The organism is Amycolatopsis sp. NPDC052450 (assembly GCF_044547565.1).
In the GTDB taxonomy this organism is placed as follows: Bacteria; Actinomycetota; Actinomycetes; order Mycobacteriales; family Pseudonocardiaceae; genus Amycolatopsis.
This window is the reverse complement of the sequence record NZ_JBIUAQ010000002.1, coordinates 322,284-378,122: the sequence shown is the minus strand read 5'-3', so window position 1 is coordinate 378,122 and position 55,839 is coordinate 322,284. Positions and strand designations below refer to the sequence as shown.

General features: G+C 68.2%; 57 protein-coding genes, 1 tRNA gene and 1 pseudogene (1 of these 59 cut by a window edge). 35 read left to right on the top strand and 24 right to left on the bottom strand.

Annotation, left to right across the window (positions count from 1 at the left end; all coding sequences use genetic code 11):
- Positions 1–361 precede the first annotated feature (361 nt).
- The 4 genes from ACIHAO_RS06680 to ACIHAO_RS06665 all read right to left on the bottom strand — a co-directional run bounded on the left by ACIHAO_RS06680 (position 362) and on the right by ACIHAO_RS06665 (position 3,382).
- Positions 362–1,102 carry an ANTAR domain-containing protein gene (locus ACIHAO_RS06680; protein WP_396555124.1) on the bottom strand — a complete coding sequence of 247 codons (741 nt, stop codon included), beginning with the start codon at positions 1,100–1,102 and terminating at the stop codon, positions 362–364.
- 464 nt (positions 1,103–1,566) lie between these two features.
- Positions 1,567–2,148, bottom strand: coding sequence for a DivIVA domain-containing protein (locus tag ACIHAO_RS06675; RefSeq protein ID WP_396555123.1), 582 nt, complete (start codon positions 2,146–2,148; stop codon positions 1,567–1,569).
- A gap of 509 nt (positions 2,149–2,657) precedes the next feature.
- Positions 2,658–2,780 (bottom strand): hypothetical protein, encoded by a 123-nt coding sequence (locus ACIHAO_RS06670; RefSeq protein ID WP_396555122.1) that lies wholly within the window; start codon positions 2,778–2,780, stop codon positions 2,658–2,660.
- A gap of 254 nt (positions 2,781–3,034) precedes the next feature.
- Positions 3,035–3,382, bottom strand: a complete 348-nt coding sequence (locus tag ACIHAO_RS06665) for a hypothetical protein (RefSeq protein ID WP_396555121.1) — start codon at positions 3,380–3,382, stop codon at positions 3,035–3,037.
- A 249-nt stretch (positions 3,383–3,631) separates the two neighbouring features.
- Between ACIHAO_RS06665 and ACIHAO_RS06660 the strand changes: the two genes are divergently transcribed.
- Together ACIHAO_RS06660 and ACIHAO_RS06655 are read left to right on the top strand one after the other, a co-directional pair.
- Positions 3,632–4,633, top strand: coding sequence for an ArsR/SmtB family transcription factor (locus ACIHAO_RS06660; protein WP_396555120.1), 1,002 nt, complete (start codon positions 3,632–3,634; stop codon positions 4,631–4,633).
- Between the two features lie 115 nt (positions 4,634–4,748).
- Positions 4,749–4,907 carry a hypothetical protein gene (locus ACIHAO_RS06655; protein WP_396555119.1) on the top strand — a complete coding sequence of 53 codons (159 nt, stop codon included), beginning with the start codon at positions 4,749–4,751 and terminating at the stop codon, positions 4,905–4,907.
- Between the two features lie 140 nt (positions 4,908–5,047).
- Here ACIHAO_RS06655 and ACIHAO_RS06650 read toward each other — a convergent pair whose 3' ends face one another.
- The 3 genes from ACIHAO_RS06650 to ACIHAO_RS06640 all read right to left on the bottom strand — a co-directional run bounded on the left by ACIHAO_RS06650 (position 5,048) and on the right by ACIHAO_RS06640 (position 7,400).
- Entirely contained in the window at positions 5,048–5,611 is a 564-nt protein-coding gene (locus tag ACIHAO_RS06650) for a carboxymuconolactone decarboxylase family protein (protein ID WP_396555118.1), read from the bottom strand.
- Positions 5,612–5,622: 11 nt separating this feature from the next.
- Positions 5,623–6,381 carry an ABC transporter permease gene (locus ACIHAO_RS06645; RefSeq protein ID WP_396555117.1) on the bottom strand — a complete coding sequence of 253 codons (759 nt, stop codon included), beginning with the start codon at positions 6,379–6,381 and terminating at the stop codon, positions 5,623–5,625.
- Between the two features lie 74 nt (positions 6,382–6,455).
- The gene (locus ACIHAO_RS06640; RefSeq protein ID WP_396555116.1) at positions 6,456–7,400 is read right to left on the bottom strand and encodes an ABC transporter ATP-binding protein; all 945 of its coding nucleotides are present in this window, start codon (positions 7,398–7,400) and stop codon (positions 6,456–6,458) included.
- Between the two features lie 301 nt (positions 7,401–7,701).
- Between ACIHAO_RS06640 and ACIHAO_RS06635 the strand changes: the two genes are divergently transcribed.
- The 5 genes from ACIHAO_RS06635 to ACIHAO_RS06615 all read left to right on the top strand — a co-directional run bounded on the left by ACIHAO_RS06635 (position 7,702) and on the right by ACIHAO_RS06615 (position 11,021).
- Positions 7,702–7,875 carry a hypothetical protein gene (locus ACIHAO_RS06635; RefSeq protein WP_396555115.1) on the top strand — a complete coding sequence of 58 codons (174 nt, stop codon included), beginning with the start codon at positions 7,702–7,704 and terminating at the stop codon, positions 7,873–7,875.
- Between the two features lie 112 nt (positions 7,876–7,987).
- Positions 7,988–8,065, top strand: coding sequence for a transposase (locus ACIHAO_RS06630; RefSeq protein ID WP_396555392.1), 78 nt, complete (start codon positions 7,988–7,990; stop codon positions 8,063–8,065).
- Positions 8,066–8,206: 141 nt separating this feature from the next.
- Positions 8,207–8,710: a DUF3592 domain-containing protein gene (locus ACIHAO_RS06625; protein ID WP_396555114.1), complete on the top strand. Its 504-nt coding sequence runs from the start codon at positions 8,207–8,209 to the stop codon at positions 8,708–8,710.
- 226 nt (positions 8,711–8,936) lie between these two features.
- A complete protein-coding gene (locus tag ACIHAO_RS06620; protein WP_396555113.1) occupies positions 8,937–9,887 on the top strand; it encodes a pyridoxal-phosphate dependent enzyme in 951 nt (316 codons plus the stop codon).
- 114 nt (positions 9,888–10,001) lie between these two features.
- A complete protein-coding gene (locus ACIHAO_RS06615) occupies positions 10,002–11,021 on the top strand; it encodes an Lrp/AsnC family transcriptional regulator (protein ID WP_396555112.1) in 1,020 nt (339 codons plus the stop codon).
- A 30-nt stretch (positions 11,022–11,051) separates the two neighbouring features.
- Here ACIHAO_RS06615 and ACIHAO_RS06610 read toward each other — a convergent pair whose 3' ends face one another.
- Positions 11,052–11,768: a hypothetical protein gene (locus ACIHAO_RS06610; protein WP_396555111.1), complete on the bottom strand. Its 717-nt coding sequence runs from the start codon at positions 11,766–11,768 to the stop codon at positions 11,052–11,054.
- Positions 11,769–11,813: 45 nt separating this feature from the next.
- On the opposite strand from ACIHAO_RS06610, the gene ACIHAO_RS06605 reads away from it, so the two are divergent.
- Entirely contained in the window at positions 11,814–12,443 is a 630-nt protein-coding gene (locus ACIHAO_RS06605; RefSeq protein ID WP_396555110.1) for a TetR/AcrR family transcriptional regulator, read from the top strand.
- 6 nt (positions 12,444–12,449) lie between these two features.
- On the opposite strand, the gene ACIHAO_RS06600 is transcribed toward ACIHAO_RS06605, so the two are convergent.
- On the bottom strand, positions 12,450–13,304 hold the full coding sequence (locus tag ACIHAO_RS06600) for an enoyl-CoA hydratase/isomerase family protein (protein WP_396555109.1): 855 nt from the start codon (positions 13,302–13,304) through the stop codon (positions 12,450–12,452).
- 202 nt (positions 13,305–13,506) lie between these two features.
- Here ACIHAO_RS06600 and ACIHAO_RS06595 point away from each other — a divergent pair, with 202 nt between their 5' ends.
- From ACIHAO_RS06595 to ACIHAO_RS06565, 7 genes are all read left to right on the top strand, one after another.
- Entirely contained in the window at positions 13,507–14,766 is a 1,260-nt protein-coding gene (locus ACIHAO_RS06595; RefSeq protein ID WP_396555108.1) for an amidohydrolase family protein, read from the top strand.
- Positions 14,766–16,319, top strand: coding sequence for an MFS transporter (locus tag ACIHAO_RS06590; protein WP_396555107.1), 1,554 nt, complete (start codon positions 14,766–14,768; stop codon positions 16,317–16,319). The genes ACIHAO_RS06595 and ACIHAO_RS06590 overlap by 1 nt, the downstream gene beginning before the upstream one ends.
- A gap of 12 nt (positions 16,320–16,331) precedes the next feature.
- A complete protein-coding gene (locus ACIHAO_RS06585) occupies positions 16,332–16,712 on the top strand; it encodes a RidA family protein (RefSeq protein WP_396555106.1) in 381 nt (126 codons plus the stop codon).
- 11 nt (positions 16,713–16,723) lie between these two features.
- Positions 16,724–17,257, top strand: coding sequence for a thiamine pyrophosphate-binding protein (locus ACIHAO_RS06580; RefSeq protein ID WP_396555105.1), 534 nt, complete (start codon positions 16,724–16,726; stop codon positions 17,255–17,257).
- Positions 17,257–17,847: a thiamine pyrophosphate-dependent enzyme gene (locus ACIHAO_RS06575; RefSeq protein WP_396555104.1), complete on the top strand. Its 591-nt coding sequence runs from the start codon at positions 17,257–17,259 to the stop codon at positions 17,845–17,847. The genes ACIHAO_RS06580 and ACIHAO_RS06575 overlap by 1 nt, the downstream gene beginning before the upstream one ends.
- A complete protein-coding gene (locus ACIHAO_RS06570; protein WP_396555103.1) occupies positions 17,844–19,226 on the top strand; it encodes an aldehyde dehydrogenase family protein in 1,383 nt (460 codons plus the stop codon). The genes ACIHAO_RS06575 and ACIHAO_RS06570 overlap by 4 nt, the downstream gene beginning before the upstream one ends.
- A gap of 371 nt (positions 19,227–19,597) precedes the next feature.
- Positions 19,598–19,978: a LuxR C-terminal-related transcriptional regulator gene (locus tag ACIHAO_RS06565; protein WP_396555102.1), complete on the top strand. Its 381-nt coding sequence runs from the start codon at positions 19,598–19,600 to the stop codon at positions 19,976–19,978.
- A gap of 156 nt (positions 19,979–20,134) precedes the next feature.
- Here ACIHAO_RS06565 and ACIHAO_RS06560 read toward each other — a convergent pair whose 3' ends face one another.
- Both ACIHAO_RS06560 and ACIHAO_RS06555 read right to left on the bottom strand, forming a co-directional pair.
- Positions 20,135–22,201: a M48 family metalloprotease gene (locus tag ACIHAO_RS06560; protein WP_396555101.1), complete on the bottom strand. Its 2,067-nt coding sequence runs from the start codon at positions 22,199–22,201 to the stop codon at positions 20,135–20,137.
- The gene (locus ACIHAO_RS06555) at positions 22,188–22,691 is read right to left on the bottom strand and encodes a hypothetical protein (protein ID WP_396555100.1); all 504 of its coding nucleotides are present in this window, start codon (positions 22,689–22,691) and stop codon (positions 22,188–22,190) included. The genes ACIHAO_RS06560 and ACIHAO_RS06555 overlap by 14 nt, the downstream gene beginning before the upstream one ends.
- A gap of 511 nt (positions 22,692–23,202) precedes the next feature.
- On the opposite strand from ACIHAO_RS06555, the gene ACIHAO_RS06550 reads away from it, so the two are divergent.
- The 5 genes and pseudogenes from ACIHAO_RS06550 to ACIHAO_RS06530 all read left to right on the top strand — a co-directional run bounded on the left by ACIHAO_RS06550 (position 23,203) and on the right by ACIHAO_RS06530 (position 28,403).
- Complete coding sequence (locus ACIHAO_RS06550) at positions 23,203–24,156, top strand: TIGR03557 family F420-dependent LLM class oxidoreductase (protein ID WP_396555099.1); 954 nt, start codon at positions 23,203–23,205, stop codon at positions 24,154–24,156.
- A gap of 60 nt (positions 24,157–24,216) precedes the next feature.
- Complete coding sequence (locus ACIHAO_RS06545; protein ID WP_396555098.1) at positions 24,217–24,777, top strand: (2Fe-2S)-binding protein; 561 nt, start codon at positions 24,217–24,219, stop codon at positions 24,775–24,777.
- Complete coding sequence (locus ACIHAO_RS06540; protein ID WP_396555097.1) at positions 24,774–25,775, top strand: FAD binding domain-containing protein; 1,002 nt, start codon at positions 24,774–24,776, stop codon at positions 25,773–25,775. Before ACIHAO_RS06545 ends, ACIHAO_RS06540 begins: the two co-directional genes overlap by 4 nt.
- A pseudogene (locus tag ACIHAO_RS06535) lies at positions 25,772–27,870 on the top strand (xanthine dehydrogenase family protein molybdopterin-binding subunit). The gene ACIHAO_RS06540 and the pseudogene ACIHAO_RS06535 overlap by 4 nt, the downstream one beginning before the upstream one ends.
- An 86-nt stretch (positions 27,871–27,956) precedes the next feature.
- A complete protein-coding gene (locus tag ACIHAO_RS06530; protein WP_396555096.1) occupies positions 27,957–28,403 on the top strand; it encodes an SRPBCC family protein in 447 nt (148 codons plus the stop codon).
- Between the two features lie 346 nt (positions 28,404–28,749).
- Here the strand turns inward: ACIHAO_RS06530 and ACIHAO_RS06525 are convergent.
- Positions 28,750–28,826, bottom strand: a tRNA-Leu gene (locus ACIHAO_RS06525).
- A gap of 173 nt (positions 28,827–28,999) precedes the next feature.
- On the opposite strand from ACIHAO_RS06525, the gene ACIHAO_RS06520 reads away from it, so the two are divergent.
- The gene (locus ACIHAO_RS06520; protein WP_005157321.1) at positions 29,000–29,611 is read left to right on the top strand and encodes an ANTAR domain-containing response regulator; all 612 of its coding nucleotides are present in this window, start codon (positions 29,000–29,002) and stop codon (positions 29,609–29,611) included.
- Positions 29,612–29,613: 2 nt separating this feature from the next.
- On the opposite strand, the gene ACIHAO_RS06515 is transcribed toward ACIHAO_RS06520, so the two are convergent.
- On the bottom strand, positions 29,614–30,156 hold the full coding sequence (locus tag ACIHAO_RS06515; RefSeq protein WP_396555095.1) for a hypothetical protein: 543 nt from the start codon (positions 30,154–30,156) through the stop codon (positions 29,614–29,616).
- Between the two features lie 360 nt (positions 30,157–30,516).
- On the opposite strand from ACIHAO_RS06515, the gene ACIHAO_RS06510 reads away from it, so the two are divergent.
- From ACIHAO_RS06510 to ACIHAO_RS06495, 4 genes are all read left to right on the top strand, one after another.
- Positions 30,517–30,939 carry a hypothetical protein gene (locus ACIHAO_RS06510; protein ID WP_396555094.1) on the top strand — a complete coding sequence of 141 codons (423 nt, stop codon included), beginning with the start codon at positions 30,517–30,519 and terminating at the stop codon, positions 30,937–30,939.
- A gap of 496 nt (positions 30,940–31,435) precedes the next feature.
- The gene (locus ACIHAO_RS06505) at positions 31,436–31,744 is read left to right on the top strand and encodes a hypothetical protein (RefSeq protein WP_396555093.1); all 309 of its coding nucleotides are present in this window, start codon (positions 31,436–31,438) and stop codon (positions 31,742–31,744) included.
- A 34-nt stretch (positions 31,745–31,778) separates the two neighbouring features.
- On the top strand, positions 31,779–33,026 hold the full coding sequence (locus ACIHAO_RS06500) for a nucleotide sugar dehydrogenase (RefSeq protein ID WP_396555092.1): 1,248 nt from the start codon (positions 31,779–31,781) through the stop codon (positions 33,024–33,026).
- Positions 33,027–33,103: 77 nt separating this feature from the next.
- Complete coding sequence (locus ACIHAO_RS06495; RefSeq protein WP_396555091.1) at positions 33,104–33,640, top strand: EF-hand domain-containing protein; 537 nt, start codon at positions 33,104–33,106, stop codon at positions 33,638–33,640.
- A 49-nt stretch (positions 33,641–33,689) separates the two neighbouring features.
- Here ACIHAO_RS06495 and ACIHAO_RS06490 read toward each other — a convergent pair whose 3' ends face one another.
- The 6 genes from ACIHAO_RS06490 to ACIHAO_RS06465 are packed head-to-tail and all read right to left on the bottom strand — an operon-like array spanning position 33,690 to position 39,064.
- Positions 33,690–34,091, bottom strand: a complete 402-nt coding sequence (locus ACIHAO_RS06490) for a DUF6917 domain-containing protein (RefSeq protein WP_396555090.1) — start codon at positions 34,089–34,091, stop codon at positions 33,690–33,692.
- Positions 34,024–34,968 (bottom strand): Gfo/Idh/MocA family protein, encoded by a 945-nt coding sequence (locus ACIHAO_RS06485; RefSeq protein WP_396555089.1) that lies wholly within the window; start codon positions 34,966–34,968, stop codon positions 34,024–34,026. The genes ACIHAO_RS06490 and ACIHAO_RS06485 overlap by 68 nt, the downstream gene beginning before the upstream one ends.
- Positions 34,965–36,014 carry an Ldh family oxidoreductase gene (locus ACIHAO_RS06480; RefSeq protein ID WP_396555088.1) on the bottom strand — a complete coding sequence of 350 codons (1,050 nt, stop codon included), beginning with the start codon at positions 36,012–36,014 and terminating at the stop codon, positions 34,965–34,967. The genes ACIHAO_RS06485 and ACIHAO_RS06480 overlap by 4 nt, the downstream gene beginning before the upstream one ends.
- The gene (locus ACIHAO_RS06475) at positions 36,011–37,231 is read right to left on the bottom strand and encodes a M20/M25/M40 family metallo-hydrolase (RefSeq protein WP_396555087.1); all 1,221 of its coding nucleotides are present in this window, start codon (positions 37,229–37,231) and stop codon (positions 36,011–36,013) included. The genes ACIHAO_RS06480 and ACIHAO_RS06475 overlap by 4 nt, the downstream gene beginning before the upstream one ends.
- Entirely contained in the window at positions 37,228–38,046 is an 819-nt protein-coding gene (locus tag ACIHAO_RS06470) for a sugar phosphate isomerase/epimerase family protein (RefSeq protein ID WP_396555086.1), read from the bottom strand. Before ACIHAO_RS06470 ends, ACIHAO_RS06475 begins: the two co-directional genes overlap by 4 nt.
- Positions 38,036–39,064, bottom strand: coding sequence for a Gfo/Idh/MocA family oxidoreductase (locus ACIHAO_RS06465; protein ID WP_396555085.1), 1,029 nt, complete (start codon positions 39,062–39,064; stop codon positions 38,036–38,038). Before ACIHAO_RS06465 ends, ACIHAO_RS06470 begins: the two co-directional genes overlap by 11 nt.
- A gap of 249 nt (positions 39,065–39,313) precedes the next feature.
- Here ACIHAO_RS06465 and ACIHAO_RS06460 point away from each other — a divergent pair, with 249 nt between their 5' ends.
- From ACIHAO_RS06460 to ACIHAO_RS06415, 10 genes are all read left to right on the top strand, one after another.
- Entirely contained in the window at positions 39,314–40,378 is a 1,065-nt protein-coding gene (locus tag ACIHAO_RS06460; protein WP_396555084.1) for a DegT/DnrJ/EryC1/StrS family aminotransferase, read from the top strand.
- A complete protein-coding gene (locus ACIHAO_RS06455; RefSeq protein ID WP_396555083.1) occupies positions 40,375–41,496 on the top strand; it encodes a DegT/DnrJ/EryC1/StrS family aminotransferase in 1,122 nt (373 codons plus the stop codon). The genes ACIHAO_RS06460 and ACIHAO_RS06455 overlap by 4 nt, the downstream gene beginning before the upstream one ends.
- Positions 41,496–42,137 (top strand): class I SAM-dependent methyltransferase, encoded by a 642-nt coding sequence (locus tag ACIHAO_RS06450; RefSeq protein WP_396555082.1) that lies wholly within the window; start codon positions 41,496–41,498, stop codon positions 42,135–42,137. Before ACIHAO_RS06455 ends, ACIHAO_RS06450 begins: the two co-directional genes overlap by 1 nt.
- Entirely contained in the window at positions 42,134–43,057 is a 924-nt protein-coding gene (locus tag ACIHAO_RS06445; protein WP_396555081.1) for a UbiA family prenyltransferase, read from the top strand. Before ACIHAO_RS06450 ends, ACIHAO_RS06445 begins: the two co-directional genes overlap by 4 nt.
- Positions 43,054–44,346: a protoporphyrinogen/coproporphyrinogen oxidase gene (locus ACIHAO_RS06440; RefSeq protein ID WP_396555080.1), complete on the top strand. Its 1,293-nt coding sequence runs from the start codon at positions 43,054–43,056 to the stop codon at positions 44,344–44,346. Before ACIHAO_RS06445 ends, ACIHAO_RS06440 begins: the two co-directional genes overlap by 4 nt.
- Positions 44,343–45,836, top strand: coding sequence for a class I adenylate-forming enzyme family protein (locus ACIHAO_RS06435; protein WP_396555079.1), 1,494 nt, complete (start codon positions 44,343–44,345; stop codon positions 45,834–45,836). The genes ACIHAO_RS06440 and ACIHAO_RS06435 overlap by 4 nt, the downstream gene beginning before the upstream one ends.
- Positions 45,827–46,618 carry a class I SAM-dependent methyltransferase gene (locus ACIHAO_RS06430; protein WP_396555078.1) on the top strand — a complete coding sequence of 264 codons (792 nt, stop codon included), beginning with the start codon at positions 45,827–45,829 and terminating at the stop codon, positions 46,616–46,618. The genes ACIHAO_RS06435 and ACIHAO_RS06430 overlap by 10 nt, the downstream gene beginning before the upstream one ends.
- Positions 46,615–47,988: a CoA transferase gene (locus tag ACIHAO_RS06425; RefSeq protein ID WP_396555077.1), complete on the top strand. Its 1,374-nt coding sequence runs from the start codon at positions 46,615–46,617 to the stop codon at positions 47,986–47,988. Before ACIHAO_RS06430 ends, ACIHAO_RS06425 begins: the two co-directional genes overlap by 4 nt.
- Positions 47,985–49,445 (top strand): class I adenylate-forming enzyme family protein, encoded by a 1,461-nt coding sequence (locus ACIHAO_RS06420; RefSeq protein WP_396555076.1) that lies wholly within the window; start codon positions 47,985–47,987, stop codon positions 49,443–49,445. The genes ACIHAO_RS06425 and ACIHAO_RS06420 overlap by 4 nt, the downstream gene beginning before the upstream one ends.
- Positions 49,446–49,531: 86 nt before the next feature.
- A complete protein-coding gene (locus ACIHAO_RS06415) occupies positions 49,532–50,611 on the top strand; it encodes a hypothetical protein (protein WP_396555075.1) in 1,080 nt (359 codons plus the stop codon).
- Between the two features lie 457 nt (positions 50,612–51,068).
- Here the strand turns inward: ACIHAO_RS06415 and ACIHAO_RS06410 are convergent, their stop codons facing one another.
- The 5 genes in view from ACIHAO_RS06410 to ACIHAO_RS06390 are tightly spaced (at most 52 nt apart) and all read right to left on the bottom strand, a layout consistent with a single transcriptional unit that may run on beyond the window.
- The gene (locus ACIHAO_RS06410) at positions 51,069–51,326 is read right to left on the bottom strand and encodes a Prokaryotic metallothionein (RefSeq protein ID WP_125795141.1); all 258 of its coding nucleotides are present in this window, start codon (positions 51,324–51,326) and stop codon (positions 51,069–51,071) included.
- Between the two features lie 48 nt (positions 51,327–51,374).
- Entirely contained in the window at positions 51,375–52,496 is a 1,122-nt protein-coding gene (locus tag ACIHAO_RS06405; RefSeq protein WP_396555074.1) for an acetate/propionate family kinase, read from the bottom strand.
- Positions 52,484–54,784 carry a phosphoketolase family protein gene (locus ACIHAO_RS06400; RefSeq protein ID WP_396555073.1) on the bottom strand — a complete coding sequence of 767 codons (2,301 nt, stop codon included), beginning with the start codon at positions 54,782–54,784 and terminating at the stop codon, positions 52,484–52,486. Before ACIHAO_RS06400 ends, ACIHAO_RS06405 begins: the two co-directional genes overlap by 13 nt.
- Before the next feature lie 52 nt (positions 54,785–54,836).
- On the bottom strand, positions 54,837–55,493 hold the full coding sequence (locus ACIHAO_RS06395) for a response regulator (RefSeq protein ID WP_396555072.1): 657 nt from the start codon (positions 55,491–55,493) through the stop codon (positions 54,837–54,839).
- Positions 55,490–55,839: the final stretch of a sensor histidine kinase gene (locus ACIHAO_RS06390; protein ID WP_396555071.1), read on the bottom strand. It continues 763 nt past the right edge of the window; 350 of the gene's 1,113 nt are visible here — the last part of the coding sequence; its start codon lies off the right edge, out of view; it ends in the stop codon at positions 55,490–55,492. The genes ACIHAO_RS06395 and ACIHAO_RS06390 overlap by 4 nt, the downstream gene beginning before the upstream one ends.

Here is a 55,839-nt window from a genome sequence, read left to right as displayed (position 1 = left end):
CCGGCCAGGTTCTTGTTGGCACCTGGGCAATCCCGACAGGTGAACGGGCTTTCCGCCCAGCGTTGCTTCGCTTCACCCACACGGAGCGAGAAAAGGCCGTACCGGACGAAGAGTGTTGCTAGAGATAGTCTGCTAGGTCGCGCGACACGGACGGGTGGTCGACTCGCGGTCGCCGTTTACCCCGACCCGCGCAGGGCGATAATTTATTTGTCCGCATTCGCAGTGTTTCCCGATACCGGGAAGTGCTGACTCTTCGAGGCGAGGAGGTGAACGCCATGCGTGACATTCACCTGACCGCCGAAAGCTGGTCCGCAAGGACCGAAGCAAGGGGACACCGGCCGCGCTGACCGCGCGGGTGTGGTCACGGCGTGGGTGCTATGCCGGTGGCGTGGGTGATGAACCGGGCGGCCAGGTCGCGCAGCTTGACGTTGTCGCGCTGGGACTGTTCGACGAGCCGGGCGAACGCGTCGTCGGCGGAGATCCGGTGCAGGACCATGAGGATGCCTTTGGCCTGGTCGATGACCGCGCGGCTGGTCAATGCCGTGCTGAGATGTTCGGCGGTGTCGTGTAGGAGCTGGTAGCGGTTGTAGGCGTGCAGGGCGGCGGTGACGGCGGTGGTGTAGAGGTCGAGCAGTTTCTCGTCGAGTTCGGCGAAGCCGTGGCCGCGGGTGCTGTAGCAGTTGACCGCCCCGGTATGCCGGTCGCCGACCGCAAGTGGTGCGGACAGGAAGCTGCCGAATCCGGCTTCGGCCGAGTCTTTCGCGAATACCGGCCACATCTCGGTGGCGTCGGAGATGGATACGCGCACGATGGTGCCGGTGCGGGCGGCTCGCAGGCAGGGGCCGTCTCCGAGGGCGTACTGGTCGCGGTCCAGCGCGGCGGCGATGTCGCTGGTGGTTGCGGCGGTGGTGGCCACACCGTCGGTGATCAGGGTGATGGAGGCCTCGTCGACACCGGGTACCGCCCGGGTCACCTGCCGGCACACCTGGTGCAGCAGGACCGCGGAGTCGTCGGCGTTGTCCAGCGCCGCGATCAACGTTTCCAGCGCTCCGGTGACCTCGTCGAGGACCCGAGGCAACGACTCGTCCCGCACCTTGTCCATGACCAGCTCTCCCCGTCGGCTACGCACACGACGGGGACCCGGATCCGTGCGAGGGAGCAGGCGGCGCCGGACCGGGGCACCAGCGCGATCACCGAGCTAGTTCGGTGTCGGGGTGCTTCCAAGCCCGCTGCTGGACGAGGAGGAACGTGCCGCATCCTTCCCGCGGCGAAATCCTTCGTCGTTCGCGCGAGGTCGGTAATGCCGCGAAGGCGGCGTACCGTCGAATCGGAACGCGCGAAGAACCTCCTGCACCCGCAGTCTAGCGCCACAGACCGTTCTGCCGTCACTCGATGTCACCTACCGGCGCGGCTGCGTGTTCAGATGGCGCGTATTCGTGCTGCTAAGGCGCGGGGCTCCCGCTGAGCTGAGCCGCGACGTAAGAAGGGCCTGCAGGTTCAGCTGTGCGGGCCCTGGGCCTGCCTGGTCCGCCGCCCGATATATCCGGGTCGGCGCCAGTTCAGAAGTCACCCGTCATTCGTCGCCCCGGCGGCCAGAGGTACGGACTTCTCCTCGGCAGTGCCTTCGGACTTGACCTCCCCACCGAAGCGAGTACGCAATTCAACGACGGCGTGCGCGATCTGTCCGAGTTCGGACAGGACCGCCCGGTGCGCCTTCTGAATAGACGCCGCTTCCCGCTCGGCACGGGAGAGGATGAGCTGGGCTTCGCGGCGCGCGGCGCGTTCCATCTCTTCGCGGGCGCTTTCCGCCTCGGCGGTGGCTTTCTGGGCTGCCGCCAGCAGGTCTTCGCTCTCCTTACGAGCCTGTTTCTTGATCTCCTCGGCTTCGGCTTTGGCGACCGCAATAATTTTTTCGATTCGCCTGCCCAACCCATTGGCTTGGTTCGTCTCCGCAGTTCGAGGCGCCGGAACCTGGGCTTTGGCGAGCCTGCGTTCCGCTGTTCTCCGGGCCTTCTCGTGCCGATCCACACGCTTCTCCGTCGCCCGCACGTATTCGTCGACCTGTCGGCGGTCGTATCCCCGCAGGACGATCGGGAACCGGACGTCGGACTCCGTTGTGGCCTCGTCTTCGGACACCATGCTATCCATGCACCATAGTGTCGGGTACGGCAAGAAGACCGGCAAACCGAAACCTGAAATCGGTGCCGCCGAAATCACTTTCGGGTAATCTGTCTAAAGAGGAGCGTCCGGCAGGCACATCATCGATCGACATTCACCTCATTGTGGAATGGTGTCCGCCGGGGGTCAACCGCTTTCGCGGAGCTTGCTCACCCACTGTCGCCCGGCTTGTCCGCCGGGACACGCGCGATCACTCTAAATTGATGTTTGATTTCCACGTCACTGTCGCCACCATGGCCTTTGATTACTCCATGAAGCGAAGATCGAGGTAGCGGTCGGCGCCGATCACACCGCCGGACCCGTGCGCTCGTGTCGGCGGTGTGACCCGCACTCCCCGGCACGACATGCAGCCGCAGGACGATGACTGGATGGAGCGCCGCGGCGTTCGACGTTCATCAACAGTATGCGGGGGTGAACGGGTAACTGCTAGCAGCTCGGAAGGGCCTCAGGTCGGTTCGGGGTAGCGACTTGGATCCCGTTCAGGGCATGTTCGCTTCGGCACGCTCCATCAGCAGCGCGAATGACATGAGCAGCAGCGGGATCACCAGCACCATCCACATAATCCTTCTGGTACCCGGATCGGCCCGCGGCGATCGCTCCATCGGTCGGGTTCACCTTCGCGAGGACCGGCGCAGCGCAGCTGCGCTTGGGACACACGATTTTCGGTGAGGTCAGATTCTCTCTGTGTGGCACCGATGCTGGAGTGCGCGCAAGCCGGCCAGACCGCCAGCTCCAAACGCCTTGGCAAAGTCAAAAGTCAGATTCTGGCCGTGCCGCATTTCGGCGTGGCACCGAGTTTTGCCGCGCCGGGTGGTGACCGTGGTGCCGGGCGGGGGCTCGGCACCACGGTCTCAGCTCAGCACTTCTTCGTGGAGCCGCCGTTGCTGAGGTACTTGTCGGAGAACCAGCCTGCGCGCTGTGTGCCCGCGACGCGTCCCCAAGTCCAGGTACTCACGCCGCCGACCGATTCACCGGAAGTCCAGCAGTGGTAGTAGATCAGCGTGTTATCGCCGGCTTGTCCCAGTGGCTCGCAGGAGGTGTGCGGCCCGGTCCGGTAGCGCAGAACCGTTGTCGTCCGGCCCGAGCCGCTGTCCTTGTTCGAATGTGGGTGACTGCAGTCCATGATCTGAACGGGTTCGGTGTGCGTTCCGGCGGGTGCGGCCGTGGCTGTCCCGCTGACGCTGACCAGCGTCGCCGCGACCACGGCAGGCAGTGTGAGCCAGGGGCGGTGTAGCGATTTTCTCATCATTCTCCCTCTCGATCGGTCTTTTCCGATGTGAATGCGTCGCCGTGAAGACGCAATGGAAATCATTCGATGGCCCCAGTTGAGGAGTAACCCGTCGTGGGAACTTGATCCAGTGGATCGCATGACCAGTGTCTGGCACTCTCGACTGTGCTGCCATGTGTTCAACCACAACTGAAACGTGCGGCGGAGCCGTATCTGGGGGATGACGTGCTGAAGGTGTTTTTTACTGCGGAAGACCTGCTGAAGGTCACTGTGGCGGACACTCCCGCTCCGCTGATGGAACTGGTCCTTGCGCTGATGACGTTGCAGCGCCGCGACGATCGCCACGTCTTCGGTGGCTGGCGAAGACGGACGGCACGCGGTCTGCCCGTGCGGGCCGAGCCGCTACTGCAGTTGTTGTCTCCTACCGGTATCGGACCTCTGTTCCTCGACCCGCCGAGTGTCGGGCTGGAGGATGGCTTGTCTCAGGTTCTCGCTACCGACCGAGCGGTCGTCGAGGCGGAATTGCGACGGATCTGTGCGGTCGACCGGCCGCGGACCGCCTGGATTCGGCAGCTGGCCGCACAGGATCGTCACGCTTGGCGCATCCTCGAGCACGCGGTAAGGGAAGCGCACAGGCAAATCCTGGCCGTGGAGTGGCCACGGCTCCAGGTCGCCTTCCACGCCGAAGCGGCCTGGCGCGCGCATTTCCTTGCCCGGCACGGACTCGAGCGCACCTTCACGAGTCTGTCCGCCGGCTTGCGGTGGCGCGACATGAGCCTGGAGATCGATTCGCCCGACGTTGACAGGGAAGTGACGTTGCGCGGCGAAGGCGTGGTGCTCCTGCCGTCACTGTTCTGGACTGGCCGGGTTCTCGTGGCACCGCAGCCCGCAGGACCGGCGTTGGTCATCTTCCCGGCTCTCACGCCGCTTCCCTTGCACGACGCCGACACGGTCGGCGATCCGCTCGCGGCACTGCTAGGCGGCACGCGAGCGGACACTTTGCGTGCTCTGACGAAGCCGCACACCACGACCGAACTCGCGCGCACCCTGCACGTCTCCGTGTCCGCGGCCTCGATGCAAGCCAGGACTCTGCGCGACGCCCGGCTGATCACCACCCATCGCGACGGCAAAGCCGTCCTGCATTGGTGCACGCCACTCGGCGTCGGTTTGATCGCCGCTCCCACAGCCGAGCCCGTGAATCACCGCGGCGTCGTCGCGGGAAAGTGACGCAACCGGTCGGTGCGGAGTTACGGCACGGAAGCACGCGGCGGGAAGCCGGCGGCCGTGCAGGGTAGTCCGGCGCGGGCTGACCCAGCCGTGGCTCGGCGATCGTTCGGCTCGCATGAACAGGCCCACGGCTTGCGTGTGCGGAGTAGGCCGATGGCCGCGGAGGACATCGAGCTCCTGCGCGGCCGAGCAAGGACAAGCCGGGGTCGACGAGTACAACCGCGCCCGCGCCGACGCGAACAAGCCGCTGCTGGACTTCATCACCCAAGAATGAGCGGGTCGCTGACGGCCTTCCGGACGGCTCGCTAGCGCCGGACACGGCAGAATACGTCGTGGTCTATGCCCCCGATGTCGCGGGATAGAAGGAGCCTGTCCTCGCGACGCGCAACATGTTGACCTTCTCCTTGTATGGTCTCATTCGGCATCGATCGGGGTCGGGACGTCGTAGGCGTTGAGGACCATCGAAATACTCGCGTACTGGGCGACCAGGAAGACGAGTTCAGCGGTGCCGAACTCGCCGAAGGCATTGACGGCGGTTCGGTACAGCGCACCTGGTATCGGCGCGCCGGTGTGGAGGCGAGCCGCCACATCGTGCGCTACGGTCTCCTCCGGTGTCAGATCGGCGGGGCGTTGCCCGGCGGCCAGTGCCGCGACGACGTCGCCGGAAAGTCCGATCGCCAGGGCGATCCTGCTGTGCGAATAGAGCTCGTACGCCGCACCGTATCGGGCTCCGATGGTGAGGGTGGCGACCTCGCGCACACGAGCCGGCAGCACGCTGCTGCTTGTGACCGAAGTGAACCACTCCAGCAATGGCTTGGCGAGCTCGGGGAAGCGAAGCATCACGGGAAACGGGCCGATCAGCGAGTTGTTGCCATCCGTCGTGGTGAACGGCGGGTGGAGGCCAGCCAGTATCCCGCGTACGTGCTGGTCCAGTGGACGTTGCTCGTCGGACAGGTCATCGGGCTTGATCGGGGGCATTCGCATGACGATCACACGTCCCGGGTACGGATCGCCCAGTGAGCGGCGACGCTGATGGCTGCCGTCGTCGCGAGCAGGATCGAGATCCCGAGTCCCGGCGAGACCGCTCCATCGACCGGGACCACCGTGTAGGCGGCCTGGCCGGCGGTGAACGGCCAGAACCGTCCGAACGCCTCACCGACGGCTCCCGGGAGCCCCGGTGCGAGGGCCGGCACGAGCAGGAGGGCGCCGACGAGCGCGGCGAGGCTGCCAGTACTCGATCGCGTCAGCACGCCGATGGCCACCCCGGCCACGGCGACCGTCGTCAGGTAGAGCGTCGCTGCACCGAGTGCGCCGATCACCCCGGGATCGCCGAGCCCGGCGGCGGGCAAACCCGCGCCGTGCAATATCAGCTGGACGACACCGAAGCTGATCAGCGTGGTGAGCAGGCTGGTGACCAGGGCAACCGCCGCCGCGACGAAGGTCTTCGCGGCGAGGAAGCGAGATCGCGCCGGTACCACGGCGAGACTGCTGCCGATCATCCCGCTGCTGTGTTCAGGCGTGATACTGAACGCTCCGAGCATGCCGATGAGCAGCTGCGCGAAGAGGAATCCCTTCAAACTTTCCGCGGTCGGATCCCACCCGGCGGGCAAATTCGACGGCGAGCCGCCGAGAAGGTCGGATATCCCGAGCACGCTGAGCGCCACACCTGAGACGACGGCGCTGAACGCGATCAGCCACGTGGTGCGGATGCTCCGGAGCTTGGTCCATTCGAAGCGGATCGTATTCATGGCGGGCAGGAAACCCGGGCCGGTGCGCCTGACACCGGAAATATCTGATTTCGTCCGATGTGGAGTGATCGTTTTCATGCCGCCCGGCTTTCGTATTCGGTGAAGTCGTGGGTGAGCCGGAGGAACACGTCTTCGAGGGACTCGCGTACCCGGGCTAGTTCGTCGAGCGCGATGCCTTCGGCCGCAGCGATCTTGCCCACGAGGGCGGGGTCGGCGCCGGCGACGAGCAGGTTCGCGCTCCGACCCTTTTCGTACGCGATTCCCGCCCGGTTCAGCGCATGCCCGAGCTCGTCGAGCGTAGGTGAGGAGACCGTGACCGTCTGCGTCGTATGCGCGAGGACGAAGTCTTCGAGCGTCGACTCGGCGACGAGCCTGCCTTGGCCTATCACGATCAGGTCGTCCGCGGTCAGTTCCATTTCGGACATCAGATGGCTGGAGAAGAAGATCGTGCGACCCTCCGCCGCCAGCTTTCGCATCAGGGTGCGGACCCACCGGACACCTTCGGGGTCCAGGCCGTTGAGAGGCTCGTCGAAGACCAGGACGCCCGGGTCGCCGAGCAAGGCCGTCGCGATGCCGAGACGCTGGTTCATCCCCAGCGAGAATTCGCCTACCCGGCGTTTGGCCGCGTCCGTCAGCCCTACGAGGTCCAGTACCTCCTCGACTCGTTGCCGTCCCAGGCCCGCGGCTTGAGCGAATGCGAGAAGGTGGTCGAAGGCGGTGCGCAATGGGTGAACAGCACGCGCGTCGAGGAGTGCCCCGATGGTGCGCGGCGGATCGTCGAGCTCGGTGATCCGGCGGCCGTCGATCTTGATGGTGCCTTCGGTGGGTTCTGTCAGGCCCAGCATCATCCGCATCGTCGTGCTCTTGCCGGCTCCGTTCGGCCCGAGAAAACCGGTGATGGCCCCCGGCCGGGCGGTGAACGACAGGTCGTCGACCACGATTTTGGTTCCGTATCGCTTGGTCAGGCCGCGTGCCTGGATGCCGGCGCCGCTTCTCGGCGCCGTGGCGGATTCAGTCATCTGTGCTCCCTTCTCCAAGAACTACACTACACAGTGTAGTTTTGAGTTGGCTTAGAACTTGATGAGAAAGATGGGCAGGGTGAGAACGATCGAGCAGACTTCCGGCCGACGGCTGCGGTCCGAGAGCAAACGGGCAGCCATCCTCGACGCCGCGGAACGGCTGTTCGTCGCGGATGGCCATGAAATGACCACTGTCGACGCCATCGCCGCAGGGGTGGCAGGTGTCGAAACGCACGGTCTACGACTACTTCGGAGACAAGCGGGCCCTGTTTGACCTTCGGCACCACGGTTGCCCGAGGCCGTGGACGAGCAACTCGAACGCTTGCTGGAAGAGCGTTTCGCCCGAGTCGCCGCCGCCCGCGCCCTGCGGGTTCCTGACCCGCGGCGCGCCACACAACACTTCACCGCCTTGACGATTCTCCTGGCGTCGGAAGCGCTCCGGCTGTCTTCGCGGGTTTTAGAGGGCAGCTGGTGAGCTCCCGGCGCCGCGTACCGCAGCGACTTTGTCCGATGCCCGGTAGAAGTTGATCGAGCGTACGTTGACAGCATGGCCTGCCGCCCGGCGTGGGCAGGGGCGGTGATGCGCGTTGCACGACCTGCGGGAGATCGTGAACGCGATTCTGTACGTGTGCCGGACTGGCATCGCCTGGGAGTACTTGCCTTAAGAATTCCCGTCGTACAAGACGGTTTTCGACTATTACGCCAAGCGGGGGGCGGCACGATTGAAGCCCTGCATGACTTTGTTGCGCCAACAGGTCCGCGTCGCGAAAGGGGCGCGCGGTTGCACAGCCTGACCACAGAAAACCGTGGAAGATTGCCCGGAAGGTTTCCCGGAGGGGTCCATTGGGGCAATCATCCTGCCTGCGTTCTCTTGTCGAACGTCATGCCATGCTATTGTCCGGAGTGTGAACGATTTCCCCTTATTTGCAGGCTGGGCGGGAATCGGCTGCCTGTTCTTGGCATTCTTGTCACGGTTCGTATCGAGAGTTCTCCTGCTCCGATATGGCGAGCGTTGCCAAGGGCGTCTCGTCCGCTTTCGGGAAACCTCCGGAGATCATCCTCGGACGATGGCTGTCTATCAGTTCTCGCCCAAGGGCGGCGGCGTGCTGGAATTCGAAGAAGAAGCGTCGCGATCATATGGCGAGAACAGTCTCGTCGTTGTGCGGTACTGGCGCTTCAACCCCCGGCGTACTGCCTCCACCACCGGCCCCGGTGGCACCTGGCAGCCTTTGGTCGGCGACCTCTTCCCGCTGTTCGTTACCGGAACCCTTTTTGCCGGATTCACCTATGTGCTGTTCGGTGGGGTGTGAGGTTGCGCAGCTAGCTGCGCAACCTCGGATCGACGCTACAAGTTTCAAGGTGGGACGCCATTTCAGGCCATGTACCGCTGCTTCGGCCCGCTCTGTATCGTGAGGGGTTTTTCGGCATCGACCTTGTCCGTCAAACAATCCCACTTTTCGTGCGCGGATATGGTGCTTCGATGTCGGATTGGTGCAGTGCGCGGGTTGGTGCTGCACTGCCTTCTAGGGTCTGGACATGAATGTCGACATCGACGTGCGCTCGGCCGCCGCTCGGCTCGCCGGCGTCGCCCACCGCACTCCCGTGCTCCGAGCGAGCACCTTGGACGATCTGATCGGCGCGGAGGTGTTCCTCAAGTGCGAGAACTTCCAGCGTGGTGGGGCGTTCAAGTTCCGGGGTGCTTTCAACACGGCGTCGCGGTTGCCGCCCGAGAGCGTGAAAAGGGGCCTGCTGACCTACTCCTCGGGCAACCACGCCCAGGCCGTCGCCCTGGCAGCCCGTGAGCTGGGTGTGCCCGCCGTCGTGCTCATGCCGCACGACGCTCCCCGTTCCAAGGTGGCCGCGACGGTCGGCTACGGCGCCGAGGTGATCGGATTCGACCGTTACGGCGACGATCGCGAGCTTCTGGCCGCGACGGTGGCCGCCGACCGGGATATGACCCTCATCCCGCCCTACGACCATCCGGACGTGATCGCGGGACAGGGCACCACCGCACTCGAACTCTTCGAGGAGGTCGGCGAGCTCGACCTTCTGGTGGTGCCTGTCGGGGGAGGAGGCCTGATAGCGGGTTGCGCGCTCGCTGCCGCCGACCGCGGGGTCGGCACGCGCGTCGTGGGCGTCGAGCCAGCCGCCGGAGACGACACGAAGCGGTCTCTCGAAGCGGGACACCGCGTCGCCATCGAGGTACCGCGGACGATCGCGGATGGGCAAGCCGCGGCGACGCCCGGTGAGCTCACCTTCTCCATCAACCGGCGTCTCGTCGACGGCGTGGTCGTGGTCACGGACGACCAGATCCGCGAAGCCATGCGATTCGCCTTCGAAGGCCTCAAGCTCGTCCTCGAGCCCAGCGGGGCGAGTGCGCTGGCGGCGCTCATCTCGTCCGCTGTCCACCCGTTGCCCGCCCGCATCGGGCTCGTCATCTCGGGTGGGAACGTCGACGTGAGCCGGTTCGGCGAACTCTGCGGGTGAGCGGAGGCGTCGCCTGCGGACGGTCCGGTCGGCGGCAGCGGCACTCCGGACGCGATACCGTGCACGAATTCCTTCGGAAGCACGTCCTGGCCGCACGAAAGGATGCTTCGGTTCGTGAAAGACGCGGAGTTCGACGAACTCGACATCGCGATCGTGGACGCGGTGAGGTCGGCGCCGCGTGTGAGCTGGCGAGACCTGGCGCCCGTCATGGGGGTCAACGCGGCGACGATCAGCAGGCGCTGGTCGCGTATGCAGGCGGCGGGCGTCGTCTGGGTGACCGCTCATCCCGCGGGCAACGCGACTCCGACCTGTGCTCTGGTGGAGATCAACTGCGCTCCCGGCGAGGCGGCCGTCGTCGCCGAAGCACTCGCCGACGACGTGGAGGCGGCCACCGTGAAACTGACCTCCGGTGCCCGCGACCTGCAGGTGCTGGTGCAGGTGCCGGAGCTCGCCGCGCTGTCCGGCTACCTGTCCGACCGCATCGGCCGCACACCGGGGGTCGAGAGAGTGCGCGGGTACATCGCAACCCGGTCGGCCTTCGAAGCCAGCAGGTGGCGAGAAGGTGCGCTCGATCCCGAACAGCAGCGCCGACTCCGCACCTACGGCACGGCCCGCGGCGAGCACGACGGCGTGCTGGAACCGGCCGATCACCGGTTGTTGCGCGCCTTGACCCTCGACGGCCGGATGTCACTCGAGCGGCTGAGCGAGCACGTGGGCCTTGGTGCCGTGACCGTCCGGCGCCGCCTGGCGAGGCTGGAAAGCGCCGGACTGGTCATCCTCCGGTGCGACACCTCGCGGCATCTGTCCGGTCGAGCGGTCGCCGTGACCTACTACGGCTCCATCGACGCGCACGAACTGGACGCCGCGGAAGGGCGGCTTCGTGGGCTTCCCGGTGTGAGGGCGTGCAGCATCGTCGCCGGGCCGCACAACGTCGTCATCGACGCGTGGCTCCACTCCACGGCGGAAGTGCACGAGCTGGAAAGCGTTATGAGCCACGCGTTTCCTGCCCTGCGGATCAGGGACCGGTCGGTCGTCCTGCGGCTGGTCAAGCTGCTCGGCCGGATCCTCGACGCCGAGGGCCGCTCGGTGCGATCGGTTCCGCTGCTCCACGAAGACGCGGATGTTCCGTCGTGAGGTCTGGGCCCCGCACCGTCGAATCCGGGATCAGTGCCGTGAAGCCGCGCCTATCGCCGTGACCCACGCCAGGACCCGGTCGTCGTGGCCGGTGAAGTTGCCGCGCCGGACGACGCCGTCGACGTCGATGTGCCGGGAGCCGGTGAGGCCGAACTGGCCGAGCAGTTCGATCAGGAGCGGCCGGACGAGCGACGGCACGCTCGCGGAACCGCTCTCAGCGAGGGAGAACTTCGCTCCGCAGGGACGCACGGAGCGAACGCGGGTGCCCACCGGGTGAAATCCGTCGGGTCCGCGGTTCCAGATCTCGTGCGGAACGCTGTTCATCGCGGTGCTTTCTCCCAGGCTCGCCTCGATCGACAGTTCTCCACGGCAACCCAGGTGTTCGGCATACGCGGACGCCAACCGCACCGCGGCGATCGAGATCCAGGCGACCGCGCCCTCGCCGATCGCCAGGACGGTTTCGCCGTCAGCCGGATTTCGCCGCGATCCACCCACCGGTAGCCGAAGAACGGAGGAGCCGTCCGTGTGCGCCTCCAGCGCGTACCGGATATCGGGTCCGTCCGAGGAAAAAACGAACAGCCCAGGCGCGGCCCGAGGCCTCTCCGCGCCGATCGGAATGGGAGCCGGCCAGGTCGAGACATGGTTTCGCACCCATGCCGCAAGTGCTTCACCGGACAGCCGGTGCGAGTCGTGCATCGGTGCCGATGGCGTTGCCTTGACCGTGATCCAGGTCTGGCCGGTGGTCATGGTTCGGAGAACTCCTTGTTGAAGGCCGCGCCGTATAGTGAGCTCGTGTCGAGAGTCAACGCCAGTACGCAGACGCCGGGGCGCAGGCGTCGGTCCGAGGGCAAGAGGGCCGCGATTCTCGACGCGGCGGAGATCTTGTTCGTCGAAGAGGGCTACGACGCCGTCAGCGTGGACGAGATCGCGGCCCATGCCCAGGTGTCCAAGCGAACCGTGTACGACCACTTCGGGGACAAAGAAGAAATCTTCTCGAGGGTGCTGGAGCGCGTGAGTGACGCGTTGACCGATGCCGTGCGTGCGGCAATCGACGAAGAGCTGGCCGGGAGGTCCGGCCTTCGGGATGAACTCGTCAATTTCGGCACCCGCATCGCCGGTCAGACCCTGAAGTCCTCCCGGTATGCGAGGTTCAGGATGCTGGATTCCCGTCGTGGGTCGCGCCCCTGGTTACCGGAGTCCAAGCGCGATCTCGCCGAACGGATGCTCGCGGAACGCTTCGCCGATTTTGCCGGAACAGGGCGGATTCACACCACCGATCCGGCAGTCGCCGCTCGCCACTTCACTGCTTTGACGATCGGCCTGGCCCTGGAGGACCTGGTTCGAGGAAGAACGGACGGCTCGTCGGAACTCCAGAAGGTGGTTTCCGACGGTGTGGACGTCTTCCTGCGGGCCTACGGCTAGAACTGGTCAGAACATCTTCCTGGACTCGGAGTCGGCGACCAGTTCGGGATTCGGTACGACGGACTTGCTGGCCACGTTGGCGAGCATCTGGTGCGCCATGTGGAAGCCGAAGTCCTCGGCGACCGTCTTCTTCCAGTGCCGCGACAGGATGTTGTGGGTGGCCCACCTGGTGTACCGCGGTCGCTTCATGATGAACCGCGCCAGGTCCCAGGCACGACCGAGCAGGTCCTCCCGCGGCAGGACGTCGTTGATGATGCCCCACTCGAGCGCCGTGTCGGCCGGAATCGACTTCGCCGCGTAGATGTAGTACGCGGCGCGCTTGGGGCCGATCAGCGACTGCAGCGCCATCGCCTGGCCGTCTCCGGGAGGCGATCCCAGCCAGAAGTGGGGGTCCATGAAGTCGGCGTCCGGCGTGGCGAACGTGACGTCGCTCATCGTCGCGAACTCGGTGTGCACACCGGGCCCGTTCACGGCGGCGATCGTGGGGACGTCGATGCTGTTGACGAAACTCTCGATCAGCTTCCAGCCGTCGTACATCCGCTGCTGGATGTGATCGGGTTCGAGGTCGGAGGCCGGCTTGGGGTTCATGCCGCGGGGATCTCCGGTCATCCACCTGTCGCCGGTGCCGGTGATGATCAGCACCTGGTTCTCGGGGTCGTTGCCGACCTCCTGCCAGAAGCGCGGCCACGAGTTGTGGGCGGCGTGCGTGTGGACGTACGGGCCGCCGTCGGTGTGCAGCCGGACTTCGAGGATGCCGTCCTCGCGCTTCAACTGGAAGAAATCCGCATAGGTGGCCGAGTACTCCTCGAGGCCGCGGGGTGCCAGGTAGCCGTTCCAGTGTTCGGCCGGGTTGAACGTCATGGTCGTGCCTCCAGGCGAGCGGGGGTGATGCCACCAAAACTACACGACTCGGTGTGGTTTTCAACTGGGAAGTCAGCAGTGTTGATTCCGTGCGCGCAAGCCCTCTGTATTGCCTGATTCATGCATTCCCGTGGCCATCCCGTGACGTCGTCTTACGTTCTCGCTCACGACGAGAAAGCAAGAGAGGGCAAGGTGGGATGGAGTGGAGCTCAGCGAGAAGGCGGCTCTTCGCGTACACGACGTCCGGCTGATCGACGGGATCGGCGCGGAAGTCGTAGATGACGCCGTGCTGGACGCGGGCGCCGACGGAAGGGTCGTCTACGCCGGACCGGCCGCCGGGGCACCGGCGCCGGGCAGAGACGTCCGGACCGTCGACGGCCGGGGCGGGACGTTGCTGCCCGGCCTCTTCGACTGCCACACGCACTTCGGGTTCGCGTCCACCAGGTCGCTCGTGGAGACCGCGTTCCTCCTCGACCCCGTTGTCGGCATGGCGCAGACGGCGGAACGACTGCGGCTGACCCTGGAGGCCGGCATCACGTCCGCGCGGGACCTCGGCGGACTCCCCGCGGGCTACCGCGACGCGGTGGGCGCGGGGCTCCTGCCCGGTCCGCGGCTGCAGACCTCGGTGGGCATCATCAGCCACACCGGTGGTCACGCCGACGCGACCATGCCCAGTGGCAAGGACCTCGACTTCGACTATTGCGTGCTGGCAGACGACGTCACCGCCGTGCGGACGGCCGCGCGGCGGATGATGCGCTCGGGCGCGGACGTCATCAAGATCTGCACCAGCGGCGGCATCAGCAGCACTCACGACGACCCCGACGACGAGGACCTGCTCGACGTCGAGATCGCGGCGGTCGTCGACGAGGGCAGGCGCCGGGGTGGACGGCCGGTGGCCGCGCACGCTCAGGGACGCGCCGGTGTCCTGGCCGCGATCCGCGGTGGCGTGAGGTCGGTCGAGCACGGCTTCGGCATCGACGACGAAGGATGCGACCTGCTCGGCGAGCGAGGTGCCTTCCTGGTGCCGACGTTGTCGACGGTGTTCCAGCAGCTCGACCCGGCGAAAACCGCTCCGTGGCGGTACGAGAAGAAGCTGCGCTGGAACGAACGGGCCAAGGAGAACATCGCCGAGGCGATCAGCCGGAAGGTGGACATCGCGGCGGGAACGGACGTCGGGATCACCCCGCACGCGCGGAACGCCTTCGAGCTCTGGTGCCTCGTCGAGCTCGGGATGTCACCGATGGACGCGATCAAGGCGGCCACGTCGACCAGCGCGCGGCTGCTCGGCGTCGGCGACACGCTCGGTTCCTTGCGGCCCGGCTACCAGGCGGATCTTGTGCTGAGCGCTCAAGACCCGTTGCAGGACATCGCCTGTCTCACGAAGCCGGAGAACATCCTCCTGGTCGCGCAGCAGGGTGTGATCCGCAAGAACATCGTGCCCGCCGACCCTGGGACTTCCTGATGTCACTACTGCGTGCGCTTCGTGACAAGAAGAACACCCTCTCGAAGACCTTCAGGCGCAGGCGCGCGCCGGCAGCGGACTCCGAGATCGGCTCCGCGGTGCGGGTCGAGACCGAGGAGACCGACGGGTATCTCCACCATGGGTGGACCCGCCGGGTCATCGGTTACGTCGCGATCCTGATGATGGTCAACGTCATGGTCGACAGCGTGCTCGCGTCACCGACCTTCGTCCTTCCGCAGCTGGGCGAAGCCTTCCACACCAACCAGTTCGCCTGGATCGGCTCCAGCGCGATGCTCGCGGGAGCGATGTGGGCTCCTCTTCTCGGCAAGAGCGCCGACATCAACGGCAAGCGCAAGATCCTGGTGATCACGCTGCTCGTCGCGGGCGCGGGTGGCCTGGTGTGCCTGATCGCACCGAACATCGCGGTCTTCGTGTTCGGTCGTCTCCTCCAGGGTGCCGCCGTCGCGGCGACGTTCCTCACGGTGGCGCTCATCCGCGACATCTGCGCACCGAAGTTCGCCATGGTGGTCACCGGGTTCGTGACCTCCGGCTCGGCTGTCTTCGGCATCATCACCCCGTTCATCCTCGAACCTGCCCTCCACGCGTTCGGCTGGCGGATCGTGTTCGTGATCTCGGCGGTTTTCGCCTGCCTGGCGGCGCTTCTGGTCCGGTTGGTCATCCCGGAGAGCCGCAAGACCGCGCCGGGAACGGTCGACGTCAAGGGCGCCCTCGTGCTGGGCCTCGGTCTCGCCGGTGTCCTGGTCTACATCAGCCTCGGCCAGGTCTTCGGCTGGCTCAGCCCGATCTCCCTCGTCGTGCTCGTGGCGGGCGCCGTCGCGCTGACCTACTGGTACCGCGTGCTGAGCCTCAAACCGCGGCCGATCGTCGACGTCCGCGGGATCTCGGCTGCCCTCGGACTGGGGCTGCTGGTCGTCATCATGGGAACCGGTGCCTACCAAAGCATGCTCCAGCTCTTCAGCATCCTCATCGAGGTCTCTCCCGGCGAAGGCTTGGGATACGGCATCGCCGCCCCCGCCGCCCTCGGGCTGCTGTTCGGCATCCCCTCGCTCGGAATCATGCTCGGCGGCGTGGTGGCCGGCGCGATCTCGGCCAGGGTGGGACCGGTCTGGAGCCTGGGGGCCGGTGTGCTGCTCGGTCTGCTCGCGACGTTCATCATGCTCGTGGCCGGCGCGGGGAGTCTGCCGCTGGCCGTGTTGTCGTCGTTCATGCTGAGCATGACCGCCGGATCGATGGTCACGTCCGGGTTCAACCTCGCGTCCGTGCTCGCACCGCCGGAGCGCCAAGGCACCGTCTCCAGTCTCGTGATGGTCATGATCGCCATGGGATCCGTGACGATGAACTTCATCGGATCGGCGGTCCTCGGCGCCACCCGGATCACGCACAACGGCGAGTCGGTCAACTCTTCGCTGGGTGTGCACAGCTACATCGCCGTGGCAGGAGTGGTTTTCGCTCTGGCCATCATTCCCACGTTCTTCCTGGTCCGGCGGATGCGCGGTCATGTCACCGTCAGCGCGCCCGTCAGCCACCTCTGACAGGAGTCCCTCATGAGTCAGGTAGCGCCGGCACATCCCGGACAGGCCAGACACCCCTACAGCCCGGTGCGTGAAACCGAGACCGGTCTCGTCTTCGTCGCGGGACAGCTCGGAATCGCCGACGGCCGGATCGTCGAAGGAGGCATCGTCGAAGAGACCAGGCAGGCTTTCGCCAACCTGCGCGCCAGGCTCGGAGCCGTCGGTCTCGACCTGCGGAGTCTGGTGAAGATCACCGTCTACCTCACCACGATGGCGGACCGCGACGAGATGGACGCCATCTACGAGGACGCGCTCCCGCACCCGTTGCCCGCGCGCACCTGCATCGCGGTCGCCGAGCTTCCCTACGGCGCCCGCGTCGAAATCGATGCCATCGGTGTCCGGGACGGCACATGAAGGAACTGCGGATGACCTACGCGAAAGCCGTCGCCGACGGCATCTGGGCGGCGAACGTGGTGAAGGTCGGGTACATCCCGTCGGTCACCGTGGCCCCCGTCATCAAGGCTCTGGTCGCCACCGACGGCGGAAGAGACGGGATTTCGTCCCGAGTGACCCCGCTGTCGCGAGAAGAGGAAGCCGTCGGCGTCATGGGCGCCTTCGCGCTCACCGGCGCGCTCGGCGCCATCGTCATGCAGGACAACGGTTTCGGAAACGCGCTGACCGCTCTGGCGACGTTCCCGATGTCCTACCACCTGCCCCTGTTGATCTTCGCCAACGCGCGCGGTGGACTGGGGGAGTACAACTCCATGATCCACTCGATCAGCCAGCCCGTTCCCGCCGTGCTGCGGGCGGTCGGGGTGCCCGTGTACGAGCTGGACCGCCGTGACAGCACCGGCGACTGGCATGACACGGTGCGCGAGGCCGGCGTGCACGCGGTCATGACCAACCGGCCAGTGGTGGTCCTCGGCTCCTTCTGGAACACCGACGGGATGGTGGCGTGATGAAACGCATCGAGGCACTCGCCGTGCTCGCGGAGCTCTCCCGCCGCCACCCGGTGGTCGTCACGTGCGCGGCTACAAGCCGGGAACTGGCGGCCGTGCGGGACGGCGACAACCACTTCTACCTGCTCGACGCGATGGGGCTGGCCGGCTCCGTCGCGACGGGCCTCGCCCTCGGCCTGGCCCCGGACCGGCCGAAGGTCATCGGTATCGAGGGCGATGGCTCGCTGCTGATGAATCCCAACGTTCTGCCGACCGGTGGCTACCTCGCTCCCGCCAACCTGCTTCTCGTGCTGCTCGACAACGGGGTCTTCGGCTCGACCGGCGAGCTGCCCACCTACTCCTCGCGTATCGATCTCGAAGCCCTCGCGGCGGCATCGGGCTGGACGACGCGCTCGACGGACACCGCCGACGGTCTGCGGGCGACGTTCACGGAGCTGCTCGACGTCGAAGAGCCTGCCTTCCTCCACGTGCGGATCGAGCCGGGCAACGCACCTGACATGGCGAAGCTCCTGCTCGATCCCGTCTCCCTCCGCGACCGCTTCGCGCGGTGGCTCAGGGAAGAGCACCTGGTCACGGAGGTGAACGCGTGATCACCACAGCCGGCGTCACCACGGTGAACCCGGCGACGGGCGACCGGCTCGCCTTTTACCCGTACGCATCATCGGACCGTATCGATCTCGTCCTCGCCACCGCGGCGGCCTCACGGTGGAGTTCCTCCGAGGTCGAGGACCGGGTCGCCGCCGTCGAACAGCTGAGCATCGTCCTGACCCAGCGGCGGGAGGAGTTCGCGGGGCTGATCACCCAGGAGATGGGCAAGCCGATCCTGCAGGCGCGAGCGGAGATCGACAAGTGCGTCACGACGTGCCGCTACTACGCCGCGGAGCTGCCAGGCATGCTCGAGGCCGAGACCTTCGCCCTTGACGGCGACACCGCGATGGTGCGGGTGTTGCCGCTGGGGGTGGTTTTCGGGATTCTCCCGTGGAACTACCCGTGGTGGCAGGTGATCCGAGCGATGCTGCCGGCCATAGTCGCGGGCAACACCGTCGTGGTGAAACACGCGGACTCGGTCACCGGGAACGCGGTGGCGATCGAGGAGATCTTCCGGCAGGCCTTCGGTGCGGGTGTTCTGCAGACGTTGGTCCTCGACGGCGCGACCGCGTCGAACGTCATCGCGGACCCGCGCGTGGCCGCCGTGACCTTCACCGGCAGCGACCGGGTCGGCGCTCTCGTCGCTGCTCGTGCCGGCGCCGCGTTGAAGAAGTGCGTGCTCGAACTGGGCGGGTCCGATCCCTTCATCGTGCTCCAGGACGCGAACATCGCCGATGCCGCCGCTGCCGCGGTTCGGTCGCGGTTTCTCAACAACGGCCAGAGTTGTGTCGCCGCCAAGCGGATCCTGGTCGACCGCGCGGTGCGCGACGAGTTCGTCGATGCGCTGATCCCGCACGTCGCCGCGCTGGACGTCGGAGACCCGACCGATGAGCGGTTCTCCATCGGGCCGATCGCCAGGGCGGATTTGAGGGATACGTTGCGCGAACAGCGCGACCGGGCCTTGGCGGCCGGCGGCCGAATCCTGGCTGAAGCCCCGGCGCCCGACACCGACCGCGGCGTGTGGTTCGCGCCGTCCATCGTCGAGGTCGACAGCGAGGACTCGACCATCCTCTCCGACGAGACCTTCGGCCCGCTCGGCGCACTGACGGTGTGCGCCGGGGAAGAGGAGCTGATCGCGATCGCCAACTCGTCCCGTTACGGGTTGAGCGGCAGCGTCTGGAGCGCGGACGGCGAACGCGCCACCGCGGTCGCCCGGCGGCTGGAGACAGGCGCCGTGTTCGTGAACATGCTGTCCGCGACCGATCCCCGCCTCCCGACCGGCGGAGTCAAGGCCAGCGGCTACGGTCGCGAGCTCGGCAGGTGGGGCGTGCACGAGCTGGCCAACCTGCAGGCCACGCGGATCCGGGCAGGCAAAGCCTGACGGCGCGGAGATGTCTGCCAGCGATATCGGCACCTATTTGTCCCTGGTCGCCACGCTCTTGAGGGGCTTCGCGCCGAACCAGGGCTCTAGGTTCCCAGTGGCTTCCCTGGCGATCATGGCACGGGTCGCTCGACGTGGCGGATGCCGGCGAGGGGGTGAGTCCGATCAGGTTTCCGCCGGGGCTCCGGCGCGGAGCAGGCCGTGGCCGGCGGCGAAGGGGATCGCGTCGCAGACGAGGCCGGCGCGCGGGTGCGGCAGCGCCGCGATCACCCGCCTGGCCGCGGCCGAATTTCCGCGAGAGTCCTCGTGTTGACCACGTTCGACCTCGACGAGTACCTCTTCGGCGCGCTGGCCGCCGGAGCCGCCGGCTTTTGCTCAAGGACAGCGATCCCGCCCTCCTCCTGGACGCCGTGCGCAACCTGTACGAGGGACGCGGGCTGCTCGACCCGAAGGTGACCGGGCGGCTCATCGCCCGTTTCGCTCAGCTGTCGCCCCGGCCCGCGGCACGCCCGCACGACCGGCTCACCCCACGCGAACACGAGGTACTGACGCACATCGTCCGCGGTCTGAGCAACGGTGAGATCGCCGCCGCCCTCACCATCGAGGAGGGCACCGTGAAAACACATGTGGCACGCATCCTCACCAAGCTCGGCCTGCGCACCCGCGTGCACGCCGTGATCTACGCCTACGAGCACGGCCTCGCCCAGACGCGGGCCGGAAGAGCGGTTCACGACGCTCGCCGCCGATGGTGAGCCAGGAACCGCGCGGCATTTCACCCCGCTGACCATCCTTTCCTTGGTGCATTCTCTCGGTTCAGGTGATCGCGAGGATGGCCGCTGATGTCGATCGACGAACAGGCTGAGCTCCTCAAGGGACGGCGACGTCGCGTGCGGGCGGGTTCACGATGTTCATGTAAGGACATTGCTCAGGTGCATGACGATCGTGGTGGTGCCCCCCGCCGTGACGAGGGCGAGTGCCGGCCGGTGCCAGGTGCGGGTGCGGAGCCATCGGCCGGGGAGCAGGGTGATGGGCAGTGCGAGGCAGAGAACGGCCAGGGTGGGCAAGGCCATGGCCGAGGTGAGGTAGGGGATGAGGTCGTGCTGTGGGTCTCGGGTCAGGAGGCATCCGGTGATGGTGAGGAGAGCGGCCAGTGGGGCGGCGGCGAGTGACTTCCCGAGTCCCATGCGGCCGTCGACTGCGGTGAGCGCGAGCACACAGGCCGTCGCCGCGCTGACGGCGACCCACCAGTCGAGCCGGTCCAGGGCCAGCGGGTCGGTCTGGTTGACGTCGAGGGGCAGCAGCCAGCGTCCGGCCAGTGCCGCGGCCGTGGCGGTGACACTGGCCGCGAGCAGGGAGAGCCTTTGGCGGTTCCAGTACCAGGCGAGCCCGGCGACGACGATCAAGCCGATCGCGGCCGGTTCTCGCCACGCCGCGGTCATGCCCGCGAGCGCTATCCCGTAGAACCAGTTCTCGGCGATGGTGATCAGGACGCCCGAGGTCATTCCGATCCACCAGGCGCCGGTGAACAACGCGGTGTTCAGTACGGCGGCGAGGATCCAGATCCGGCGTGGCGTGGGGGTGGCGCCGGCGTGGGTGGCCCAGAGGGCGGCGAGGGCGAGGCTCACGCAGGCGGCTCCGGCCATGGCGAGTGAGATCGCGACGAGTTGCGGCCAGTCGCCGAAGGGACTCAGATCGGTGGTGCCGGTGCGGGAAAAGTCGGTCAGGAAACCCAAGGCCACACCCAGCGGCAGGCTGAGGGTGACACCGGCCATCGTGAGAGCGGAGCGCTGGGTGGTTCGCCAGAGCGCGGTGCCCCAGCCCGCCGCGGTCAGCACGCCCGCCAGCAAGCATGACAGCGGTATCGCGTAGGACTGGGAATCCTCTCCCGTGCCGAGAAGCGTGGGGAGCGCCACCAGCGTCGCCGTCTGGGCGGCCATCGCGGCGAGCGCACCGTAGACGACCCCGTCGAGGACCCGGGTCTGCCCGGGAAGGTCGCCCGCGTCGAGCACGGCGATGCGCCGCGCCGGTGGCGGGTGAATGGCCTTGGCCCGGCGCCACCAGGACATCCGCTTGGTGGTGGCGCGGCTGAGCAACGCGCGCAGCGGTGCCGACGGGAATCCTTGGACAGCACGGAGGTCGGCTTCGTGCTCGCGTGAACGCAGCACGCTGGTGGAGACCAGCGCGGTCAGCGTGAGCACCAGTGCCGCGCGAGCGGCGTACTCGGCCCAGAACGGTGCCCACAGCGTGTGCGGGGACTCCGGGTCACCGCTCAGCACTGCCTGGATTTCGGTGGTGACCATGGGCAGCAGCAGAACGGGCGGTAGCGCCCACCAGACACCTCGGGTGAGCCACACCAGGCCGACATCGCCTGCCGCGACGTGGGCGCTTTCGTGCCGCACGATCGCCTCGGCCTGCTCGGTGGGCGCGGTCAGGATTCCGGGTGGGAGCACCATCCGGGTCCGGCGCAGGAACCGGATGGTGAACGCCTCCCGCAACGCCAACGAGCCGAAGACGACCTGCGGGGGTGCCGCGCGGCGGTGCATCGACCGCACCGCTCGCTCCGCGCGTTCCTGCCACACCCGCGGCGCGGGCCGGACCGGACCCGCGCGGCGAAAGAGCCGCCACGGCAACAACTGCGTCAGCGTGAGACCGAGCAGAAGTACCAGGACCGCACCGCTGAGCGAGATCAGTCCCTTACGCCGTTCGGCGGGCGCCAGACACTGCAGGAACTGCTGAGAGTTCGCCACGCTTTGGGCTGGTGTGTCGCCGGCGGTGACCGGAGGTGTCGCCGCCCGGCAAGCCAGGAAGGCGTCCCTCCACGCCAATCCCAGGAACTGGCCGTGGAGAAGGCTTCCGACGAGTACTCCGGCGAGCAGCAGCACCACGATGAGCAGTGTGTACCGCCCGCGCCCCGCGGACGGTACGGGTGCGGTTCCCGCGGTGACGCCGGGCGGCCGCTGCTCAGTCGTTGTCATGGGGCGGTTTTCCGGGCAGCAACGCGTCGCTGACCTTTCCCGCGATTTCACGGGCCACCTCGGGGCCGGCTCCCGTGCCGGTCAGATGGATCGTGATGACCATGGTGAGTTCGGCGTCGGCACTCGTCACCGGGCGAGCGGCGTCATCGTCGGCTCGTCGTGCTTTGCGCGCGGCCCACGCTTCTGTGAGCCGGTCGCGTACCGCGTCCAGCGTCTTGTCGGCGGCCTTCTCCACGAGAATGTTCCCCAGATAGGCCGCCGCCGCGAGAATGTACGGCGTCATCAGCACCAGATCCACCCCGATACCCACCGGCGCACGCAGGGTCTCCGGATTCAGCAGCCGGTCCGGATCACGCCGATACTCGTCCACGACGGCGTCGAAGAGGCCGAGCTCCGGCGGATAGTGCGTGCCGACGACCTCGCGGGCGAGCTCCAGCACGTCTGGATCACCAAGCGGAACCGCCGAGGGCGACGGACGGCGCAAACTCATGAGAAGTCCTTATCTCGTCAGCACGGCCCGGCGCCGCGATACCGGTACCTGTCGTGACGGACACCACCTCTGTTACGCGAAACAGCTGACCAAAACTGGCCAAAACAAGGGCGGCACGCGAAAGCCCTAGTCAGCGTTCTGGTGCAGCTAGTAGGTCGTCGAGCGGATTCAGCTGACTGGAGAATCACCCATGGGGCCCAAACTCGACTTACTGGTCTTCCCCCGATTCCGTCGCCTCGCTGGTGAAGATTCCTGACGACCGAGCGAGTACTCGGCCAGGTCGCACGGGTGAGGACCGACCCGATGGCCGGTGGACCGAGGATTTCCCCCGACAACCGTGTGATCGGCGAGGAGAACGGCCGGAAGCCGCAGCGATCGGCGCCGTGGGCGTAGTCGAATCAGGCCGGCGGGCTCGGCCATTCCATCATGGACGGTCACCCGGAGCCGGTTCTGCTCAACAGATGTGGAGTACTTCAGTGTTTGCCCGACACTGTGCGGGGAAGCCATGATCATGGTGAGCGTCGGATATTTCTTGTCCTGTGAGGAGTTCGGACCACTTGAGCTGGTGGACCAGGCCCGTAAGGCCGAGGACGCCGGGTTCGAGCGGTTGTGGATCTCCGATCACTTCCACCCATGGCTGGAGGAACAGGGGCAGAGCCCGTTCGTCTGGTCGGTGATCGGCGCGCTGAGTCAGGTGACTTCCCTGCCGATCACCACCGCGGTCACCTGTCCGCTGGTGCGGATCCATCCCGCCGTCGTCGCGCAGGCGGCGGCGACGGCGGCTGTGCAATGCCGGGGCGGTTTCACCCTGGGGGTCGGCACCGGAGAGGCGCTCAACGAGCACGTCACCGGACAGCCGTGGCCGACACCACCCGTCCGGGTGAAGATGCTGGAAGAAGCCATCCAGGTGATCCGCGAGTTGCACACCGGCAAACTGACGAGTCATCGGGGCGAGTACTACACCGTCGAAAACGCCCGTATCTACACCCTTCCCGAACGGCCGGTGCCGATCTATGTCTCAGGCTTCGGTCCCGCCGCCACCGAACTGGCGGCCCGGGCGGGAGACGGATTCTGCACGGTGTCGCCCGACCGGGAACTGGTCGATCTCTACCGTCGCGAAGGCGGAGGCGACCGTCCTGTGCAGGGCGGGTTGAAGGTCTGCTGGGCGGAGACCGAAGCGGACGGTGTCCGTACCGCGCACCGACGCTGGCGCAACGAGCTGCTGCCGGGCAAGCTTCCGTCGACGCTGCCGAATCCCGCGGACTTCACCGCCGCTTCGGAGCTGGTGACCGAAGAGATGGTGCGTGACCAGTTCGCCTGCGGTCCCGATCCGGACGAACATCTGAAAAAGGTTCGTGCGTTCGCCGAAGCCGGTTTCGACGAGGTGTACGTCCAGCAGATCGGTCCCGACCAAGATGCCTTCTTCCAGGCGTGGAAGACCGATGTCCTGCCGAGGGTCGGCTGATCCGGCCATGGCCGGAAAGGGCGAATGTTTCGCACCGGATCGCCGGGGTATCGCCACCCTATGCATCCGGCAACCGAAACCGATCCCGGACCACCGGCCGACGCCGCGGACATCGGCCGCGTGATCACGCTGCGCGTCGATGGGCGCGAGCATCGGCTTTCCGTGGACCCCCGCCGGACGGTGCTCGACCTCCTACGGGAGCAGCTGGGGGTGTTCAGCGCCAAAAAAGGTTGTGACCACGGCCAGTGCGGTTCCTGCACGGTCCTGATCGACGGCCGCCGGGTGCTGGCCTGCCTCACGCTCGCGGTGACCTGTGACGGCGTGGAGGTGACCACAGCCGCCGGGCTCGCCGCGGACGGCCTGTTGCATCCGGTGCAGCAGGCGTTCTTGCAGCACGACGCGTTCCAATGCGGTTACTGCACTCCCGGCCAGATCTGTTCGGCGGTGGGACTGCTGGACGAGTTCGAAGCGGGAGCGCCCAGTCAGGTCACCGTGCCGGTCACGGCCACGCCGGACTGGACGGATGCGGAGATCGCCGAACGGATGAGCGGCAATCTTTGCCGTTGTGGTGCCTATCCGGGCATCGTCTCCGCGATCCGCGAAACGAAAGGCGGCTCGTGAAGCCGTTCACGTTTGCGAGTCCGCGCGAGACCGAAGACGCGGTGCGGGCCGTGGCCGCCGAGTCCTCGGCGGTGTATCTGGCGGGCGGGACCAACCTCGTCGACCACCTGAAGCTCGGGGTCGCCCGCCCATCCCGGGTCGTCGACGTGAACGGCCTGATCTCGTCCGAGATCCGCGACGCGGACGACGGCGGCCTGATGATCGGCGCGGGGGTGCGCAACAGTGCTCTGGCGGCCGATCGCCGGGTGCGGGAGCGCTATCCGGTGCTGGCCGAGGCGTTGTTGTCCGGCGCGTCACCGCAGTTGCGGAACATGGCGACGACCGGTGGTAACCCACTGCAGCGCACCCGGTGCGTGTACTTCCAAGACGTCACGACGCCCTGCAACAAGCGGTCACCGGGAACGGGATGTTCGGCGCTGGGCGGCTACACGCGCCAGCACGCCATCTTCGGCGCTTCCGAGCACTGTGTCGCGACGCATCCGTCGGATATGGCGGTGGCGTTGACGGTCCTGGACGCGTCGGTGCGGGTGATCGGCACCGCGGGAGCACGGGACATCCCGTTCGGCGGCTTGCACCGCCTCCCGGGCCAGTACCCGGATCGAGACACGGTCCTCGAGCACGGCGACCTCATCACCGGCGTGGTCCTTCCCGCGACCTCGCGCGCATCGGCCTACCGCAAGGTGCGGGACCGCGCTTCCTACGGCTTCGCGCTCGTGTCCGTGGCGGCGGCACTGTCCCTTTCGGACGGTGTGATCGACGACGTCCGGATCGCGTTCGGCGGGGTCGCCCACAAACCGTGGCGGGCCCACCGCGCCGAGAGAGCACTGCTCGGGAAACGCCCCGTCGCGGACGTCTTCCGGGCAGCCGCCGACGCCGAACTCGAGCAGGCACGGCCGCTGGAGGGCCTGGACGGGGGCAATGGTTTCAAGGTCCCGCTCCTCCGCCGCACGTTGGCCGCCGCTCTGCGGGACCTGACCGCCGGGGAGACAGACCGATGACAGGAATGCTTCATCCACAAGCCATCGGACGTGGCGAGCTCCGGCGGGACGGTGCGGCGAAGGTCGCCGGAACGGCGCCGTACGCCTTCGAGACGGCGCCGGACGCGCCGCTGTACTGCCATCCGGTGCAGGCGACGATCGCTCGCGGCCGCTGCACCGAGATCGGCACGGTCGCCGCGGAAGCGCTCGACGGCGTACGCTGCGTGTCACCCCGTCCACCACCGAACGGCTCGCCGTCACCGATGACGCGGAACTCGCGGTCCTGCAGGACCACCGGATTCCGTTCCGTGGCCGGGTGATCGCGCTGGTCCTCGCCGAAGCCTCCGAAACCGCGCGGCATGCGGCGGAACTCGTCACCGTGCGCTACGAGCAGGACGCACCCGACTGCCGGTTGTCCGCCGATCACCCGGAGCTGTACAGACCCGACACGGTGAACCCGAGTTTTGCGACCGACACCGCGGAGGGTGATCTCGATGCCGGTCTCGCCGGCGCCGACGTCGTGATCGACGAGTGGTACACCACCCCGGCTTACTTCAACAATCCACTCGAACCGCATACGACCACCGCGTTGTGGGACGGCGACACGCTCTTCCTGCGTGAGTCCACCCAAGGGGTGCATCCGGTCCGCGACACCGTCGCCGAACTGTTCGGCCTGCCCTCCGAGAAGGTCCGGGTGAGCTGTCCCTACATCGGTGGAGGGTTCGGCTCGAAGGGCGTTCCACACGCCAACGTCGTGCTCGCCGCGCTGGCCGCACGGGCGGTTCCGGGCAGGCCGGTGAAACTCGCTCTGACCCGGCAGCAGATGTTCACCCTCGCCGGATACCGCACGCCGACCCTGCAGCGGGTCCGCCTCGGCGCCGGCCGGGACGGGAAGCTGTCCGGCATCGGCATGAACGTCGTCGAACAGACCGCGAAGATCAAGGAGTTCGCCGAACAGACGGCGGTCCCCGCACGGATGATGTACGCCTCGCCGAACCGGGTGACCAGTCACCGGTTGGCCGCGCTCGATCTGCCCGTGCCGTCGTGGATGCGCGCGCCGGGGGAGTGCCCCGGCATGTTCGGGCCCGAGGTGGCGATGGACGAACTCGCCGTCGCCCTCGACCTCGACCCGATCGATCTGCGCGTCCGCAACGAGCCGGAGCGCGATCCCGAAACGGGTAATCCGTTCTCCAGCCGGAATCTGGTCGCCTGCCTGCGACAAGGCGCTGAACGATTCGGCTGGGCGCACCGGGATCCGCGGCCGGGAATCCGCCGGGACGGGCGCTGGCTGGTCGGCACCGGGGTGTCCGCCTCGGTCTACCCGGCGAAGCGGACGCCCGGCTCCCGTGCGGTGATCCGCTTCGAAGGGGGCCGGTACGTGGTCGAAATCGGCGCGGCGGATCTGGGAACCGGTGCGTGGACGATCCTGCCCCAGATCGCGGCGGACGCGCTGGACGTACCCGTCGAGTCGGTCGAAACCCGTATCGGTGAAACCGACTACCCGGCCGCCACGGTCGCGGGCGGATCGTCCGGCACAGCCTCGTGGGGCTCCGCGGTGGTCGCGGCCGCTCGTGCCTTCCGCGACGAATACGGTCCCCGTCCAGGAGAGGGCGACGAGGCCGACGCTGAAACCCCCGACAATCCCGCCGAGGAGAAGTACGCGATGTACGGCTTCGGCGCGCAGTTCGCCGAAGCACGAGTCGACGCCGACACGGGCGAAGTCCGCATCTCACGGCTGCACGGCACCTTCGCCGTCGGACGGATCATCAACCCGGTCACCGCGCGGTCCCAGCTGACCGGCGGCATGATCATGGGCCTTTCGATGGCGCTGCACGAAAACGGCGTCCTCGATCCGCGATCCGGCCACATCGTCAACCACGACCTCGCCGAATACCACATCGCGACCAACGCCGACGTCCAAAACGTCCGCGCGGACTGGCTCGACGAGCACGATCCTCACCTCAACCCCATGGGCAGCAAGGGAATCGGCGAGATCGGCATCGTCGGCACCGCGGCGGCGATCGCCAACGCCGTCCACCACGCCACCGGCGTACGAGTACGGGATCTGCCGGTCACCCTCGACAAGCTTCTCCCCGGCCTGCCGGACCAGCCATGACGTCATGGCTGAGAAGGCGGCACCTTGAGCGCCGGACCCGCTCGGACGGGATGGTTTCGCGGAGAACCTCGGGGGTACCCGGCCGCATGACCGACTACCGGCACACGGCCACCATCGAGATGCCCGCCGACGACCTGTTCGCTTACCTGCGAGAGCCGCGGAATCTGCCTCACTACTTCCCTCAGATGAGCCAGGCCGAGCCTGAAGGCGGTGACACCGTGCACGTCGAAGCCGATGTCCACGGTGAGCACGTGGAGGGTGAGGCGTGGCTGAAGGTCGACGAGAGCCGCCGTTCGCTGCGCTGGGGTGCCGAGGGGCCGCATGACTATCAGGGGGAATTGTCGATCGAGGAGGACGGCCCTGCGGCGTCTCGTCTCACGGTGGCGCTGCACAGCGTCCGTGACGCGGATGATGAAGAAGTTCAACGCGGGCTCGAGGAGACCGTGGCCGCGCTGGCGCACACTGTGACCGCGGAAGCCGATGTGGACGCCGCCGAAGAAGAAGGAGGCTGGACAGGGCGAGAAGCGCAGTAGTGGCAACTGCCGCGCTTCTCTTCGGCCTGGCGGCACTGCAACGCAGTATCGCACGCTTGACGCCAGTGGCAAGGGCTCAAACGAGGCGTCTGCCTGCGGAAACACGTGGTCAGCGGGCACTTGTCTATATAGATACTCACGCCACGGGAGGCCTGGTCCCGGCGTGTCGAGCCCAGTGGACACCCCACCACCTGGAAGGGATGGAGCGCCGCCAGGTGTGGGGCCCCACTCACCCGTTCACATTCTCGACTGCGCGCTGAAGATAGACGTGCCAGTCGAAGGGCCACCATGACAAGCGTTCTCAGGATGGTCGTTCACGAGAGGAAGGAGTCCATGTAGATGCTGTTGGTGCCCCCGGTGAGATTCGAACTCACACTGGACGGGTTTTGAATCCGTTGCCTCTGCCAGTTGGGCTACGGGGGCGGTGCCCGGTGAACTTTACGGGATCACGGGAGCGCGCCGTTCGCCGGGCCCGGGAGTGTGACGACCGTCTGACGTGGTGAACGCCATCTAGCCGTCTGGATCGTTCCCGGTAGGCTTCAGGTTCGCGGACAGCCCGCGAGCCGAACTGCCCGACGACCTTCAGGAGGACCCCGGTGACCGAGCAGGCTGCCGAGGCCAATGGTGCCGTCGCCGCACCCCAGCGGCGGGTGCTCGTGGCCGAAGACGAGGCCCTCATCCGGCTGGACCTCGTCGAGATGTTGCGCGAAGAGGGCTACGAGGTGGTCGGCGAGGCCGGTGATGGCGAGCAGGCCATCAACCTTGCCACCGAGTTGAAGCCCGATCTGGTGATTCTCGACGTCAAGATGCCCAAGCTCGACGGGATCGAGGCCGCTTCCAAGATCACCGGTGACCGGATCGCGCCGGTCGTCATCCTGACCGCGTTCAGTCAGCGTGACCTGGTCGAGCGGGCGAGGGACGCGGGCACGATGGCGTACCTGGTCAAACCGTTCGCGAAGCGCGACCTTGTGCCCGCGATCGAGTTGGCCGTGAGCCGGTTCGCCGAGCTCCAGGCCCTCGAGTCCGAGGTCGCTGGTCTCACGGACCGGCTCGAGACGCGCAAGGTCATCGACCGTGCCAAGGGGCTGCTGATGAGCCGTCAGGGGCTCACCGAGCCGGACGCGTTCCGGTGGATACAGCGCACCGCGATGGACCGCCGGACCACGATGAAGGCGGTGGCCGAGGCCGTCGTCGAGAGTATCGGCTGACGTCAGCTTTCGGTCTTGACGTACAGGCGCACGGTTCCGCCGCGGTGCGTGCGGAAATAGTTCTGGAGCTGTGCGCTGCTCGCGATGCAACCGGCACTGGTGAAATCGTCGCCCGCCGTCCTCGGCAGGGCGACGGAACACTGCGCAAGGTAGCTGAACTTGTCCGGCCACAGTACGAAGAAGGTGGCGCTTCCGGATCCCGTTCCGCCGTTGTTGCGGAACACGGCGCTCATCGAGCAGGCGTTGTCGTTGCACGGCCCGTTCCACTGCGACGAGCGCACTTGGAATTCGGGCCGGGCCGGCGGCGTCGTCCGGGTGGCTCGGGTGGTGGTCACGTCCGCTACATCGGTGTTCGACACCGGTTCACGTGTCTTTTCCGGCTCGGTGGTCCGGGTCGTCCGCGGCGCGCTCGTCGCCGCCCCGAACGTCCGTGAAACCGGTGGCTCGCTGGTGGGGGACGGGTCGAGGTCCTTGAATGGATTGAACCCGGTCAGCGTATTGACGGCCACGAAAATGGCCAATACCCCGCTGACCGCGCCGATCATGACGGCCCACTTCTTGTATTCGGGCTCGTCGTCGGTTTTCTTCGGTTCGTCCCCCGACATGGGCTCATCGTACGGGATCGCCCCGGCTCGAGGGAGGGCCGAATCCCGTCTCCCTGAGCTGTCCGCCGAGGGCGATTCGTCTCAGGAAGACGCATTACCGCAGGTCAGCGCCGCTGTTTCATTCCCGTGTCCCAACCTTCGCCGTCTGCCTTGCCGTCGGACTGTCCGGTTGATGACGATGGAGCCCATCGCGACTCTGATCGTGATAGGCGGCCGGGAATCCGACGCAGGGGGTCGAATTCCGTGCCGGAAAATGCCGCGAAGTGCGGTATCGACAATGAAACGGCAAGGGGAACGGAAATGCGCAAAGTGAAGCGAATCGCCGCTGTCGCGGCGGTGGTGATCGGCTCCGTGGCCACGGCGGGGGGTGCCACCGCGAGTGCGGCGGACCAGGCGCGGGCGCCGGAGGATCGGGCCACCTGCGCCAAGACGAAGGTCTGGCTGAATGACGACTGGGGCTGCGTGATCTCCTACGGAGACCGCTTGAAGGTCGCGGACGACACCTGGGACGGGAACGGCACGAGGCTGCGCTGGACCAGCTCGTTGCCGAATTCGCACGGGAAGTACAAGGGCTCCTGCAAGGACTACAACGGCTCGGAAAACGGGTCGGAGGAATGTGACTACAGCTTCCCGGAGGGGACGACCATCAACTACAAGCTGGAGCAGATCAGCGGCGGTGAGGTCGTCGACGAGACCGAAGGCTGGTTCCAGGCCGAGGTCTGACGGATACGGTTTCTGTTCGGCGGGCGGGCCGGAGAGGTGGTTGAAGCCACTGGGTCCGCACTCGCGTGCTTAGACCCGGATCTCGCGTGTTTGTAGACGTAACTCGCGTGTTTGGACTCCGCACTCTCGAGTGCGGAGTCCAAAGACGCGAGTCACGCCTTCACGACCGGCCGCCGAGGTCACAGCCGCCCCACTGTCACCAGGGACCGCATCCGCACGCGGGAGCGACACCGGCTCCGGCACCTACTAGGCCAAGACCACAAAGGACAGTTCGGTCGAGTAGTCCTCCATCGTCCGGGAAGGCGTTCGCGCCACTCGTTCATGTGAACAGCGCGCGTTCGAAGATCACGTAGAGAGCGCTTGAACCCGCCATCCGAATGATCCGTCCGGGTCGGCCGCAACCTGCGCGCGTGAAGATCCGCCGAGCAGCGAGTTTTACGCGGAGTGACTGTTAGCGTGCGGAGAGAAGTCATGATCTTGGATGTGGAGGCATTCGATGAATCGTCTTGTCATCGCCGCGTTGAGCGCGGCATCCGTCGGCGCCTTGCTGATCGTGCCGAGTCCGCCCGCGGAGGCCGCGGCCGGCAATGTGGTGGTCTTCTCCACCGAATTCCAGCGGCTGGACACCTTCAGGAATCCTGAGGGGTGCAACAAACTTCCTGTCGCCGCCCATGTTCTGGCCAACCTGAGTTCTTCGGATCTGGTCATTCACGGCGATCCGTTCTGCCTGACGCCCGGCTTGACGGTCAGAGCGGGATACGGCTCCCACGTCGCGGCGGGCAGTGGCTCATTCTCGGTCAGCTGATCGGCTCGCGTGACATCGAGACTGAGGGGGTCCCGTGGCTGTCGACGTTGTCGTTGTAGGAGTCGGCTACGTCGGGCTACCGCTGGCGGAAGCCGCCGCCGCGGCGGGGTTGTCGGTCGCCGGGTACGACACCTCGCCGCGAGTGGCGGCCGCGGTGGCCGCGGGCCGTTCGCATGTGCCCGACGTGTCCGCGAGCCGGTTGCGGTCGATGCGGGCGAGCGGGTTCACGGTGACGACCGACCCCGAGGTGCTCGGCGACGCGAAGACGATCGTGGTCTGCGTGCCGACCGGGCTGGATTCGACGGGCGGGCCCGATCTCGGCGCCGTGCGAGCCGCGGCGGAGACGGTCGCCGGACAGCTGACGCCGGGCACGCTGGTGGTGATCGAGTCGACGAGTTTTCCGGGCACCACCGACGAGATCGTCCGGCCCATCCTGGAGAAATACGGTCTGACCGCGGGAAAGGACTTCTCGCTCGCCTATTCACCCGAGCGTGTCGACCCCGGAAACCGGCGTTTCGGCATCCGTAACACCCCGAAGGTGATCAGTGGGCACACCCCGGCGTGCGCCAAGTCCTGCGCGGAGTTCTACGAGCGGTTCGTCGACACGGTGGTGGTGGCGCGCGGCACCAGGGAAGCGGAAATGGCCAAGCTGCTGGAGAACACCTACCGCTACGTGAACATCGCGCTGGTCAACGAGATCGCGATCTTCTGCGACCGGATCGGCGTCGACGTGTGGGACGTGCTGCACTGCGCCGCGACCAAGCCGTTCGGTTTCACGCCGTTCGTGCCGGGGCCGGGCGTGGGCGGGCATTGCATCCCGGTCGACCCCAAATACCTGCTGGACAAGGCCGAGCGGGAAGGAGCACTGCTCGGCGTCGTCCACGCGGCTCGCCTCGTGGACGACCAGATGCCGGAGCATGTGGTCGAACGGGTGACACGGCTGCTCGCCGAACACGGAAAACCGTTGCGAGGCGCGAAAGTGCTCCTCCTCGGTGTCGCGTACAAGGCCGACGTGCCGGACACCCGCGAGTCCGCCGCCATCCGGATCGCCGTCCGGTTGCGCGCGCTCGGGGCCGACCTGTCCTACCACGATCCGGTGGCCGTCACGGTGCCCGAACTGGGGCCACCGGTGGCCGATCTCGACGAGGTGCTCCGTACCGCGGACGTCGCCGTCCTGCTGGTGGCGCACCGCGCCTATGACCACGGCCGCCTGGCCTCGACGGCCAGGTTGCTGTTCGACGTGACGGGACAGGTTCCCGGAAAGGAGGTCGTCCGTCTTTGAACGTCCCGCCCGGGGTGTGCCGGGCGGACGCCGGTACCGCAATTCTTCGAAGCTTCCGCGAACAGGAGAGTGTACGAATGACCACGGCGGTCAAGAACGACAGGCTCAAGAAGCGTTTCGAGAAGTGGGACGTCAACGGCAACGGCAGGATCGAAAGGTCCGACTTCGAGGCCGAGGCCACCCGGATCATCGACGCGTTCGGCGAGGACCACGGGTCGCCACAGGCCCGCGCGGTGAAGGACTCGTTCCTGACGATGTACGAGTACCTGGCGGGCAAGGCGGGTGTCGGCCCGAACGGCTCGTTGAACGAGCAGCAGTTCACCCAGGTGATCGAAGCGCAGATCTTCCAGGAGGGCGACGCGGGATTCGCGCGGGTGGTGCGCCCGACCATCGCGGCGATCGTCGGCCTGTGCGACACCGACGGCGACGGCGAGGTCAACCAGAAGGAGTTCGCCAAGTGGCTGAACGCCATCGGTGTCGAAGCCTCGGCCGTGGCCCCCGCGTTCCGGGCCATCGACGTCAACGGCAACGGGAAGCTGACCGTCGACGAACTCGTGCACGCGGTCCGTGACTACCATCTCGGCAAGAGCGACGTGCCACTGCTGGGCAAATGACGGTGACCTGACGGCGTGGTGGTGAGTGGCTCTCCGGCGCGGAGGCCACTCACCACCGGCCGCGGAAGCAGACTTCCCGTTCCGGCTTGAGGCCGAGTTCCTCGCCGGTGACGGGCAGCGCGGTGTGGATGAGAATGTTGTAGTGGTTGGGAAAATGGCAGCCGTCGAAGCCGAGGACGGTGCCGACGAGTTCGCCGCCGATCCACACCTCGTCGCCCCGGTCGATCACGCCGGCCCGCGCTATTTCGGCGAAGCCGAGGAAGCCGACGTGGTCGATGCGCGCCCCCGGCTCCGTGTCGTCATGGCTGGTCGTGACGAGCTCGTGCACCTCGCCGACGCGGACGCACCGGCTGGCGAACGGTTCGAGACTCATTCCCCGGTCGTCACGGTGATGTACGAGCACCTTCACCACGGTGCCGGTGACCTCGCGTTTCGGTCCGTCTTCCCGCATCGTTCTCCCTCCGATAGCACTCGTCCACTATGGACAGTGCGTCGAGGCCACCGTCGCGCCAAGCCCCGCCTTGGCGTACGGCCTCCGCGAACTCACCCAGCAGCCCGGCGTACTCGTGCCACAGCGATTCCTTGAACCCCGGATAACCGGCGAGCAGGTCGGCGCGCAGGACGGTGCCGTCGGTCAGCCGGACCTCGACATCCTTGACCTCACCGGGAAAAGACCAGTCGAGTTCCACGACCGCGCCCTCCAGCACGAGCGTCGCCTTGCGGTCGACACCGTCCGCGTCACGCGTGATCCGGACGTCCCGCAGCACCATCGAGCCGAGGAACAGCCGGACGAGGTCGAGGGCGTTCGGCCCGTTGTCCGCCACGCAGCCACCGCCGCACCGCGCCGCGTCGAGGTACCAGCGATCACCGCCGACGTGTTCTTCGATCCGCTCCAGATAGCGCACCGTCAGCGAAGCGATCGGTGGCCCGCCGGCGAGCCGCTCGCGCAGGGCGAGCACGTTGCCGTTGTACCTGCGGTGGAAGGCGGTGAACAGCGCGACATCCCGCCGCGCCGCCCTCGCCGCGAGATCCTCGCCGTCGGCGAGCCTGGTGGCGATCGGCTTCTCCACGCACACCGGCAGGCCGGCGTCCAGCACGTCCCGGCACACGGAGGCGTGGACGTCGTTGGGCGCGGTCACGATCACCGCGTCGAGCCCGCCGTCGGCGAGCATCTCGCGATGATCGCGATAGCCGGGTACCGTGCTTTTCGCGAGTTCGGCCGGGTCGAGATCGCAGACCGCGGCGAGCGCGAACTCCCGCGATCGCTCCAGCGCGGCGAGGTAGAACTTCGAGATGACACCGAGTCCGACGACTCCGGCCCGGATCATCCGGGCGTCCTCTCCGATGCCGCGCGGAGTTCCTCGTAGACCGCGTCAGGAACCGGTACACCGTGCTCGCGGAACCGGGCCGCGCGCTCGCCCTCGTGCCAGCCGGGGTAGGCGACCGGGGTGGCGGGATCACGGGCGGGCCAGCCACGCACGGCGGTGAAGAGCGCGGACGCGTCGGAGGCGAATCCGGAGCGCAGGACCTCCGGGGCGATCGCCAGCGCCAAGACCCCGATGTCGTCGTCACGGTTCGCGTCGGGGGAGGTGGCGCCGAGCGTGGCGCCGGGCACCAGCGCGCCGAGCACCTCGACGAGCAGGCCGAGTCCGAATCCCTTGTAAGCGCCCGTTTCGGGAGCGCCGCCCAGCCACTGCAGGTGAGCCTCACCCCGGTCGAAGGCGGCGGGGTCGGTCACCGGTGAACCGTCGTCGTCGGCCAGCCACCCAGGCGGGATCTCCCGGCCTTCACGCGCCGCGGCCCGGATCCGGCCGGTCGGGACGACGGTGGTGCTCATGTCGAGGACGAACGGATGCGCGCCACCGGCGGGACAGGCCAGCGCGAGCGGGTTCGTGCCGAGCATCGCGGCCGCGCCGCCCGGCGGCGGGGCGATGCGCTGCCCGCCGCAGTTCGACGCGATGAGGCCGATCATGCCGTGCGTGACGGCGCGCGCGGCGTGGTGACCGGCGCAGCCGATATGCGTGGCCCCGCGCAGCGACACCATGCCGATGCCGTGCCGCGAAGCCCTGGCGCACGCCAGTTCCATCGCCTGCGACGCCGACCACAACCCGAGCGTGCGGCGGGCGTCGGCGAGGACACACGCGCCGAGATCGGTCTCGACGACCATGTCCGCCTTCGGTTCCGCGCGCCCTTGGTCGAGCAGGGGCAGGTACAGCCGGGTCAGATTGACCAGGCCGTGCGAGGTCACCCCGGTCAGGTCACCGTGGCACAACGCGGTGGCGGCGATCGCCGCCCGGTCCTCGGGGACCCCGCGATCCACGAAGATCCCGGTGACCTGGGAAAGCAAGGCCGGATAGGGCACCAGCACGGTCATGCTCCTCCGTTCCGGCTGAACCGCACGACGATCTCGCGCACGAGTTCACTGAACCGGTCGAGTTCTTCGGCATCGGCGTATTCCCCGCGCGAATGCGCGTTGTTGGTCCCCAGCGAACCGGGACCGAGAACGGCCGTCCGGGCGCCGGGGACGCCGGCGAGCCACAGGGCGTCGCAGGTGAACCCGGGCTCGTCGTCCGGCCAGCGCGGAACGAACGCGTCCAGCAGCGGAATGTCCTGCACCGGCAACGCGGGCAGGTCGCGTTTGAGCCACCGCAGGCCGGTGATCGCCGCGGCGTCCGTCGCGGTGCGGGCGAAGGACGGCGACTCCCGGAACCGGGAAACGAACCCGGCGATGCCGGTGCGCAGCCCGTCCTCCAGAGCCGAAGTCATCTTCGCCGCCACTTCTTCGCAGTCATAAGGAATGTTGAGCAGAAGCTCGCCGCTGCCGTACACCCTGTTGTGCAGCCGTCCGGTGTGCAGCCCGGCCACACAGACCTGACCGTGCTTCGCCAGGTCGTCCGCGAGGTGCTGGGCGAGGAAGCCCAGCAGAACCGTCGCGTTGTGCCCCCGGTGCGGCTCGTCGTCGATGGCGTCTTCACCGTCCACCCGCACGCACGCGGTCATCGACGCCGAACACCGTGGCAGGTACCGCAGCCCGGTCGGCTCGCAGAAGATGTTGAGAGCGCCGTGAAATCCCGCTTCGACGAGCGGCCGCGTGCCGAAGGTGCCCATCGCGCCGCCCTCCTCGCCGGACACGGCCTGGATGAGGACACCGGCATCCCGGCCGACCGCCGGATCGGCCGCGAGTGCGGCCCGGACACCGGCCAGCAGTGCCACCGCGGGTCCTTTCGCGTCGATCGCGCCGCGGCCGGTGAACCTGGTGCCGTCGAAACCCGCCGGTTCGAACGGCGCCACCGTGTCGAGGTGCACGTTGAACATCACGGCGGGCGCGGCCGGGCCGATCCGCAGCGCGAGGCTCGGCTGGCAAGCGAGGAACTCCGGCCCGGCGTCGCGGACCGCGAGGGGGACGCCGGGGCGCTCCAGCACCGACGGGCCCGGGGCGGCGAAACTCAGGACGTCGAAACCGATTTCGCTCGCGGCGTCGGCGTAGGCGCGCATCGCGTCCCACAGCCGGACTTCGCCGGTGGTCTCGAGCGGACCGGCCGTCGGCAGGTCGAGTAGCCGCACCAGCAAGTCCCGATCCGCCGGGATCACTGGACGAGCCCGGCCATCGCGCGGCCCGCGGCGACGAACGCGGACATCGCTCCGGGTGCCGGCACACCCTGTTCGTGCGGTTTGAGCGCGAGATGCGGCTCCAAGGACCACGCGCCCTGGTAGCCGTTGGCTCGGAGGAGTTTCACGCAGTCGGCGACCTGGGCGGCACCCTGACCGGGAAGGGTGAAGCCGCTCTCGTCCGCGTCCTTGATGTGCACGTGTTCGACGTGGACGGCGATGTCGGCGAGCAGGTCGAACCCGTCGTACCCGTGGGCGACGCCGTTTCCGGTGTCGAACAACAACTTCAGCGCCGGGCTCGCGACCTCGTCCAGCAGTTCGAGCATACGCTCGGCCCTGGTCCCCGCCCAGCCCGAGCAGTTCTCGTGCAGCAGCGTCACCCCGTGCTTTTCGGCGCGTTCGGCGAGGACGGTGATCCGCGCGATGACCTGAGCCCGCCACCGGTGACCGCTCAACCCCTCGTTGGGATAGGACATGATCCGGAGGTAGCGGGTGCCGATCGCCTTGGCTCGCCCGGCGAGTACGTCGAGTTCGGCGAGGTCGTGCCGGAAGTCGGTGCCGATCGGCCGGGCCCAGCCACCGATCCGGGAGGCCAGGCAGACCACGCGCACCCCCTCGTCCGACAAGGTGGTCGCGACGGCGTCGAACCGTTCGTCGGAGAGGTCGGCGATGGCGGCGTTGTCGACGCTGCGCAGTTCGATCGCCTTCCAGCCCAGCGCGTCGAGCGCCGAGAGCTGGCCGCCGAGGTCGGCCGCCGCCTCGTCCGTGATACCGGCGAACACCGGGTCATCCGGCATGGGTGACCACCGCGTCGGGCTCGGGACGCCTCGGCCGGGAGACCGGTTCCGCGCAGATGTTCTTGGCCACCGAAAGCAGCCGCACCACCTCGGTGGCGAAGGTGAACCCCTGGGTCTGCTCCCCGTCCAGCCGGAACTTCCGGTAGGCCTCGAACATCCACTCGGTCATCGCGTCGTCCCGCAGCACGACGTGCTCGGAGCGGCCGCTCGAAGACAACGTCAGCTGGGAGTGGTGGTCTTCACCGCTCACCGCGAAATGCCCGACAGCGGTGCCCTGCTCGAAGTCGACGGTGACCCGCCGCTCGCGCACCGGGGAAGTGAGGTCCGAACGGATCTCGGTGTGGATCCCCGAATTGTGCCGGAGCCCGACCGCGGCGCCGCCCATCCGGGGGCCGATGTTGCCCTCGACTTCGAGATCGGACCCGGACGCGTGGGTGACCCGTGCGGCGCCCGCGAGCCGCAGCGCGAGCGCGACCCCGTGCGGCAGTTCGACATCGAAGGCGGTCGGATGCCCGGGCCGGACGAGTGAACGGCGGAACCGCGGCTTGTTCTGGACGATGTCGATCGACTTCGCGGCGCCGAACCGGCCGTCGCGGATCAGCTCGACCAACCGTGCCGTGAGGGTGCTGGCGAGCCAGGGTTCGACGACCTCGACATGCAGCTTGTACTTACGGCGCAGCCGGATGATGCGGGCGAGGTCGTCGATGTCGGCGGCGAGCGGTTTCTCCACGATCACCTTGCGGAAGCCCAACGTGGCGAGCTCGGTGAGCACGGTGAGCCGTTCGGTCGGCGGTGTGCAGACGTGGGCGACGGTGCCGTCGGGATCGAGCCCGGTGGCCGCGGCGTCGATGGTGGGCGCGACCACGAGACCCGGCCGGGAGGCGACGTTCTGTCGCGGCTCGCACGCCGTGACGGGGCCGTCGTCGAAGAGCTGAGGGGTTCGTTCGCGGAGTTTGGCCAAGACCGGAAGATGCAGACCCGCGCCGGCGCGGCCGAGTCCCACAACGAATGAACGCACTGGTGAGTCTGCTCCTCGAGTTTCGCAATTCGAAATCCATTTCAAAACTGACATCGCGAAGATCGAGTGTCAATGCTTCGGTCCCGGGTTGACCAGGAAGTGCGAATCTGCCGGGTGGCCGGATTGCCTGATCTACGCTCGGGAACGGTTCCTACGCCACCGGAGGTGGGTACGCTGTCGGTGTCTTTCCACAACCAATCGGCCACATTCGAGCGAACCTGGACCAGTACCAGGCGACATATTCTCGACGTGATCGAGAATGGCAAGTATTCGCACGGCCGCAAGGTTGCCGAGCTCGAAGCCGCGCTGGCGGCGTACACGGGCGCGAAGTTTGTCATCGGGGTCAACAGCGGAACGGACGCGCTCGTCCTCTTGCTGCGGGCGGCGGGTCTCCGGTCCGGTGAGGAAGTGGTCGTCCCGGCCTTCTCCTTCGGCGCGACGGCGACCTCGGTCGTGCTCGCGGGCGGCACCCCGGTCTTCGCCGACATCGAGCCGGACGGGTACGGGATCGACCCGGCCGCGGTGGCCGACGCCGCGGGGGAGCGCACTCGGTTCGTCATGCCGACGCATCTGTTTTCGCAGCTCGCGGACATCGACAGGGTCCTCGATGTCGCGCGTCGCCTCGGGCTCACGGTGGTCGAGGACAGCGCGGAGGCCATCGGCATGCGGCACCGCGGCGCCCACGCCGGACTGTTCGGCGCCGGTGGCGTGCTGTCGTTCTTCCCGACGAAGACGCTGGGCGCGCTCGGTGACGCGGGTGCGGTCCTCACCGACGACCCGCGGATCGCGGGGACCGTCGACGCGCTCCGTCACCACGGCCGGTTCGGCGCCACGATCGCCGACTTCCCCGCGATCTCGACGGAGACCGGGCTGCCCGGCGTGAACAGCAAGATGGACGACATCCAGGCGGCCGTCCTCCTCGCGAAGCTCACCGGGCTCGACGACGACATCACCCGGCGCGCCGAACTGGCTTCCCGGTACACCGAGGCGCTCTCGGACGTGGCGGGAGTGCGCAAGCTGCCGGTGGTGCGGCCGGACAGCGTGTTCTACGTGTACGTGGTCGAGGTGGACTCGCGGGACGACCTGGCGGCGCATCTGGCGGCGAAAGGCGTGCAGACCGAGGTGTACTACCCGACGCCGCTTCATCTGCAACCCTGCTTCACCGGACTGGGCTATCGGAAGGGTGATTTCCCGAACGCCGAGAATGCCTGCCGTCACACTCTCGCGTTACCGCTGTATCCGGATATGCCTGTCGCCGATTGCGACCGGGTCTGCGACTCGATCCGTGATTTCTTTCAGGGGCGGCGCGGATGACGCTGCCGTTCTTTCCGGTGGATCTCTTCGACGACGACCGCGAAGAACTGCTGGACATCGTCAAGAGGGTCGGGCTCGCGCCGGAACAGAAATTCATTCTCGGAGTGCATACGGCCCGATTCGAGCAGGTCATCCGCGATTCGGTCGGCGCCGCGGACGCGATCGCTTGCGGAAGCGGAACCTCCGCGCTGATGCTGGTGCTGCGCGCGATGGACGTCGGCGCCGGGGACGAGGTGATCGTGCCCGCGTTCGGTTGCGCACCGCTCGCGGCCGCGCCCGCGCTGCTCGGCGCGACGCCGGTGTTCGCCGACATCGACCCGTGGACCATGGTCGTCGACCCCGCCGAGGTCGCCCGCCTGATCACCCCGCGCACCAAGGTGATCATGCCGGCGCACATGTTCTCGGTCATGGCGGACATGCCCGCGTTGCGCCGGATCGCCACCGACGCGGGCGTGCGGCTGCTGGAGGATTCCGCCGTCGCGCAGGGCGGGACGCTCGCGGGCACCCCGGCCGGGCGGTGGGGTGACGCGGGGGTGTACTCGTTCGTGCAGGTCAAAACGTTCGGCATGCCGGGCGAGGGCGGAATGGTCGTCACCGACGATCGTGAGCTCGGCTCCATGGTGCGGATGCTGCGCAACCACGGCCAGGACGGCAAGACCCGCTTCCTGTATCACCGTGTCGGGTACAACAGCCGGTTCGACGAGATCATGGCGGCGTTCCAGCTGTACCGGTTCCCGACCTTGTCCCAGCGGCTCGAACGCCGGGCACGGATCGGCGAGTACTACACCGGACGCTTCGCCGAACTGGCCGGCTGCGGCGTGCTCGCGCCACCTCCGGCCCGCGACGGGCGGTGTTACTACGTTTATTCGCTCTTGAGTGAGCGCCGGGACGAACTCCGGGATCACTTGGCGGCGCAGGGGATCGGCTCGCACGTGTACTACCCGGCGCCGTTGCCGCGGCAGCCCGCTTTCACCGGCTACACCCGGCCGGGCGACGCCTGGCCCGCGGCGGAGTCGGCCGCGCGGCGCACGCTGGCCATCCCGATCTACCCGCAGCTGACCGACGAGCAGGTGGAACGCATCGCGGACGCGGTGTGCCGATTCGCGAAGGAGTCTTGATGCAGCAGGTAACCCGGACCCCCGCGCCGAGCGAGGTCGCCGACGAGTGGCGCAGACGCGCGGAGCGCCCCGGGCTGGCCCGGGTCATGCGCGCGTCCCAGCCCGCCGAACTCGCGGCCGAAACGACCGCGCGCACCATCCGGCTCGTCACCGGCCTGCTGCGTTCACTCGGCGGGGTGGGGGCCGCGCTGGAGATCGGATGCGGGATGGGCAGGCTCACCCCGGCGATCGCGGCGCGGGCCCGCACGGTGACGGCGATCGACATGACCCCGCGCATGCTCGCGCTGGCCAAGGAGAACTGCGCACACCTGTCCACTGTGGACTTCGTGCGCACGACCGTCCAACGGCTTCCCTGGCGGGATAAGCGATTCGACGCCGCCGTCTGCGTGTGGGTACTGATGCACATCCTTGACGACGACGAGATCGCCGAAGCGTGCCGGGCGATCGCCGCGGCGGCCCGGCATCTCGTCCTGGTGGAGTACGAGGAGGCCGACATCCCGGTCGGCAGGTTCTCGAGGTTGCGGACCGTGGAGGAGTACTTGGCCCTTCTCCCCGGCGCGCACCTGCTCGAACGGCGTGAGCTGCATTACGGTGGCGACCGGTCGTTCGCCGCGTTGATCGCGCTGGACGACCCGCGATGACCACCCTTGCCGTCACTCGCGGCAAAGCGTATTTCCGGCTCGCGAAGCTCGACATCGTCGACTACTACCTCGGCGTGATCCTGGTGTGGACGCTGCTTGCGCCGGCGTCGAGGTTCGACGCGAGTGTCCTGGCGTCGGTCGGGGTGTTCCTGCTCGGCGAGGTGTTCGTGATCGCGGCGATGGTCGCGCTGGACGACCTGACCGGTTACCGCGACGGCAGCGACATCACGAACTACTCGCCCGACGACCTCCGGCGCAAGCGGTACCGCAAGCCGCTGGTGGCGGGAACGCTGAACGAGGACCAGGTGCTGCGGTTCGCGTGGGCGACCGGAGTCGTCGGCGCGGCACTGTGGCTCGCGGCCATCGCGATCGCCCCGCACCGTCCTGTGTGGACTGTCGTGCTCATCGTCGTCACCTACGTCTTCTCGTTGCAGTACTCCTGGGGTGTGAAGCTCAGCTACCACGGCTTCCAGGAGTTCTTCATCGCGGCGCTCGGCTGGGCGCTGGTGCTGGCGCCGTACGGTCTCGCCTCCGGTGAGTTCACCGGTTTCGCGCTCGCCCAGGCGTTGCTGTTCGGGCTGGGGCCGCTGCTGTTCGGCGTCTACTCCAACACCAACGACGTCGACGGCGACCGGCGGGTCGGCAGGCCGACGGTCGCGGCCCTGACCTCCGCACGGGGCAACATGTTCTTCGTGATCGCCGTTTCGGCGGCCGAGTTCGCGCTGATCCTCGCCGTACCCGCGCTCGGCGGTCCCTGGTGGTTCCCGCTCGCGCTGTCGCCCACGATCGTGGCGCGGATCCGGCAGGTGTGGCTCGGGTTCGCGCTGGACGACATCCTGCGGGCGCGGATGCTCGGCATCCGGATCCACCGGCTCACCGTGCTGATACTGGTCGTGGTGAACCTGGTGGTGATCACGTGACCGACGTCGACGTGGCGGTGGTCGGCGCGGGCGTCGCCGGGCTCACCACCGCGTACCGGCTCGGCCGGTCGGGGCGGGAGGCGCGGGTCTTCGAAGCGGCCGACGTGGTCGGCGGCCGGATGACGACGCTGCGCGAGGACGGCTACCTGATCGACACCTGTGCCGAGCAGATGGCCGAGCGGGGTTACGAGGCGACCTGGCGGCTGCTGGCGGAACTGGGCGTCGACGCCGCAGCGGCGCCCCGGATCGGCCGTGGCATCGCGATGTGGCGTGGCCGTGCGCGGTCCGGGGTCGCGCAGCCGCGAGGACTGCTCACCGGAGCGGGGCTGTCCCTCCGGGCGCGCCTGGAGGCGGCGCGCGTGATCCGGGGGAGCTTCGACACCGAACGTCCGGAGGCGTCCCGGCTGGGCGAGGCCACCGTCGCGGAGTTCGCCGCGCCGCATCATCCGGATCTGCTGGACTACCTGCTGCAGCCGGTGGTCTCCGGCTTCTTCGGCTGGGATCCGGCGCGTTCGGCGGCCGCGCCCCTGCTCGCCCTGCTGACCGCGGTGGGACCGCCGCCGACCTGGCGGGCGTACCGCGACGGCATGGACACCCTCGCCCGCGCTCTCGCCGCGAAAACGGACGTCAGCACGGGTTTCCGGGTCGATCAGGTCGTCGATGACGGTTCCTCGGCGCGGATCCTCAGCGGCACGCGCGAGATCACGGCGCGCGCGGTCGTGCTGGCCGTGCCCGCCCCGGTGGCGGTGCGGCTGTACCCGCGGCACGGCTCGGACTTCCTCGACGCGTGCTCGTTCACCCCGATCGTCAAGGCGCATCTGCTGCTCGATCGTCCGCTCGGTGGTCCCGACTATGCCTTGGTCGTGCCGACCGCGGAGAACGGCACGGTGTCCACGGTCATCTTCGACCATCTGAAACACCCCGGTCGCGCACCGGAAGGCCGCGGGCTGGTCACGCTCATGGCCCATCCGGCTGTGATATCGGAGCTGCTCGACGCCTCCGACGAGGAGGTGGCGAGCCGGTTGGCAGGCGCTGCCGAGCCTCTCGTTCCCGGCCTCAATTCGGCGACCCGCCGCTCGATCGTCCGGCGGGTGCGGCACGCGGCGCCCGAAGCGACGCCTCGGGCGCTCGCCCTGCGGGCCTCGTTCGAGGCGGGTCTCGGCCGTGGCGTCGTCGACTACGCGGGTGACTGGGTGTTCCTGAGCCCGTGCAGCGAGGCGGCCGTCCGCTCCGGTATCCGGGCCGCACGACGGCTCGCCACTCGTCCGGCGGAGGAAAGGGCTCGATGAAACCGCACGACATGGGAACGCTGTTCGACGAGTGCGCGCACACCGGTACGAGGGTTCACCTCGACCGGCCGTTCGACATCGCGCCGATGCGCGGCACCGAGTACACGGTCGCCGAACTCGCCGGGCTGGTGCGGGACGCCGCGGGATGGTTGTCCGAAGCCGGTGTGGGGCCGGGAGATCGGGTGGCCATCGTCAAGCGCAACCACTGGGACTACGACCTGCTCGCCTGCGCCGCGGTGCGAATCGGGGCTGTCCCGGCGAAGCTGTCCGGCCTGCTGCCGGACAACACGGTGGAACTCCTGCTGAAACGCCTCGGCCCGGCGGTGCTCGTCACCGATCGTCCGGCCCCCGGCGCGGACCGGGTCCTGCGGATCGAAGACTTCACCGCCGCGTCGCCGCCCGCGCCGCACCGGAGGCACGACGACGAACCGCTGCTCATCTGCCACACCTCGGGAACGACCGGGACACCGAAACTGGTCGTCCACACGACGCGGACGATCATCGACCGGCTCGCTCGGCCGGAGTCGGTCCGCTGGCCCGTCCTCGGGCTCCGGCGTGACGACGTGGTGGGCAACGCCAGCGCGTACGCGCACGGCCGCACCTTCTGCTGGACGGCGTCGGCGCTGTGCCTCGCGCCGAAGGAGATCGTGATCCTGAGCGATTCCTCTTCGGCGGCAAGGGTGTTCGGCCGTCATCGGCCGACCGTCATCGAGGCACTCCCGTCGGCGTACGTGCGCTGGCGGCCGCTCGCGGACACGCCCGAGAACCCGTTCCGCCGGGTGCGGAGGTTCGTCAGCACCTACGACGCCGTGCATCCTCCGGTGATCAGGACGATGCTCCACGCGACCCGCCGGAAGCGTCCACTATGGATGCAGGGTTGGGGCCAATCCGAGACGGGACCGCTGTCGTTCCGGTTCTTCACCAGACGTTCCGCGCATACGACCCGTGAACTCGGCAGGCCGTTGCCGGGCCTCGCCCGGTTGCGGGTCGTCGACCCGGAGACCGCCGAACCGGTGCCGCGGGGCACCGCCGGGCTGGTGCTGGCCCGCACTCGCGCCCGCTGCGTGGCGTACGTGGGTGAACAGGACCGGTGGGAGGCCAAGGCCCACGGCCCGTGGTGGAACACCGGAGACCTCGGCGTGGTGAGCCGGAGCGGCGCCGTGACCCTGCTGGATCGCGAGGTCGACAGCGTTCCCGGGATGAGCTGCCTCGCGGTGGAGGACCAGATCGAAGACCGCCTCCCGGCCATCGCCGAATGCGTGCTGCTTTCCGCGGCGGGACGGGCGCCGATCCCGGTCGTCGTGACCGACACCGGCCTCGATCCGGCGCACTGGCGGGCCGCGGTACTCGACCTGCCGCCGCTGGGGGAGCCGGTGGTGCTCCCGTGGGATGAGGTCCCGAGAACGGGCACCGGGAAGGTGCGGCGACTGGAACTGCTGGCCCGGCTGACCGGGACGGCCGAAACACAGGGATCGGGAAGGTGGACGTGACAACGGCTTACGTGTTCGACAACGACAGTGGACACGCCATCGAACAGCATCGCTGTCTCTCCGAGGCGTATGACCCGATCACGTTCGCACGGCTGGGGGAGACCGGTGTCGGTGACGGCTGGTCCTGCCTCGAAGTCGGCGCGGGCGGTAGCGGCGTCGCACAGTGGCTGGCCGCCAGGGTGGCGCCGACCGGGTCGGTGCTGGCGACCGACATCAAAACCGGCCACCTCGCCTCCGGGCCCGGGTTGACCGTGCTCCGGCACGACATCGTCCGGGATCCGTTGCCTCGCGGCGATTTCGACCTCGTCCACGCCCGGCTCGTGTTGCAGCATCTGCCCGAGCGGGAGGCCGTGCTCCGCAAGCTGGCGCGTGGCCTCAAACCGGGCGGCTGGATGCAGATCGACGAATTCGACATCTCCTACGGCCCGGTGCTGCTCGCGCCCGACGCGCGGTCGGTGGAACTGTACGAGAAGTTTCTGGCAGCCAAGGAAAAGACGTTCACCATGGCGGGCGGGGACGGCACGTGGGGCCGCCGCGCCGCCGCGTCGATGGCCGCCGCGGGCCTGGTCGACGTCGATCCGGTGCCCGTGCTCTTCCCGTGGCGGGCGGGGTCACCCGGGCTGAACCTGCTGATCCACCACACCCATCACCTGCGGGACAAGCTGGTCGCCGCGGGCATGACCGACGACGAGCTCGCCGAAGTGCGTGCGGTCATGGCGGATCCGGGATTCCGCGCGTCGTCGTGTGTCGTGTACTCCGTGCACGGCAGGCGCGCCGGATGAGCACCGCACTCGACACCGTGACCGTGGCGGGCCCCGTCGACCTGCCGCTGGCCGGTGAGCTCGACGTGCAAGCCGCCTGCGGCATCATGCACGTCCACGGCCGGAAGTCCGGTGTGCCGGCCCGGCTGGGTCTCGACTACGCGTCCATCCTCGCGGCCGAACTCGCCGAGCTGGGCGCCGTCGCGCTGAAACTCGCCCACGGCCGGGGCATCCCGCTGAGCGGCGTGTCCACTTCACTGGCGCAGGCGGCTTTGCTGGCGATCTCGCAGTATCTCGCGGCGGCGACGACCGAAGACGATCACGAGGAGCCGCTGATTCCCGGCGGGCCGCCCTTCCGTTCGTCCGACGGGGTCTTCTTCGAGATCGAGACCCTCGATCCGGCGGTGTGGCAACGGTTCTGGCCGGGTCTCGGTGTCGACGAGCGAACGACTTCCCATGGCTGGCGGCCGTTCATGCAACGCTTCGCCACCGCGACCTGCCCCCTGCCGCGGCGGCTGCCGGAAACTCTCGCCACCCGGCCGATCGCCGAGATCGAGGACGCGGCAGTCCGGTCCGGCATGACGCTGGTGCGCGTGGCGGACCGCCCGATCGAGACTGCGCCCGCGTTCGTCGTTCGCGGCGAGGGCCGGGGGTACCGGCCGGTCCGGCCGGTGGAGCCACTCCCGTTGTCCGGCTTGCTCGTGCTCGAATCCTGCCGCCGGGTCCAGGGTCCGTTGGCGGGGCACCTGCTCCGGCTGCTCGGCGCGACGGTGCTGAGGATCGAACCGCCGGGCGGCGACCCACTGCGGTGGGTCCCGCCGATCGCCGGGCGGACGTCGGCCAGGTTCCGCGCGCTCAACGACGGCAAGGAAGTCGTCGAGATCGACCTGAGCACCCCGGTCGGCAGGGACCACCTGCTCGAACTCGCCGTCGGCGCCGACGTGTTCCTGCACAACTGGGCGCCGGGCAAGGCAGGGCGATGGTCGCTGCGCGCCCTCGATCTGGCGCGTGCCCGGCCGGGGATCCTGTACGCGCACGCGTCGGGATGGGGTACCGAACTGGGCCCGGAACCCCCGGTGGGCACGGATTTCGTCGTGCAGGCCCACGCGGGGGTCCCGTCGTCGCTGATGACGATCGTCGACGTGTTCGGCGGCGTCGTCTGCGCACACGGGATCGTGGCGGGCCTGGCCCGTGGCGCCACCCGCGTCGACTCGTCGCTCCTGTCCGCGGCGGGCAGGCTCAACGCGGGGGCCCGGCGGTCCTGCGACCGCCCGCTCACCGTTCCGGTGTGCGACGACCTCGCCGCCCTCGCCGCGGATCCCCGCTTTTCCCGCGCGCTGATCCATACCGACTGCGTACTCGTCGGATCGCCGTGGGAATTCAGGTCATGACCTGGGTGTCGGCGACCGGGGTGATCCTGCGTGACCTCGTTCCCGCCGCGCTACGCCGCGAATGGGTCCGATGTGGACACTGCCCGGACCGCGAGCTGTACTCGCTGTTCCGTGACCGCGTTCGCGAGCATCCGCTTCGCACGGCGGTGATCGACGACGAGGGCGCGCTCGACTACACGGCACTGGACGCCGCGGTGCGGAAACTGGCGGCCCGGCTTTCGGTGGCCGGATGCGGTTCGACGGACATCGTCGCGGTGCGGGAACCCGACGGACGTGACGCGGTGATCGCCGAGCTGGCGGTCCTGGCGCTCGGCGCCGTGGTCTTGCCACTGCCCTCCGGCTCGGACAGCCTCCTCGACCGCGCGGGTGTCCGTTTCGTCATCGAGAACGGGCGAGTGGAGGGCTCGTCGGATCCGCGCCGCGCGGCTCACCTCCGTCCGCACCCGGACGCTCCGGCCCGGATCCTGGTGTCGTCCGGCTCGGAGTCGGAACCGAAGATGGTCGCCTACTCGCACAACGCTTTCGCCGGCGGCCGGGCCAACTATCTCCGTGCCGTCCATGGCGGCACCACGGCGCCTCGCGACCTGGTCCTCGTCTCGCCGACCTCGGGATTCGGCTCGTTCGGAGTGCCGGTGACGCTGTGCCGCGCCGGCGGCACGCTGGTCTTGACACGCCGGTTCGAGGCGGGCGCGGCGCTCCGGCTGATCACCGAGCACCGTCCGACGCAGGTGTTCGCCGTACCCGCGATGTGGCGGCGCATGGCCGAGCACCCCGCGACGGTGGACACCGCCGGGCTCGTGTCCATCGTGTCGAGTGGTGACACGCTGCCGCCTTCGACACGCGACGCTTGCCGTCGGCGGTTCGGTGTCGGGATGATCGACATCTACGGCTCGTCCGACGGCGTCAACTGCCATACGACGGAGCCGGAGAACGGTGTCGGTGTCCCGGATCCCGCCGTCTGCGAGATCCGCCTCGTCGACGGCGAGATCTGCGCACGAGGTCCCATGACACCGTTGTGCTACGTCGCCGCGCCCGAACTGGACGCCGCGAACCGGCTCGACGGGGGCTGGGTGCGGACGGGTGACAACGGCCGGTTCGACGACCAGGGCAGGCTCCACGTCACCGGCAGGCGCAAACGCGTGGTGATCCGCGGCGGGTACACGATCAGCCCGGCCGAGGTGGAGCTCGCGATCGGGGACCATCCCGCGATCAGCGAGGTCGCCTGTGTCCCGGTCCCGGACACCGGCCTGGGAGAACGGCTCTGCGCCTGCGTGACCGTCCGCGACGGACACTCGCCGACGTTGACCGAGCTCACGGCGTTCCTCACCGCCGGAGGCCTCGCCGTCCGCAAACTGCCGGAGCTCCTGCTCACCCTTCCGGAACTCCCGCTGGGCCGGACCGGCAAGGTCTGCCATCGCACGCTCGCCGGCCTCGCGGCCCGTCGCGGCCGGCCATGATTCGCCTGCCCGCTCCCGGGTACTCGAAGATCGGCAACGGAACCGACGAGACAGGAGATGCCGTGCACAGCTCAACGCTCCGGGAAGTGACCGCACGTGAAGGCCCCTTCGCGTCGGTCTACTTCGACAACTCGCACAACACCGAAGACGCCGCCGCGCAGCTGGACCTGCGCTGGCGCTCGATCCGCAAGCAACTCGCCGACGAAGGCGCGCAGGAGCGGACGCTCAGCGCCCTGGACGCGGCGGTGGCCGCCGCACCGCCTTCGGAGGGCAGGGCCGGACGTGCCCTGGTCGCGGGCGGTGACGAGGTCGTACTCGACGAAGAACTCGTGGAGCCGCCGCCCCGGGAGATCGTCCGCGTCGCGCAGCAGCCGTACCTGCTCCCGCTCCTGCGGCTCACCCCGGTCGTCGTACCGCATGTGGTGGTGGTCGCGGACAAGACCGGGGCCGACCTGTTCGCGGCGGGCGAGGACGGCGCCGAACAGCGGACCGTCCAGGGTGAGGAACATCCGGTGCACAAGGTGCGCGGTGGCGGCTCTGCCTACTGGAACATCCAGCACCGGGTGGAGGCCGTCGCCGAACGCAACGCCGCGGACGTGGCGCGCGAGGCCGTCGAACTCGCGGACTCCGTCGGCGCCGAGGTGCTGATCCTCGCGGGTGAGGTGCAGGCGCGGACGCTGGTGCGCGAAGAACTCGCCCCGCGAGGGAAGGAAAAGGTCGTCGAGCTGGAGGAAGGCGGCCGAGCGGACGGCAGTGCCCCGGAGGCGCTCGAAGCCGAGGTCCGCCGCGTCCTCGTCGAGCACGCGGAACGCCGTCGCCAGGACGTGATCGAACGCTTCCGCGTCGAACAGGGCCGTGAGGGCGGACTCGCGACGGACGGGCTCGCGCGAACGGCCGCGGCGCTGCGTTCGAGCGCCGTCGAGACCCTGCTGATCGACGCCGACTCGCTGGCGGATCGCCTGGTCTGGGTCACGGACGACCCGACACAGATCGCGACCACCAGGGAGGACCTCGAACTCTCGGGGACCGGCGCGGAGGCCCTGACTGAATGCCGCGCGGACGAAGCGCTGCCCGCGGCCGTGCTGGCCGCAGGCGCGGACATCGTCCCTGTCAGCGGCGAAGGCCTGGCAGAGGGCGTCGGCGCGATCCTCCGGTTCTCGATCTGATCGCACGCCTTGGCCCGGCAGGCGATGGTGGTGAGCGGGGAGGATTCCGGACGTTCAGTGTCCGGAATCTTCCCCGCTCGAGGTGCCGGCCGGATGGCGTGATCCGAGCGTGGAGGATCAGGGACGCTCAACGTCCTAAATCCTCCACGCTCGACCGTGCCGCGGCGAGATCCCGGTGAGTATGCGAACACCGACCCGCTCTATTGAGGGATGAGGCAAAGGTGGCGTCAGTTCGGGTGTGTGAAACAGGTGTTCACAGGACCTGTCACGCTGGACTGTGTGGATTTCGGGACATCTGACGTCCCGAAATCCACACAGTGAGGGACGCGGTCCGACAGCGTGACCAGGGCCGAAGGCTCCCATCGCCGCATCAGACACGGTGAAGGGAGCCTTCACCCACCACCGGCCGCGCCCGCGAACACGCCACCAGTTGCCAGCAAGTGTCCCTTGTGGACTCTCAGTGGGACGCCGCCACGGCATCGCGGGCCTTGTCGCCGCCGGCGACGGAACTTTCCCGTGCGCAGTGGGCGCAGCAGAAGAACCGGTCTTCCACCTGGATCCCGTGCCCGACCACGCGGCATCCACAGTGGTCACAGATCGGGGCGAGCTGGTGGATCGCGCATTCGAAGGAGTCGAAGGTGTGCATCGCTCCCTCGACGGTGCGGATCTCGAAGGTCTTCTCGTAGTCGTTTCCACAGACTTCGCAGGTGGCCATCGCTCTTTCCTCCGGTAGTGCTCGTGGTTCTGTCACCGGTTACCCGGCTCACTTCGCCGGCAACCACGGCTTCCCCCGCGGCACCGGCAAAGCGTCCGCCGCTGCCGACGCCAGGGACAGTTCTTCGCGCGACCGCACGGTCAGGACCGGTATCCGCGCTTCCCGGTCGCTGATGACCGCGTCCTCCGAACGTTCGGAGGACAGACCGCCCCGAATCCCGAGTACGCCGAGTCCGCGTGCGATGGCCTCGGCGACCTCGGGCTGGTCCCAGCCGATGTCGCCGGTGAGCACCAGTGCGTCGACGTGGTCGAGGCCCGCCGCGACGGCCGCGATCTCACGGCGTGCGCGGTGTTCGAACACCGCCATGGCGAACTGGGCCCTGACGTCACCGGCCCGGCTGTCCTTGACCAGCTCGCGGGTGTCGTCCGAGGTGCCGGACAGGCCGAGCAGCCCCGAATGGTGGTAGAGGCCGTCCTCGAGTTCGTCCAGCGCGACATGCCCTTCCCGCAGGAGCCACAGCAGCATGCCGGGGTCGACACTGCCGGAGCGTTTGGCCATCATCGTGCCTTCGAGCGGGGTGAAGCCCATCGACGTGTCGACACTGCGCCCGCCGGAGACCGCGCAGACCGAGCTGCCACCGGACAGATGCGCCACGAGCAGGTTCAGCCCGGTCGCCGGCCGGGAGAGCAGCTCGGCGGCCCGCCGGACCGCCCAGGCGAACGAATGTCCGTGAAACCCGTAGCGGCGCAGATCCCAGCGTTCACGCCAGCGCGCGGGCAGGGGATAGGTCCGCGCGACCTCCGGCAGGTCGTGGTGGAAGGCGGTGTCCGGGCAGACGACGTGCGGAACGTCCGGCAGCAGGCCGGTCAGCTGGTCCAGCAGGGCTTCGGTGTTCGGGACGTGTTCCGGCGCCAGCGATTTCGCCGCCGCGATCGCCTCGCGCACTCCGGCGTCCACCACGGACGGCGAGACGAGCGCGGACCCGCCGTGCACGAGCCGGTGAGCGACCACATCGACCTTCAATCCATCCACAAAGGACTGAACGTCTGCCGTGGCATCGGAGGGCCGCTTGCCGATCTCCGCCGAGTCGACGACGTCCTCGCCGTCGACCACATGCAGGCGCAGGCTGCCCGAGCCGGGATTGACGGTGAGGACCCTCATGCGCGCCACCGCCAGCCGGTGATCTCCGCCGGATCCTCACCGTCCTGATAGGACTGACGCAGGACGGCGTCCCGTCGCCGGATCAGGTCGCGCGCGAGGTCGCCGCCTGCCGAAGCCCAGCCCGGTGCCCGCCGTACGGCGTCGGCGGCGAGGTCGTGGCGGGTCATCCGGTTGCTCGCGAGCAGATCGAACGGGGTGGTCGTGGTGCCTTCCTCCAGGTAGCCGTGCACGTGGAAGCGGTCGGTGCCGGGACGGCCGTGCAGGACCTCGTGCACCGCGGACGGGTAGCCGTGGAAGGCGAACACCACCGGGGTCCCGTCGCCGAAGCAGCCGGTGAACGCCTCCTTGGACATCCCGTGGGGATGCCGGTCCGGCGGGCAGAGCGAGAGCAGGTCGACCACGTTCACCACCCGCACCCGCAGGTCCGGCGCGGCTTCGCGCAGCAGCTGGGCCGCGGCCAGGGTTTCGACGGTCGGGGTCGTCCCGGCGCAGGCGAGGACGACATCGGCGGCGTCTTCGGTGGTGCTCGCCCACGGCCAGACCGCGGCACCGGCACGGCAGTGCGCGCGGGCCTCCTCGGGCGAGAGCCACTGCGGGCCGCTCTGTTTCCCCGCGACGACGACGTTGATCAGGCCGGTCGAGCCGAGACAGCGGTGCATCGTCTCCAGCAGCGTGTTCGCGTCCGGCGGGAGATAGATCCGCGAGGCGGTGGCCTTCTTGGTCAGCATCTGGTTGATGAAGCCGGGGCCCTGATGGCTGTAGCCGTTGTGCTCCTGACGCCAGCCGTCGCTGGTGAGCAGGTAGTTCAGGCTCGCCACCGATGCGCGCCATGGCACCTCGCCCGCCATCTTGAGGAATTTGGCGTACTGGTTGACCATGCTGTCCACAATGGACACGAACGCTTCGTAGCAGGGGAACAGCCCGTGCCGTCCGGTGAGCAGGTAGCCCTGCAACCAGCCTTGGCACAGATGTTCCGACAGCACCTCGTGCACGCGGCCGCGCGGGGCGAGATGCTCGGTGTACCCGGGAACGTCACGGTCGAACTGGCGTGGTGTCGCTTCGAGAAGCGCGCCCAGCTTGTTGGACTCCAGCTCGTCCGGGCAGACGACGCGGAACGTGGCGGGCGCACGCCGGACGAGCTCCGCCAGCCATTCCGCGAGCGCTTCGGGGGCGCTCGCGTCGGCGGCACCGGGCTCGTCGACCGCGACGGCGTACTTCGCGACGTCCGGCAGCGGCAGATCGCGGCGAAGCCGTCCTCCGTTGGCCTGCGGGACCCGGCCGAGCCGCAACGCCGGGTCGGGTGGCACCGTCAGGATGTCCTCGGCCGGGACACCGTTCTCGTCGAAGAGTTCCTCCGGCCGGTAGGACCGTAGCCAGCGTTCCAGTGCGGCGAGTTCGCGCGGATCGTCAGCGGCGCCGGACAGGGGGACCTGGTGGGCGTGGAAGGTGCCTTCGAGCGGCGTTCCGTCCGGCGTGGTCGCGGGCAGGCCCGCTCCCTTGGAGTTCCGCAGGACGATCATCGGCGGCGGGCCCGCGTCGCGCTCGTGTGCTCGCGCCAGCGCCTCGGCCAGCGGTGTGTCCGGATCTTCGCTGTCGCGGACGTCCACCAGGATCGGGCTCCAGCCGCAGCCGGTGAAATAGGCGGCGAGTTCGTCCTCGGACATCGCTTCGTAGATCGTCGGCGACGCGATCTTGTAGCCGTTGAGGTGGAGGATGGGCAGGACCCTGCCGTCACCCTTGCCGGTGAATTTGGGGCTGTGCCAGGCGGCGGCCGTCGGCCCGGTCTCGGCCTCCCCGTCACCGATCACGCAGGCGACCAGCAGCCCCGGATCGTCGAAGGCGGCACCGAAAGCCGTCGCGAGCGCATACCCGAGCTCCCCGCCCTCGTGGATCACACCGGGGACTTCGGGGGACAGGTGGCTGGGGAAACCGCCGGGCCAGGAGAACCGTTCGACGAGTTCGGTGAGCCCTCGCTCGTCGAGAGACAGCCGCGGGTCGTACTCCGCGTGAGTGCCCTCCAGCCAGAGGTTGGCGTGGATGGCGGGCGCGCCGTGGCCGGGTCCGGTGATGAGCAGTGTCCGTTGCCCGGTCTCGGAAACGAGGCGATTCAGGCCCGCGTAGACGAGGGTCAGGCCGGGGCAGGTGCCCCAGTGCCCGAGTGGACGTGGCTTCAGATGTTCGGGCCGGAGAGGCTCGCGGAGCAGGGTGTTGTCCTTGAGATGGATCATCGCCGCGGCGAGATAGTCGCACGCCCGCCGGTACCGCCGTAGCGTGCCGGCTTCGGTTCCGCCAGGCACCGGTCCTCCTTTCCGAGTGGGTTTTCGGAAGGGGTACCCGGTGCCGGGGCGGCTAACCCGGTACGACCAGGCCGGATTCGTAGGCGAGCACCACGAGTTGCGCGCGGTCGCGGGCGTGGAGTTTGGTCATGGCACGGTTGACGTGGGTCTTCGCGGTCAACGGGCTGATCACCATCCGGTCGGCGATCTCGTCGTTGGACAAGCCTCGCGCGACCAGGGCGACGGCTTCGCGTTCCCGGTTCGTCAGTTCCTTCAGCCCGTTTCCGGTGCCGGTGCGGGGCGGCTGGGTGACGTACCGGTCGATCAGCTTGCGGGTGATCGACGGCGCGAGCAGGGCGTCGCCGCGCGCGGCGACGCGAACCGCGTGAAGGAAGTCTTCGGGTTCGATGTCCTTGACGAGGAACCCCGCCGCGCCCGCGCGAAGGGCGTTGAAGACGTACTCGTCCAGGCCGTAGTTGGTCAGGATGACGACGTGCACGCCGGACAGGGCCGGGTCTGCGGCGATGCGCCGGGTCGCCTCGATGCCGTCGACGACGGGCATCTGGATGTCGATGAGCGCGATGTCGGGCAGGTGTTCCTTCGCGAGTGCCACGCCTTCGCGGCCGTCGGCGGCTTCGGCCACGACCTCGATGTCGTCTTCGACGTCGAGCAGCGCGCGGAATCCGCTGCGCAGGAGCGGCTGGTCGTCGACCAGCAGGACACGGATCACGACGTTCGCTCCACGGGAAGTTCGGCTTGGACGGAGAAGCCGCCCGCGGTTCGCGGTCCGGCGTGGAGCCTGCCGCCGAGAGCGGTGACCCGTTCACGCATCCCCAGCAGCCCGACACCGGGGATCGGCTCGGTGTCCGGGGTGGCTTTGCCGTCGTCGTCGACCTGGATGGCGACGGCGTCCGGACGGTGGTCGATCCGGATCGACGCGGTCGTGGCCGCGGCGTGCCGGGCGATGTTCGTCAAGGACTCCTGGACGATCCGGTACGCGGTGCGGTCCACCGCCGCGGGCAGGTCGTGCCGTTGCCCCTCGACGGTGAGCGTCGTGTCCAGACCGGTCGCCTGTG

Coding starts and splice junctions, on each gene's coding strand:
- ACIHAO_RS06680 (WP_396555124.1), bottom strand. CDS start 1,102: ATGGACAAGGTGCGGGACGAGTCGTTGCCTCGGGTCCTCGACGAGGTC.
- ACIHAO_RS06675 (WP_396555123.1), bottom strand. CDS start 2,148: ATGGATAGCATGGTGTCCGAAGACGAGGCCACAACGGAGTCCGACGTC.
- ACIHAO_RS06670 (WP_396555122.1), bottom strand. CDS start 2,780: ATGGAGCGATCGCCGCGGGCCGATCCGGGTACCAGAAGGATTATGTGG.
- ACIHAO_RS06655 (WP_396555119.1), top strand. CDS start 4,749: ATGAACAGGCCCACGGCTTGCGTGTGCGGAGTAGGCCGATGGCCGCGG.
- ACIHAO_RS06650 (WP_396555118.1), bottom strand. CDS start 5,611: ATGCCCCCGATCAAGCCCGATGACCTGTCCGACGAGCAACGTCCACTG.
- ACIHAO_RS06645 (WP_396555117.1), bottom strand. CDS start 6,381: ATGAATACGATCCGCTTCGAATGGACCAAGCTCCGGAGCATCCGCACC.
- ACIHAO_RS06640 (WP_396555116.1), bottom strand. CDS start 7,400: ATGACTGAATCCGCCACGGCGCCGAGAAGCGGCGCCGGCATCCAGGCA.
- ACIHAO_RS06620 (WP_396555113.1), top strand. CDS start 8,937: ATGAATGTCGACATCGACGTGCGCTCGGCCGCCGCTCGGCTCGCCGGC.
- ACIHAO_RS06610 (WP_396555111.1), bottom strand. CDS start 11,768: ATGACCACCGGCCAGACCTGGATCACGGTCAAGGCAACGCCATCGGCA.
- ACIHAO_RS06600 (WP_396555109.1), bottom strand. CDS start 13,304: ATGACGTTCAACCCGGCCGAACACTGGAACGGCTACCTGGCACCCCGC.
- ACIHAO_RS06590 (WP_396555107.1), top strand. CDS start 14,766: ATGTCACTACTGCGTGCGCTTCGTGACAAGAAGAACACCCTCTCGAAG.
- ACIHAO_RS06585 (WP_396555106.1), top strand. CDS start 16,332: ATGAGTCAGGTAGCGCCGGCACATCCCGGACAGGCCAGACACCCCTAC.
- ACIHAO_RS06580 (WP_396555105.1), top strand. CDS start 16,724: ATGACCTACGCGAAAGCCGTCGCCGACGGCATCTGGGCGGCGAACGTG.
- ACIHAO_RS06575 (WP_396555104.1), top strand. CDS start 17,257: ATGAAACGCATCGAGGCACTCGCCGTGCTCGCGGAGCTCTCCCGCCGC.
- ACIHAO_RS06560 (WP_396555101.1), bottom strand. CDS start 22,201: ATGACAACGACTGAGCAGCGGCCGCCCGGCGTCACCGCGGGAACCGCA.
- ACIHAO_RS06555 (WP_396555100.1), bottom strand. CDS start 22,691: ATGAGTTTGCGCCGTCCGTCGCCCTCGGCGGTTCCGCTTGGTGATCCA.
- ACIHAO_RS06550 (WP_396555099.1), top strand. CDS start 23,203: ATGGTGAGCGTCGGATATTTCTTGTCCTGTGAGGAGTTCGGACCACTT.
- ACIHAO_RS06545 (WP_396555098.1), top strand. CDS start 24,217: ATGCATCCGGCAACCGAAACCGATCCCGGACCACCGGCCGACGCCGCG.
- ACIHAO_RS06530 (WP_396555096.1), top strand. CDS start 27,957: ATGACCGACTACCGGCACACGGCCACCATCGAGATGCCCGCCGACGAC.
- ACIHAO_RS06515 (WP_396555095.1), bottom strand. CDS start 30,156: ATGATCGGCGCGGTCAGCGGGGTATTGGCCATTTTCGTGGCCGTCAAT.
- ACIHAO_RS06510 (WP_396555094.1), top strand. CDS start 30,517: ATGCGCAAAGTGAAGCGAATCGCCGCTGTCGCGGCGGTGGTGATCGGC.
- ACIHAO_RS06505 (WP_396555093.1), top strand. CDS start 31,436: ATGAATCGTCTTGTCATCGCCGCGTTGAGCGCGGCATCCGTCGGCGCC.
- ACIHAO_RS06495 (WP_396555091.1), top strand. CDS start 33,104: ATGACCACGGCGGTCAAGAACGACAGGCTCAAGAAGCGTTTCGAGAAG.
- ACIHAO_RS06490 (WP_396555090.1), bottom strand. CDS start 34,091: ATGCGGGAAGACGGACCGAAACGCGAGGTCACCGGCACCGTGGTGAAG.
- ACIHAO_RS06485 (WP_396555089.1), bottom strand. CDS start 34,968: ATGATCCGGGCCGGAGTCGTCGGACTCGGTGTCATCTCGAAGTTCTAC.
- ACIHAO_RS06480 (WP_396555088.1), bottom strand. CDS start 36,014: ATGACCGTGCTGGTGCCCTATCCGGCCTTGCTTTCCCAGGTCACCGGG.
- ACIHAO_RS06470 (WP_396555086.1), bottom strand. CDS start 38,046: ATGCCGGATGACCCGGTGTTCGCCGGTATCACGGACGAGGCGGCGGCC.
- ACIHAO_RS06455 (WP_396555083.1), top strand. CDS start 40,375: ATGACGCTGCCGTTCTTTCCGGTGGATCTCTTCGACGACGACCGCGAA.
- ACIHAO_RS06450 (WP_396555082.1), top strand. CDS start 41,496: ATGCAGCAGGTAACCCGGACCCCCGCGCCGAGCGAGGTCGCCGACGAG.
- ACIHAO_RS06445 (WP_396555081.1), top strand. CDS start 42,134: ATGACCACCCTTGCCGTCACTCGCGGCAAAGCGTATTTCCGGCTCGCG.
- ACIHAO_RS06435 (WP_396555079.1), top strand. CDS start 44,343: ATGAAACCGCACGACATGGGAACGCTGTTCGACGAGTGCGCGCACACC.
- ACIHAO_RS06425 (WP_396555077.1), top strand. CDS start 46,615: ATGAGCACCGCACTCGACACCGTGACCGTGGCGGGCCCCGTCGACCTG.
- ACIHAO_RS06420 (WP_396555076.1), top strand. CDS start 47,985: ATGACCTGGGTGTCGGCGACCGGGGTGATCCTGCGTGACCTCGTTCCC.
- ACIHAO_RS06410 (WP_125795141.1), bottom strand. CDS start 51,326: ATGGCCACCTGCGAAGTCTGTGGAAACGACTACGAGAAGACCTTCGAG.